This is a genomic window from Shewanella sp. SM95 (genome assembly GCF_025653595.1).
In the GTDB taxonomy this organism is placed as follows: Bacteria; Pseudomonadota; Gammaproteobacteria; order Enterobacterales; family Shewanellaceae; genus Shewanella; species Shewanella oncorhynchi.
The window spans coordinates 1-50477 of sequence record NZ_JAKKSE010000030.1; the positions used below are offsets into that span (position 1 = coordinate 1).

Here is a 50477-nt window from a genome sequence, read left to right on the forward strand (position 1 = left end):
AATAATTAATCAACCAGCAAGTTGCTATGACAATTGATTTGATGATGAGACAGTCAGACTGATCTACTGAAAACCTTAGCTCGCCATAGGCTCATAATGAAGCCGCAAGGATGATAAGGACAGTAGAAGCAGATATCCATCAGGGCCAGAGGCATACCTCAATAACAGGCCGAATATATGGGTGCAATGAACTCTTCTCATAATCGCTATCGAATGTCTTGCAAACCGGATGGGTCCATATATGATGAGTAAACCCTATACAACAACTCGGTTTGACACAGATACCGCCACAATGGCGATATTTGATCCCGCGGCATTAACTCATCGCTGTGAAGATACGGCTGATTGGTGGTCTGTGCCGAGTGACGAAATTTTGGAAATCAATCAAGGTCATGTGCTATTCGTAGGACTTGGCGCCGATGGCTGTTATGAGGTTGAAATTTTCCGTAAGCTAGGTGAGGCTGGGCTCAATTCGAATTATCTCTCTGCAAATTTAACAGTATTGTCAGGGTGCCTGTATATTGGCGCCGCCGAGCAAGTTCCAGCAGGAGATCTTGGGCCTGAAACAACCTATGGCGGCGCTTTAATTTATGCTGTGCGAGGGAATATTGAGGTGAGAGTGTATCGGCTTACACCCCATAAACTGGTGGTTGAATATGAGTCAACCTCAGAAGATGTACTAAACGAGTTTACGTCTAGCCCATTACTTTAAGCGGCTTACTTTATTCGCTACCATTTTTAATCCCTATACGGGCTGTTAAACACCAAAGGTAACTTGTTAATCATCAGGGGTAAAAAAGCAATTTAACATTATGAGTTCTATGATGAATAATACTAAATGGCGCGAATGTATGACGCTGTTAGCTTCTCGTCCTGTGTATTTGCAACTACAGTTGGTCGGTGAAGAGGACTTTCCTCTCGATTATGAAGCCTCAAATCAAGTGTTATCCGAGATCATGGCTACTGATTGTCTTTTTGTGCAAAGGTGTATTCGCTATAAATCCATTAACGCGATTAGAATTGCGAAAACCGTTTTTCCTGCCGGTTTGGCGGATGACAATGTATTTCTGCTTGCTGAATTAAAAATCAGATTACAGCAACTCGGCCAGTTACCACTAATTGAAGACGATCAGTTTATTGTTATTCATGGCTATCATGACCTCATGGTTTGTTGAATCCAGAGCATCTACACTGGCTTACAACACACACCATATCTTAAGTTCGCTCTGCGATGGAGTTCATAGACTTCACAACCTAACAATGGCTCAGTTCTATTAAGAACTGCGCCAAAACGTTCAAAGTAGTCTTCATTAACTTGTTTTGCACTGATAAGTGGTACTTCAATACTGACATCTACACGACCTTTACGTATCAACGCTGGGTCAAGATTATCAGGATGATTTGTGGTCATTATTACAAGGCAGTCATCAAGAGGAATGATTCCGTCTAACGCGTTTAGAACGCCACCTAAAGTGAGTGGTGGGTTATCTACATTGCTTTCAGCAGTTCGTGATACCGTCGCCTTTACACAGTCACAGTCCTCTATTAACAACATAGCTCCGGGCGGTACCTTTCTAATCGCCTTATGAATAGTGGCATCATTTACAGTCGATAGATTCAATATGTATAGATCGCGATGATACTCAACAGCTAAGGCTCTCGCTATACCCGTCTTACCAGTACCCGTTTTTCCATGTAACAGTATGGTTAGCTTACTTACAACCGATTTCCCTCTACTTGCGAAGTTATCAACTTCTCCCATCAACTTCTGCTTAAACTCTTCATCTAGCACTAATTCACTAAAACCCGATGATTTCAATGTGCCATAGCGACACCATTCGGTTTCTTCGAAAATATTAACTTTCGGCTCTGTAGATATGTCTCCACGAGTATCTTCTAAAAAACTATATAGTTTATCTTTTGCCCACCATGGTGCACTTACAGTAATAGAATCGTATGCCATCGTACTATCGACCTTAGATCGGGTAGCCAACATGAAACAACCACCGTATTTAAACAGGTGCATACCGTAGCCGATAGATTTAACACTGACACGCCCGTCGTAACTCACACTATAGTCATAGTACACAGCCTCAGAGATAGAGCGTGAAAAAAACGGAATGGTAGTATTACTGATCAAAAAGGACAGTTTATTGAATACCTCTGTGCGCGCCTGATGGCTATCGTCTATAGTGAGCCGCACAAACAGCAGACTACTGAGCCAACTTAACAGCTTCGCGGGGACATCTTTTAGCATGTAGCCTACGAGTCCAATTAACGTAAATGTTAATACTCCAACAATGACAGCCGTCAACAAAGGATCACCATTGGTGAGCGCCTTTATTTGTAGTAATACCTCGTTCATTTACTCACCTTTACTATAAATGCCTCATGGACATAATCGAGAATACTATCAACCGAGTCGAGGATACTACCAAGGTATCCTCAGTATGTGCGCTATCGCACGTGGTTAAAGCGACTTGATAAAGATCCCCTGCTTATCACTAACGATTGTCTTAGAACGTAGTTATATCACAATGTAAATCAACATCTTAATGTTGGGTTTGTATTTAAGCGTCACTAACGTACGCAGATAAATGTTAGGGACGGCGCCGTTCATCAAAGAGCAGGATGGAGCGGCCCTGCATCCACGGATTGACTTGAACAACATCCGTGTTTAACTGCCAGTTCGCCATCTGATAGGCAGGACGCCTGAATGTCGTGCAATGCAGGGATGCATGAGAACGGCCATGGCTCTCGTTCATAAGCTTAGAGGCCCTAGGTTTCTATTCACCGAGTCGGCGAGTGAATGCCATGGCAAGCCTGTAAACTGTTAGTCAATAAACGTTAATTGGTAAGCTGTGTTAGTGGTTTATCAGCCTACAACTCAAATATCATTCAGCGAAGTCTCAATAAGAAAGCCGCTAATGAAGGCGGCTTTTGTGTTTCGATTATTCCATAACCCTTGAATTTTCTTGGTTACATTAAATCTCGAGGCATTAGAGCAAATACACGTTCAAGCTGCAGGCGCCGTGGGCGCCGACGACGAGGGCTTGTTCGATATCGGCGGTTTTTGATGGACCCGCGATAAACACCCCGAACTCACCTGAGGCTAACGTGATTTCTTTAGCTGCCTGATGTAGGGTCGGCACAATCTTATTCGTTGGCAGGGCTAAGATCAGGTTTTCACAGATAAAAGGTGTCACTCTGTGGCCTAGATTCTTATTGTTAACCCAAATGGCACCGTTTTCGGCAACGCCAATGTCACCTGGGATCACTGCATAATCTATGTTTTTGAGCTCGTGGGCAGTGGGTGGCATTTCACGGTTTGCCGTGACACCCTCTACAAGGGAGATGACCTGTAACCCTTGGGCGATAAGTTCATCGACTTTGGCTTGCAGGGCTTTGATGCCACCTTCTTTATGCAGCGTACCCGCGACAGTATTGAGGTTGGTCTCGAATTGGCCGACGAGATTTTCTACTCTTGGCGTCACATCTATGCTTGGCATAGGATGATTTGTTAAGGCCGACAGTTTGAGCGCATTGAGAATTTCAAGTTTACTAGACATCTTATAGGCTCCTGTGTTTCTTAAACCAAGCTTCGAAGCTGGAGTTCGGGGCAACGGGCAGTTCACGGTATTTACCCCATGCACCGCTAAAGGGTTTTAACAGACTACCCGGTAGAATGCGCAGCGCAGTTCTCGCCACACTCATAGAGCAGTTCAGCATGGTTTCGCTTGCCATAAATTTACCCACTAATGGCATGTAACTGTTTTTGCCATAGGGGAGTTTTCCGGCTTCAGCCTTAAGGCGTCTGTGGTGGAAAATAATCTTATCGAGCGGCACCTTCGTTGGGCAGATATAGGTACAGCTGCCACACAAGGTACAGGCCCAGGCAATCGAGTTAGTGTCATCAATCTTAGCGCCCACTGCGATACCAATTGGGCCAGGTATGGTGTAGTTGTAGCTGTAACCGCCGGAGCGACGATACACAGGACAGGTATTGAGGCAACCACCACAACGAATACACTTCAATGATTCTGCGAGGATTTTATCCTTGAGCATCTCAGTGCGGCCATTGTCGACGATAATAATGTGCATCTCACCTTCGGGCTGTGGGCCACGGTAAAAGGCGCTATAAGTCGTGACAGGTTGGCCTGTGGCGTTGCGTGCCAGTGTGCGTAGCAAGACGGCTGCGCTATCGATATCGGGCACCACTTTGTCGATGCCCATTGAATGCAACTGCAACTTAGGCAGGTTAGCACCCATGTCGGCGTTGCCTTCGTTCGTGCAGACCACCACGGCGCCTTTATCGGCAATCGCCATGTTCACGCCTGTCATCGCGGCATCGGCGCTAAGGAACTGTTCACGCAGGTGAGCACGGGCGGCGCGGGTTAAATACAAGGGATCGGCTGCCCCTGCTTTAGTGCCGAGTTTCTCATGGAAGAGTTCGCCGACTTCTTCCTTTTTCATATGGATAGCGGGCACGACTATGTGTGATGGTGGCATTTTGGCGAGCTGAATAATCCGCTCACCTAAGTCGGTATCTATGACCTCAATGCCACGTTGTTCTAAGTACGGATTGAGGTGACATTCCTCGGTCAGCATAGACTTAGACTTCACCAACTTTTTGACTTTATGGCGGGATAAAATGTCATGCACGATACGATTGTGCTCTGCGCCATCTTTCGCCCAATGGACTTGTATGCCGTTGGCGATACAGTTTTGTTCAAAGGTTTCAAGATATTGAGCAAGATGGGTTAGCGTGTGGAGCTTAATTTCTGAGCCTAACTGACGCAGTTGTTCCCATTCTGGGATGCTACCCGCGGCGCGGTCGCGTTTTTCTCTGAGCATCCATAGCGCTTTTGAATGCCAGTCGACACGGGTTTCGTCGCGGCAAAAAATATCGGCTTTATGGGCATGGACTTGGGAGCCATTAGCTCCGTGATTATGATTGTAAGCCATGGTGAGTCTCCTAGAGCGCGGCGTTTAGCACTTGCGCTATGTGGCGAATTTCAATCGGCAATTGCTGTCTGCGGATCATGCCATCGAGGTGCAATAGGCATGAGGGATCAAAACCCACCACATACTCAGCACCCGTTGCGGCGTGGGCGTGGGCTTTGTCTTTGCCCATTTTGGCCGACACTGCGCCTTCATCGACAGCGAAGGTGCCACCAAAGCCGCAGCATTCGTCACGGCGGTCTGGATACACTATGTCTATGCCTGCAATATTGGCCAATACAGCTTCGACTTTGTTGAATCTTGGCCCCATTTGCTCACTTGGGGTGGCAAGGCTTAACATGCGAATGCCATGGCAACTTAGTTGCAGGCTTACCTTGTGCGTGAAGGGCTTGGTAAAGGCGGGGATCGGCGCGATATCGTGTAAAAACTCTGTGAGTTCATAGAGTTTGTTGATCACAGCTTGTGCTTCTGGGCTGCTATCAAACTCGTGGAAGTTTTCTTTGGCGGCCACTAAACAAGAGGCGGCAGGGCAAACAATAGCGTCGCATTCTACTCCTTTAAAGGCGTTGAGCAATTTAAGGGTGGTACTGCGTGCTGCATCGAAGCAACCCGAGTTTGTCATCGGCTGGCCACAGCATGTTTGACCCGCGGGTAGAATCACTTGGTGCCCGAGTTTCTCTAATAATTCCAAGGTGGCAATCGCGACCTCTGGCATCATTTGATTGACTAGACACGGGATGAAAAGGGCGATTTTCATTGTGTTTTCTCTTTCTTGTTAGTGAACGACATTGCCTTGCAGTGTGACCCAATATCCACACTAATGCTAAGGTAGTTGATCAAATATAGGCCTATCTTAGCGGAATAAGTAGCCCTAATTTAGTAAATGAGCTTGTAGATTTTTTCAAAAATGAGAATATTTTAACTTGATGATTACATTGGTTTTAAAATGTATTTATTCAGGTTTAAATTCTCAAAAAATACTTAATGACAAATAAATGAGAATAGTTCGCTTATATAAACAAACGGGGCTAAAAATAGCCCCGTTGTTTACTACTGTATACCAGATTAGCGGCTGCACTCTTCTAGCAGATAAGCTAAGTGGCGGTAGGAAATGCCGCTGTGTTGGGTCAGACCGACTTCGCACATACGGTTGGCGTAATAGCCTTCCTTAATCTCGACAGGAATGAGCTTTTTAATATTACGCAGTGCGCTGGCGTTGATTTCAGGCTTATACAAGCCTTTTTCACCCGCGTAACCGCAGCAGTCAATTCCTGCAGGTTTGAGCACTTGCGCAGAGCAGGCATCGGCGATTGCTTGCATCTTAGGTTCAAGTTTCATCTTGCGTGCGCTACAACCTAAGTGCAATGCCACATTGACTTTTTTGCTGATGTTGAGCTTAGTCAGTAGCTTGTCGTGCATAAACTCAACTAAGTCGATAATTTGTACTTTTGGATTACCCGACAAAGTGCGGTAGGTGCAAGACAAGGCATCGACGATCACTGGCAGCTTGCCACCATTGGTCATCTTGCTCACTGCATCGATAAGTTCTTGGCGTTTGGCATCGGCGTTTTTAAAGTCGCCCTTAGATTCCCACATCTGGCCGCAACATAAATCGCGGGTTTTTTCTGGCGTGATGACGTTATAGCCTGCACGTTCCAGCAGCGTGACGACCACCTCAGGCAAAGTGCGGTTATCGGGATCTTTGGGTGTCGGACCAAAGGTTCTGCCGCCACAGGCTGGGAAGTAAACCACTGTTTCTTGGCCAACTTTAGCGGGGGATGGTTTTGGCAATTTGCCGCCTTTCGGGAAATCTGGGTTCCAATAAGGCACTTCTTTTGAAATCAAACGGCCGGTTTTCATTAGGGCACTGGTAATGTTATCGCCAGTGATCTTGTGGATCACGCCAAGCATGTCAAAACCTGAACTGATAACCTGGTTAACTGCGCCAAAGTGTTTGGCTTGGAAATCTAAGACTTTTTGTTCAGTAGTGCTGATGTACGGCGTGCGCAGTTTACGCACCAGTTGGCCCATGCTGTTATCCACTGGGCAAGCAATAGTACAAAGCTGGCAGGCGGCACAGGTATCAACTACATCGTATTTAGCGGCGGCGCGCATTTCTGCTGCGGCGGCTTTATCACCGGATTGTTCTAAACGTTCTATTTCACGCAGAGTCGCAATACGCTGACGAGGTGAGAAGTTGAGTGCCGATGTTGGGCAGGTTTTTTCACAGAAACCACATTCGATACACTTATCAACAAAATCATCGACCACAGGGCAGGGCTTGATATTTTTAACGTGGACATTGCTATCGTCGTTAAGAATAACGCCTGGGTTTAGAATACCCTGTGGATCAAATACTTGTTTGATGCTCTTCATCAAAGTGTAAGCATCTTGTCCCCATTCTTTTTCGACGAACGGCGCGACAGCACGGCCAGTACCATGCTCGGCTTTCATTGAACCGTCGTACTTGTTAATCACCATGTCGGCAATATCATCCATAAAGGCATGGAAACGATCGATATCGGCTTGAGTCGAGAAGGTGGGGGTAATGATAAAGTGGAAGTTCCCCGCAAGAGCATGGCCATAAATACAGCCTTCAGGGTAACCATGTTTATGGAAAAGCTCAGTGATATCGTGCGCCGCAGCAGCAAGGTGCTCTAGTTCAAAGGCCACGTCTTCGATGATAACTGAGGTTCCCTTTGGACGCTCACCACCTACAATCGGGAACAAGCCTTTGCGCATTGCCCAGTATTTGTCATAAATCGCTGGATTAGTACTAAATTCCATTGGGCGGATAAAGTCAAAACCGGCGAGTTTCACGGTGACATCTTGAGTATAATTATCTAAGGTTTTGTCGTCATCAGCACGGGATTCTATCAGTAGAATAGCGGATAGGGCCGGCAATTCTGATAACCAATCTGGCATGCCAGGCTTGCCCGTTACTGCTTTGATTGATGGCCAATCAAGGAGTTCAGCCGCAGAAACGCTTTCACCGTTTATCAGTGGTATGGCTCGTGCGGCATCTTCCATATTATGGAATACGGCCATAGCTGAGGCTTTAAATTTAGCTTCATTCACTGTGTGATAAGTGACTTCATTAATAAAGGCTAAGGTGCCTTCCATCCCCACCATTAAGTGGTTGATGATGTCAAATGGGTCGGTAAAATCGAGTAACGAATTGATGCCGTAGCCGGTGGTATTTTTAATGGAATACTTTTTACGAATTCTGTCCGCTAACACTGTGTTATGACGAGTCATGTGCGACAGTTCTGTCAGCGCATCCAGTATTTTTCCATGGGATTTAACAAAGGCAGCTTTTGATTTTTCACAGCCAGTATCGAGTTCAGTACCATCTGCAAAAAGAAGTTTCGCGGAAGCGATAGTTTGGTAACTGTTTTGCGCTGTACCACAGCACATTCCCGAAGCATTGTTTGCCACAATACCACCAATTTTGGCGGAGCCTATGGTGGCGGGATCGGGACCAATTTTGCGGTTAAGCGGCGCGAGTACGGCGTTAGCGTCGGAACCAATGACAGCAGCACCTAAGGTGATCTGTTTGGCATCGCTACTGACTTCAATCTTTCTAAAACCATCATGGCCAAGGATCAACAAAATACCTTCACCGATAGCTTGGCCAGATAAACTGGTTCCAGCGGCCCTAAACGTGACGGGTGCATCATGCTTACGGGCAACGGCTAATGTGAGCTTTACCTGTTCTAGGGTTTCTGCATGGACAACCACTTCTGGGACTATCCTGAAGTAGCTTGCATCGGTGGACCAGGCAAAACGGCGAACGGGATCATCCGTCACGGGATGATCACCTAATTGCGTTCTTAGATCATCGATGACCAGTTTATAGTTAATCGACATAGCATCACTCTCTTTATTAATAGATTAAAGCCGAAGTCACTGGGAGTGACTTCGGGCATTCAATAAAATAAAACGGCTTAGAATCCACCCCACAGGGTAGCTATTGTGCCCGCCAGTAAGGCATAACCAATGGCAACAGGCATTGTTTTACGGATAATTTCTGATTCTCTACCTGCCATACCCACTACCGTTGCAGCGGCAACCACGTTCATTACGCACATCATGTTACCGGCGTTTGCTCCGATACCTTGTAGTGCCAATACCAGTGTGTGGTTCATGCCAATATTGTCGGCCACGCTGTATTGAAGGCTGGAGAACATCATGTTTGAGAAGGTGGCTGAACCGGATAAGAAGGCACCAAAAATCCCCACGATAGGCGCCATCCAAGCCCACACTGCGCCCATGGAACCTGCCAACATATCCGCTAAAGCGACAGGCATTGAGGCAAGGCCTGCACCATTCGCGCCTGAGTTTAAGAAGATTTTCACCATAGGCACTGATGCGCCTAATGAAATAATGGTTGGCAACATGGACTTACATGAAACACCGACCGTTTGCTGAATCGCAGGGCTTTTCATTTTGAACAGGAAGAAACCTAGAATACACACGGCAACAAAGAAGGCACCTGGTGCATATAAGGTTGCGAAGCTGGCTTTAAGCTCAGTGCCCATTAGGCCTGTCCAGCTGATGTTAAAGCTTGATAACCATGCTTTTAACGGTGCCACTGTACGCGACAGTACCAAAAGCGCAGCCATGATGATGTAAGGTGTCCAAGCGGCAATTTGAGAAAACTTAGCCGTTGTTTCGACTTTTCCGCTTTCTTGACTGTCATTCTCTGCGAAATCATTCCATGGCGTTTTAGGCAGTAAGTAGCCTTTACGCGCAACCGGGATCACTAAGGCCATACCGATCAATGAACCGATAACCGAAGGGAATTCTGGGCCTGCAAGGTAGTTGATGATCCATGCGGGGACGGTAAAGGCAAGACCTGAGAAAATCGCAAATTTCCAAATTGCTAAGCCTTCCTTAAAGGATTTATTGCGACCAAAGAATCCAGTTAGCATGGTCACCATTACGAGAGGAATTAATGAACCTGTGATTAAGTCGATAGTGATCATATGCATGACGATATATCGAGCATAACCAGCATAGTTACCGCCATGGGCAGCAAATTGCTCCGCCGCCATGCTCACGCCACCTTGGATCAGACCCTGTTCCATCCCAAAGAGTACGGGTAGACCAATCGCACCGAAGGATACACAGGCCGAGTCAGCAATTAAAGCCACGACAGCTGCGGCAACGGGTGGTACACCAAGCAATACCAGTAGTGGTGCGCCAATGGCTGCGGGAGTACCAAAACCAGCACTACCTTCAATAAAGGCACCGAATAACCAACAGATGATGATGACTTGTACACGGGCATCGGCACTGATGTTAGTAAACCCAGCACGGATAGTGTCCATGGCACCTGAGTATTTCAGGGTATTGAGTAGGAATACGGCACCAAAAATGATGGTTAACGGTGTGATGGCTGAGAGCAGTCCTTCGAGGACCGATGCCGCCAGTAATGTGGTATCCATTTGCCAAATAAACACGGCGGCGAGCGCTGTGATTATCATGGAGATAGGCATAGCCTTAGATGCAGGCATTCTGAGTAACACTAGAAATAGCATTACACTGAGCACTGGCGTCAAGCTAGCGAGGAGTTGAAGTATTGTCATGCTTGCCTCTTCATAAAGTGGTCTGTCTTATTATTGATATTAGGATTTTTCATCTGCCTTCATGTCGACTTCCCAGACCAATAAATCAGCAGTTAATACTGCAAGTACTTACGGTCTCGACATTCTGTGTTGTGTACTAGACGCTATTGTGAGCTTGACTAATATGATCTAGATCATCTTGGCTGTTATATGAAATGCTAATTTACAGTGCTGCGGGGTGCTTCTCTCAGGGGATTTTCTTATATGTGACAATGATCACTTAGACTCTTGGATGTATATCTACTTTGGTTATATAAAATTGAGTTTGTTGTTTTTCTGGTTATTAAAAGTAGAGCTATCACTCATATTTATCGTCATTATTGCAATTAACTGATCCATTTATTTCATTAATAGACTCTTAATGATTTTTTAAGACATTTTTAAGGTGTGATTAAGGTCGCATAGATTGTTGTGGCTAGATTAACTCATTTACTTCTATTTTCATCAAGCTATTGTAATGTTTGCCTAATATGTCCATTTTGGAATGGTTTTTTATAGTGATCTAGAGCACGTTTTAAAATGGTGGGATTTTATTGTGATGGATATCACTTAATGAATTTTACTTTAATATGAAATTTAATAACCATTGTTTAATTTAGTTTCAGTTTATTTGAGCGAACAGCCAGCCCAAATATTCAAGTATATTGAGCGAATAACAGAAAAGTTGAAATAAAAAGTGACCGCTTCTAATGGGTTAAGAGGGGAAATTGAGAGAACAGGGTGAAATTGAAGCAGAAATTTTAAGTAACAAAACTAAAAAATACTGTTTGAACTTTTATCAGACTGGTTAGTGTCATTAATGCTCAAACGCCATTAATGTGAATATTAGTTGTTTGTGAGAAGTGCTAAAAAGTTCACCAAAGACTGTGCAGGGGAAAAGATAAGGCTTTAATCGCAACCTTCTAGGTTAAATTTACAAAATAAAAAAGAGACGTGATATGTCTCTTTTATTGGTGATTTAGCCAACAGATACAGACTTAAAACAACTTGCTGCCCCAGCCTAATTTGGTCCGCAGCACGTGGAAATAGTTGTGTCCTTTAGGATGAATAAGCCGTAAACGTTCAGAGCTGCGGCGCACTATGATTTCATCGCCGGGTAACACGGCTAAATGCACGTGGCCATCACAGCTGACTTCGAGGTTTTCGCCATTTTCAGGTGACACAACCATTTTTATGGTGCTGCACGCATCGACAACAATTGGGCGGCACGACAAAGTGTGCGGGAACATAGGTACTAAGATCAGGGCCTGTAAATTAGGCGTCAGAATAGCGCCGCCAGCGGAGAGGGCGTAGGCCGTTGAACCGGTAGGCGTTGACACTATCATGCCGTCGGCACGTTGGCTGTACATGAACTGATCGTCAATATAGACCTCAAACTCAATCATGTGGGCAATTTTACCCGGATGGAGTACGGCTTCGTTGACGGCGGTGTTGCTCGCCTTGAGCATACCGTGGCGATAGACTTCGGCTTCGAGTAAGAATCTATGCTCGGTATCGAACTCTCCATCGAGTACCTTGGCGAGTGCTTCTTCGAAGGCATCGGGCGGCAGATCGGTTAAAAAGCCTAAATTGCCGCGGTTAACCCCAATCACGCCTAAATCGAAGCGGGCTAATACCCTTGCCGCGCCGAGCATGTTACCGTCACCACCGACGACTATGGCTAAGTCGCAACGCGCGCCAATTTCTAGTAAATCGACCGCTATGATATTGGGTCCTAATTCGGTAGCAACACGCTCTTCCACTAAGACTTCAAAGCCCTGCATTGTCAGCCAATAATGCAGACGTTTTAAGGTTTGGTTGGTCCCTTGGTGGTGAGGTTTGCCGATAAGGCCGATAGTATGAAACTTTGTGGTCATATTTATGCTAGATCTGGCCTTAGGCCTTGAAACGTCAAAATTGATCCCCATAATATGCCCAGAGTATTTCAGAAACAAAGCATTTTTAGCTGGAGTGAAAATGAGCAACGAATCGATTAAAGCAGAACAGGATCTGATCCAAGAGGGTGTAGAGTCTGAAGTATCTACCGCAGAAGCAAGTCTGATCGATGAGCTTACCCAGGCCAATTTCCGTATTGAAGAGCTGGAACAGTTACTCGCTGAAGCTTTGGCGAAAGTTGAAGAGCAGAAGGATTCAGTCATCCGCGCCGCAGCCGAGGTCGATAACATTCGTCGTCGTGCCGCAATGGATGTGGAAAAGGCGAACAAGTTTGCCTTGGAAAAGTTCGCCAATGAGCTTTTGCCTGTGCTTGATAACATGGAGCGCGCGCTAATGGGGACAAACCCAGAAGATGAAGCGACGAAAGCGATTTATCAAGGTGTTGAGTTAACTCAAAAAAGCTTACTCACTGCGGTGGCTAAATTTGGTGTTAAGCAAATTGATCCACAAGGTCAGTCATTTAACCCTGACCAACATCAAGCGATTGGCATGCAGCCAAGCGCTGAGTTCCCTGCGAACACTGTGATGTTGGTGATGCAAAAGGGGTATGAGCTGAACAGTCGCTTGCTGCGTCCTGCTATGGTGATGGTGTCACAGGGTGGCCCTAATCAAGAAACCGCGACGATAGATATCGAAGCTTAAGCTTTATTGGATCAGCCGCTGTTATAACAGACAGCAACAAAAAAGGACTGCAATTGCAGTCCTTTTTTATGGGCGGAATTTTTTATTGATAAGATTTAGCGTCTTAACGAGATAAGCAAGTTCAGCCTATTGCACTAGATAAGCATTGATTTGCGCCAGTATGCCTTCGGCATCCAGTTGCAAGTCGTGGATGACTTCTTCTGGCGAGCCATGTTTAATGAACTCGTCTGGCAAACCTATTTGGAGTACGGCTTTAGGCATTTTTAGCTTTTGAAGCTGTTCAAGCACTCCGGCACCCGCACCGCCTATAATGGCATTTTCCTCCACAGTGACTAACACTTCATGGGTTAGTGCCATTTCTTTTACCAGATCAACATCAAGTGGTTTCACAAAGCGCATATCGACAACCGTCGCATCTAAGCTTTCGGCAGCGGTTAATGCCGATGCGAGCAAGGTACCAAAGTTAAGTATGGCAATACGCTTACCGATACGCTTAATGACACCTTTACCAATTGGCAACGCAGTCATGGACTCGACTTGCATCGCTCCCGTTGCACTGCCTCTTGGGTAACGCACCGCACTTGGGCCCGCATCATAGCAATAGCCAGTGTAGAGCATTTGACGACATTCGTTTTCATCGGACGGCGCCATGATCACCATATTAGGGATACAACGCATAAAACTTAAATCGAATGCACCTTGGTGGGTTGGACCATCTGCACCGACGATACCGCCACGGTCAATGGCAAATAACACGGGCAATTGTTGTAGTGCCACATCGTGAATAAGCTGATCATAGGCGCGTTGCAGGAAAGTCGAGTAAATCGCGACTACAGGCTTGAAGCCTTCGCAGGCAAAACCCGCCGCTAAGGTGACGGCATGCTGCTCAGCAATCGCTGCATCAAAATATTGTTTCGGGAAGCGCTGGGAAAACTCCACCATGCCAGAACCCTCACGCATCGCAGGAGTAATCGCTAACACTTTCTCATCTTGTTCGGCAATGTCGCACAACCATTTACCGAAGACTTGAGAAAAGGTCGGTAAACCGGGTTTGGTGGCCGGCTTTTTAAAGAGTGATGGGTCAAACTTAGGCACAGCATGCCAACCGATAGGATCTTTTTCAGCAGGTTCATAACCACGACCTTTTTTGGTCATGATGTGCAGCACCTGTGGACCTTTCAGATTACGCATATTGCGCATGGTCTCGACCAGAGCGTCTACATCATGGCCATCGATAGGACCTATGTAGTTGAAACCTAACTCTTCAAATAGAGTGCCAGGAACGACCATACCTTTGAGGTGTTCCTCAGTGCGCTTGGCCATTTCTTTGATGACTGGCATACCTTTTAACACTTTTTTGCCGCCTTCGCGCAGTGTGGTGTAGAAACGGCCTGACATCAGTTGTGCTAAATGATTGTTGAGGGCGCCGACATTTTCTGAAATCGACATTTCGTTGTCGTTCAGTACCACGAGCATGTCATTGTGCAAGTCGCCCGCGTGGTTCATGGCTTCAAACACCATGCCGCCAGTCATAGCGCCATCGCCGATCACAGCGACCACTTTACGACCTGCTTGTTCTTTTTCTGCAGCTATCGCCATCGCCAGCGCGGCGCTAATCGACGTGCCAGAATGGCCAACGCTGAAAGTGTCGTATTCACTTTCTTCACGCCATGGGAAAGGATGTAAGCCATCTTTTTGCCGAATGGTGTGCATCTTGTCACGTCGACCCGTGAGAATTTTATGGGGATAGGCTTGATGGCCTACGTCCCAGATCAGTCGATCAAAGGGGGTATTGTAGACATAGTGCAGTGCCACAGTGAGTTCTACTGTGCCGAGCCCAGAGGCAAAATGTCCGCTGGACATGCCAACAGACTTAAGAAGGAACTCGCGCAGTTCATCGGCTACTTGTGGTAAAAGTGCCTGAGGAAGCTGGCGGAGCTCATTGGGGGTGTTGGCCTGCGCCAACACGGGAAACTGAGAAATGTCCAAACTCATAGCGAGATACTTCGACTCTTATTATATTCTTCGCTCAATGATATAGCGGGCGAAGTCTGCAATTAACTGGCTATTGTATGGCAATTTAGCCAGCGCTGATAGTGCCTCTTGGATCAGTTGTTTGGCGGTGTCTTGTGCACCTTGTAGTCCAAGTAGTTGTGGAAACGTACTCTTATTCGATTCAGTATCAGAGCCTTGCGGTTTACCTAGCTCTTCGGTGGTGGCTACGATGTCAAGGATATCGTCTTGTACTTGGAAGGCGAGTCCGACCGCACGAGCAAAATCCATCATAGCAGCATACTGATCTTTTGGCGCGTTTGCGGCGATCAAAGCTAACTCAACGGCGCAGCTGATAAGGGCGCCGGTTTTCATATTATGTAGCTGAGTTAATGCTTTAAGATCAATATGTTTATCGGTCGAGGCTAAGTCTATTGCTTGGCCTCCACACATACCACGATAACCTGAGGCTTTGGCTAATACTCTTACCATAGCAATATGTTGTTCGCTGCTGATCCCTGCTACGGCTTCGGTGACAATTTCAAAGGCTAAGGTTTGCAGAGCATCCCCCGCTAAAATGGCCGTCGCTTCATCAAAGGCAATATGCACGGTCGGCTGGCCACGGCGGAGCTCGTCATCGTCCATGGCGGGTAAATCGTCGTGGATTAATGAATAAGCATGGATACATTCAATGGCTGCGGCGCAAGCATCTAACTTTTCGAGTTCGACCCCAAACATGCGTCCTACACTGTATACGAGGAACGGTCGAATGCGCTTCCCTCCCAATAAGGCACCGTAAGTCATAGCGGCTTTTAATTGGGGAGCTGTATCTTCAAGCGTACTAAAACGCTGTTTTAATTGATCATCAACTCGTTGTTGATATTCTTGAATGGTACTGACTAACACGCTTATTCGCCCTCAACGGCATAGGGGGATAGGGGCGCATTTTCATCTTGTTTCAGTAAAATGGCCACTTTTTGTTGGGCTTGTTCGAGTTTTGCTTGGCTATTTCGAACGAGATTGATGCCACGTTCAAATTGTTTTAACGCGTCATCGAGGGATATATCGCCTTGTTCTAGATCGGCAACGATGCGTTCAAGTTCGCCAAGGGATTCTTCAAAACTAAGATTTTCGGGTTTCTTCGCCACGTTCAGGTTTCCTTTGATTTAGCGGACACAAGGTATATCAGGGCGGCGTAAGGGTCAAATTCAGACTAAAGATATTTGCTCAATAGCACGCTTTGTTACTGAAATTTTTCCAGAAAATATAAATTGTCGCTAAACTTGCTTAGTGTGTGTCCGATAACTGACAATAGTATCATCATTTGTATGGTAATTTTTAACTGGATAAACAAGGCTCGTATGTGTGTCGGTGGGATTATCTTATTCGGTAGAATAACTGAGTGTTCTTGCTTACCCAGAGTAAGTATTATGTCGTTTATTACGAAAATTGAGGAGCCGTTGTGGATTTAGCAACAATAATCGGAATTGTGGGAGCCTTTGGTTTTATTCTCGGCGCTATGGTGACCAGTGGCGGCTTGATGATTTTCGTTGATGTGCCCTCGATCCTGATTGTGTTCGGTGGGTCCTTCTTCGTGGTAATGATGAAGTTCACTCTTAAACAGTTTTTTAGTGCCGTTAAAATTGCTTTGAAAGCCTTTGTATTTAAGATTGATAAACCAGAAGATTTGATTGAGCAGTCAGTCACTATGGCGGATGCCGCCCGTAAAGGGGGGTTTTTGGCATTAGAAGAAGCTCAAATTACCAATACTTTTATGCAAAAGGCTGTTGATATGTTGGTCGACGGTCACGATGGTGAAGTGGTGCGTGCAGCCCTAGAGAAGGATATCGCTCTAACGGAAGAACGTCATCGGACGGGGATTGGCATATTTAGAGCCTTTGGCGATGTTGGCCCAGCGATGGGCATGATAGGTACGCTTGTGGGTCTTGTGGCCATGCTATCTAACATGTCAGATCCTAAATCTATTGGTCCCTCGATGGCCGTTGCTTTGTTAACCACATTATACGGCGCTATGGTCGCTAACATGGTTTGCTTGCCTATCGCGGATAAGCTAACAATTAGGATGGGAGAAGAAATGCTTAACCGTAATCTTATTATGGATGCGGTATTGGCGATTCAAGACGGACAAAACCCTAGGGTGATTGAAGGCTTCTTGAAAAATTATCTGGCTGAGAAAAATCGCAAAATAGATACAACGGACGGAGAGTAGCCAATGGCTAAGGCTAAGTGCAACTGTCCACCGCCCGGAGCACCTATGTGGCTTGCAACATTTGCAGACTTGATGTCGCTGTTGATGTGCTTCTTCGTGTTGTTATTGTCATTTTCTGAAATGGACGTGATGAAGTTTAAACAGATCGCGGGCTCAATGAAGTATGCCTTTGGTGTGCAAAATAAGGTGGAAGTTAAAGACATCCCGAAAGGGACTTCTGTCATTGCCTTAGAATTTAGACCAGGTCGCCCCGATCCGACTCCGATTGAAATCATTAACCAGCAAACGAATGAAATGACTGAACCTGTATTGGATTTCCAAGCGGGTGAAGACGATAGTGCGGGAGGCGTGCAGCAGCAAAATGGTTCTCAGCGGGGTGGCGAAGCGAGTGCTACGGCGCAAGAAGTGGCCGATGCGGTTAAAGCGGAAGCGGCAGCGGCGCAAGAAAAGATCAATCAGCAAGTGAAGAAGATGGCGCAGGAGCTCAATAAAGAGATCACCGATGGAGCGATTGAAATTGAGTCATTAGGTCAGCAGATTATTATTCGTATACGTGAGAAGGGTTCATTTGCTTCTGGCTCAGGTTTCCTGCAGCCTCGATTTAAACCTGTGGTACGCTCAGTCGGCGAATTGTTAAAAGATGTGCCAGGTGTCATCACAGTGTCAGGTTACACGGATGATATGCAAATAAGCGATGAGCTCTATAGTTCTAATTGGGATTTATCCAGCAAACGTGCCGTGGCAGTGGCCCATGAGTTAGTACAGGTCAGCGGCTTTGATTCTAATCGAATGAAAGTGGTTGGTATGGCGTCTAACAATCCGATTGTCCCTAACGATTCTCCGGAAAATCGTGCCCGTAACCGCAGGGTTGAAATTGCTATTGAGCAAGGTAAAGCTAAGGAGTCTGAAGAAATTCAGATCGGTAATTCGCCTTAAGTGTTTAGATACTCTCCCAATCTAAAGCCGCAATAATCTTGCGGCTTTTTTATTGAGCTAATGTGGACTTTTCCCTTTTAGTTAAAGTGTTATGCATCAAATTTCTGTGGTTGATTTAAATCCATTTGGGCTTTACGTTAATCACATTGAGTGTGTAATCCCTAAGTTTCCTTAACTATCCCTCAACGACTTATTGTTAATGATTTATCTCAAATCACTTATTTTAAGCAGGGAAATTCAAACCATTCGAATAGGCTTTAGTGACATTATTTCAGCCTAATTAGCTGCCGTGATTTAGTCATTAATACGCGATGAATACGCCACAAATTTGGCCTGTGTCGCTGTTGGCTATGTGCGCTGAAACTCGCCTTTTTAGGTTGCTTGGGTATATAATCCCCCGATTATTCTTTTAACCAATTTTGCTGTTTTAAAATTGCCCGCGGAAATCCCATGAAGTTTATTGTAAAGCTGTATCCAGAAATCATGATGAAGAGCAAGCCTGTACGCATGCGCTTCACCAAAATGCTCGAAACTAACATCCGTAATGTGCTTAAAAAAGTTGACGAAGATGCAAAAGTGCAGCGTCAATGGGACCGCATTATGGTGATGGTACCAAAGGATAAGCCTGAATTGGCCCAAGCTTTCGGTGAGCGTCTGGCGTGTATTCCTGGCATTGCACACGTAGTGCAAGTGGATGAGTACAGCTTTGAATCTGTTGATGATATTTATCAGCAAGTCTTGCCTGTTTACCGTGACCAACTCGCGGGTAAAACCTTCTGCGTGCGAGTAAAGCGTACTGGCGATCATGATTTTAATTCTATTGAAGTTGAACGTTATGTCGGTGGTGGCTTAAACCAGTTTACCGATGCGCTAGGCGTGCGTTTAAAGAATCCGGACATTACCGTTAATTTAGAGATTGAGCGCGATAACCTTTATATGGTGACTAAGCGTATTGAAGGTCTAGGCGGTTTTCCGATGGCAACACAGGAAGATGTATTGTCCTTGATTTCGGGTGGTTTTGACTCTGGCGTTTCTAGCTATCAATTTATCAAAAAAGGCGCTCGTACCCACTACTGCTTCTTCAATCTGGGCGGCGCACAGCATGAAATTGGTGTTAAACAAGTGGCTTACCATTTGTGGAAAACCTACGGTGAATCCCATAAAGTGAAGTTTATCTCTGTGCCTTTTGAGCCTGTGGTTGCTGAGATTTTAGAGCGTATCGATAACGGTCAAATGGGCGTTGTATTGAAACGCATGATGATGCGTACCGCGGCGCGTATCGCCGAGCGTATGGGCATTCAAGCCTTAGTTACCGGTGAAAGTTTAGGCCAAGTGTCTAGCCAGACCCTGACCAACTTAAACGTCATCGACCGTTGTACTGAGTTATTGATTCTACGTCCCTTAATCGCCATGGATAAGCAAGACATTATCAACGAGAGCCGTAAAATCGGCACCGAAGATTTTGCTAAATCAATGCCTGAATATTGCGGCGTAATTTCGCAAAAGCCAACGGTAAAAGCGGTATTAGCTAAGGTTGAAGCGGAAGAGAAAAAGTTCTCTGAGGATTTGATCGATCAGATCATCGCCCAATCTGTCACTATCGATATCAGGGAGATCGCAGAACAAATGGATACTCGGATTACTGAGACTGAAACGGTTGCCAGTATCGATACCAACCAAGTGGTCATTGATATTCGTGCCCCTGAAGAAGAGGAAAGTAAACCGCTGCAAATTGAAGGTATTGAGATAAAGCGCATCCCATTCTTCAAGTTAGCGACTCAGTTTGCCGATCTCGATAAGCAAAAGACTTATTTGCTTTATTGTGAGCGTGGGGTGATGAGTAAATTGCAGGCATTGTATTTAATCGAGCAAGGTTACACGAACGTGAAAGTGTATCGCCCATAAGTCGGGCGAAAACCTGCCCATTGCCGTATATCGTCAGTGGGATTGATTTGCTATTTAAGTACAAAAAAGCCGCATATTAATGCGGCTTTTTCTTTGCTCTTACTGAGCGCGACCTGAGTTTCAGTGTCGTTTAGGTTATTCGGCTTTAACGACTTGCTGATGAGATGCGACATCGTCTGTGGCAATCAGCAGAGTGGCTTCTTGTAGCACTTCTTGGTGCATTTTATTCATTGCAGCGGTTAAATCTGCAGTGATATTGGCTTGCAAGTCGCTTGTGTCAATGACGATTTCGTCAACGAGTACATTTGCACTGGCATTAAAGCTGAGTGCTGAGACTAATATTAACGCAAATGCCGATTTTAAATTGAACATAGTCGCCTCCGGGCTGACAAATTAACGCTGTCAGACATTCCCATCATCAACTTTGAGATTGTCTAACTTAGGTATTTCATAGCTATGGATGTTTCATCGCTATTGGTGTTTCGTTGATAAGCTGTTTCATTGGCGCAAAATTTAACCAAAAACGCTGGCCTTTACAAACGATTAAATGTAACAATACGGATTAGAAAAACTAATTAAAAAACGAGACTGAGATCACTATGTCGAGACGATTACCACCGCTTAATGCGGTTAAAGCTTTTGAGGCAGCCGCGCGGCATTTGAGCTTTACGCGGGCAGCGGAAGAATTGTTTGTTACACAGGCTGCGGTGAGCCATCAAATAAAGGCATTAGAAGATTTCCTCGGATTAAAATTATTTCGTCGAAAGAACCGTTCTTTGCTATTAACCGAAGAAGGGCAAAGCTATTTTCTCGACATCAAAGATATCTTTATTCAGCTTGCCGATGCTACCGACAGATTACTCGCCCGCAGTGCGATTGGTTCGCTGACTGTCAGTATGTCGCCCAGTTTTGCGATTCAATGGCTAGTGCCACGTTTGGCTAAATTCAGTGAGAAAAATCCCGATATCGATGTGCGAATAAAGGCCGTTGATACCGAAGCGAGTTCATTAACCGATGATGTGGATGTGGCTATTTATTATGGCTTAGGTAATTGGCCTGGGCTACGTGCAGATAAGCTCAGAAACGAAGTGCTTATTCCCGTGTGTTCGCCCATGTTGCTCAACGGTCCTAAACCACTCTCAAAACCGAGCGATTTAAAGTATCACACGCTATTACATGATATGAATCGTCACGATTGGCAGGCGTGGTTTAGGCAATGTGGCATTACCGACATTAATGTGAATCAAGGACCTATTTTCAGTCATTCGTCTTTGGTATTGCAGGCGGCGGCCCACGGTCAAGGGGTTGCTCTGGGTTACAGCGTGCTGGCTCGCCCCGATATCAAAGCTGGGCGACTTGTGTGCCCATTCCAAGAAGTCTTGGTCAGTAAAGATGCTTACTACTTAGTTTGCCAGCAAAACCATGCTGAGCTGGGTAAAGTGGTGGCGTTTCGTGAATGGATGTTAGACATGTTTGCCGAGGAGTCTCGCAGTGAGTTGTTGCCCGGATAAGCCGAGTTATGTATTAGAAGGGGAGCCTGCGAGTACTTTGATTTTATTGGCCCACGGTGCGGGTGCTAACATGGATTCTGATTTTATGCAGGCCATGTCGGCGGGATTCGTTGCTCAGGGCTTCCGAGTGATGCGCTTTAATTTTCCTTATATGCAGGCGAATGCTGTAGATGGTAAACGGCGTCCACCGGACCGTGCGCCTAAATTGCTCGCGTGTTTTACACAGATGCTCGATATCGCCCACTCACAACCACAAGTTGAACGTGTGGTGTTAATGGGGAAATCCATGGGCGGTCGTATGGCGGCCCTATTAGCCTGCGATCCTACATCAGCGGCGCACATCGATAGGGTGATTTGTTTAGGTTATCCTTTTGTGCCACTCAAAGGCGGCGAGCCTAGATTGGAACCTTTGAATGAATGCCAAGTCCCAGTATTAGTCGTACAGGGTGAGCGGGATAAGTTTGGTGGCAAAGCGCAGATCCCAAGCTGGCCCTTGAAAGCTGCGATAGGATTGGCTTGGATAACCGATGGCGATCATAGTTTTGTCCCAAGAAAGTCATCAGGCACCAGTGAAGCCGCTAACCTTGCACGTGCTATTGATTTATCAAGTGATTTTATTCGTGAGCTTGATGTTAAGCGAATAAATGTTGAATGAGTTAATCCCATTCCAGCAGGAGCGTTAAATGCGTAAAGGTCTATTGTTACTCGCCGCCGTGAGCGGATTCTTAGCCGTCGCCTTAGGGGCTTTTGGTGCCCATGGTTTAAAAGCGGTCGCGCCACCAAACTTAATTGAAGTCTTTAACTTAGGTGTGCAATATCATTTCTACCATACCTTTGCCCTCATCATGGTTGCCTTCTCGGGCCAATGGTTAACCTCGCGTTTACTGGACTGGTCGGCATATCTCTTTGTCGCAGGCATAATACTATTTTCGGGCTCACTATATGGACTGGCCTTGTTTGGGACTAAGTGGTTAGGTCCTATTACGCCTATGGGGGGTGGTTGTTTCTTACTCGGTTGGTTATTATTTGCCGCCGCGGTATGGCGTCACAAAGTTATCGACGGTCATGAGTCTTAATCGCTGATGCTTATGTGAGTTAACAGGCTTAGGGCGCACCTAAGCCTTTTTTATTTCTCTAATCGCAATTCAAGGTTCAGCAGTAGGCAAATAGGGCATTTGTGGATTGAAATTGGTATACTGGCGCCCAAATCGATAGTCAGCCAATGCTTTGGCTTGGATTTCTCAGGGATCCCCATGAAAAACCTATTTTTATTTTGCCGCGCAGGCTTTGAAAAAGAATGCGCTGCAGAAATCCAACAGCGAGCCGGTGAGCTCAATGTGGGTGGCTTTGTTAAGGCCAACAATAACGACGCTTATGTTGTATACCAATGTTTTGAAGACGACGCTGCTGATACGTTAGTCAAACAACTACCTTTAGACTCGCTCATTTTCGCCCGCCAGATGTTTGCTGCTAGCGACTTGTTAGTCGACTTACCTGAAAATGACAGAATAAGCCCAATCGTTGCGGCGCTCAGTGACGTCAGCAAAGCGGGTGAAGTGCGGGTTGAAACACCTGACACTAACGAAGCGAAAGAGCTCTCGGCTTTTTGCCGTAAGTTCACTGTGCCTTTACGCCAGCATTTGAAAAAATCGGGTAGCTTGCTAGCGCAGGAAAATCCAAAACGTCCGATTATCCACGTGTGTTTTATTGGCCCCGGCCGTGCCTATGTGGGTTATTCCTACAGTAATAACAGTTCGCCACATTTTATGGGCATTCCACGCCTTAAAATGGCGGCGGATGCACCGAGTCGTTCTAGTCTGAAACTCGACGAAGCCTTTGGCCAATTCGTGCCTAAGGAAGAGCAAGAAGAGCGTATTCGCAGTGGCATGAACTCAGTGGATTTGGGCGCTTGCCCTGGTGGCTGGACTTATCAACTGGTGCGTCGCGGCATGTTTGTGTCGGCAGTTGATAATGGCCCTATGGATGAAAAACTGATGGAAACGGGCCAAGTGAAACATTACCGTGAAGACGGTTTCCGTTTCGAACCGCAACGTAAAAATATCTATTGGCTGGTGTGCGACATGGTTGAGAAACCAGCGCGTGTTGCCGAACTGATTGAAGCTTGGGCGATTAACGGTTGGTTTAAGGAAGCGATTTTTAACCTTAAATTACCGATGAAGAGCCGCTATAAAGAAGTGACAGCCATTCTTGAGACCATGCAGACGATTCTTAAAGAGAATGGTGTGACCGATTTTAAAGTGCAGTGTAAGCATCTTTATCACGACCGTGATGAAGTGACAGTGCATTTATGGCTACGTCCTAATACCGCGTGGAATTAATTGCTGCGCTAACCCTGCGGTGATCTTGTTGTCGCTAGAATGGTAATAGTCATGCGGGTTTAAAGCCACGCAGGTTTAAAAGCTAGATAACAAAAAGCCCCAAAGGAAACTTTGGGGCTTTTTTGTGTTTACTCATTCGAGTTTCAAGCGCTTGCTTCTTTTAAGCTTTTGCTTGAACAAGCGCGTTTTAGGCTCGTCTTAAACGCGCTCAGCATTGAGATCACAGACGCTCAAGCACAGCTTGCGTGAAGTCAGTCGTGCCGTGAGTGCCGCCTAAATCGCGAGTCGTACGGTCGCCTTCTTCGATCACTGCAGATACCGCTTTACGGATTTGCTCAGCTTTGTCAGCCATACCTAAGTATTCCAGCATTTGGATAGACGCTAAAATCACTGAGGTTGGGTTTGCGAGGTTTTTGCCTGCGATATCAGGTGCACTACCGTGAACGGCTTCGAAAATTGCAGCATCACGGCCAATGTTTGCGCCAGGTGCCATACCTAAACCACCTACTAAACCGGCACACAGGTCCGATAAAATGTCACCGAACAGGTTGGTCGTCACGATCACATCGAAGTTTTCTGGGTTCATCACTAACTTCATGCACGTTGCATCGACGATCATTTCTTCTGTTTTGATGTCAGGGTAACGTAGGCTCACTTCACGGGCCACTTTCAGGAAAAGGCCTGACGTTGACTTCATAATGTTAGCTTTGTGCACGATAGTGACTTTCTTACGGTTTTCTTTGCGAGCTAGTTCGTAGGCGAAAGTGGCGATTTGCTCAGCACCTTGGCGAGTGACGATACTGGTCGCTTCTGCCGTTAAACCATCTTCAGACACTTTTTGACCATGGCCAGAATACATGCCTTCGGTGTTTTCACGTACTGTGATGATATCGATATTTTCGTAACGGGCTTGGGTACCTTTGAAAGACAGTACTGGGCGTACGTTAGCATACAGACCGAATTTCTTACGCAAGGTTACGTTGATAGAAGTAAAGCCTTCACCAACGGGAGTCGTCAGCGGCCCTTTCAGCGTGATACGGTTTTTTTCAATGAGTTCTAAAGTGCGTGCTGGCAGTAACTCGCCTTGCTTTTCAAGTGCAGTCAGGCCGGCATCGGCAAATTCATATTCAAAATCACAGCCCGCTTTATCAAGAATTTTTAAGGCTGAATCAATAATACTTGGGCCAATTCCATCACCTGGAATTACGGTTATCGTTCTTTTTGACATGGAGAAGTCCTTCCACGGTTCGTCGTTACTGCAATTGTCTGCCCCAGTGCTAACTGGATAGCAGGACTATGAATTTGGTATTTTTTCTGCCTATTATTTTAACCATCTTTGGTCAAACTTCACAGGAAATAGTGAGCAATATCACGATTTTTTATGTGGTATAACTTGTAAAAATACTGGATTCTCACCATGATGGAGAGCCAATGGTTAAAAAAGTCTACTTTAGTCTAACAAATATATAAAAGAGGAAGACATTGAAGTTAATCCCTATCACATCCCTGGTTTTGTTATCCCTTGGAATATTGCCAGCAGTGCAGGCTGAAACCAGCACTAAACCGCTCACCCTAACAGACATTATGCATTTTGAATCCCTTGAAAAGCCGGTTATCTCAGATAAGGGGCAAGTCATCGCGGTCGAGTCTGCGCCCGATCGCGGGGATAGTCACGTCATTGTGAAAAATGTCCTGTCGCAGCAAAGCTATCAAATCGCGGGGGGGTCAGATCCCTTGGTGAACCACGATGGTCGTTATGTAGCTGTGGTGGTTAAACCGAGTTTGCTCATGCGTGAAACGAGTGATGCCAAGGCGAAGAAAAAACTCAAATCCGACATGGTGTTGCTCGATACTCAAACTGGCACGCAAACTCGCTTCGAGCGTGTGAAGGAATTTGTGTTCAGTGATGACGGTAAGCATCTGGCGATTTGGTTTGAGGCTGATGAAGAGTCCAAAAAAGATGCTGAGCCTAAAACTACCGAAAAACTCGCTGAAGCAGGCACACAAAGCCCTGCGAATATTGATAAGCCAAAGGTCGATAAGTTTGACCAAGGTCGACGTTTTACGTTGCTCAGTTTAGAAGACCAAACAAAGCGAATTGATGTCGAGCAGGTTACTGGCTATGTTTTTGATAAGGCAAGCCGTAGACTCGCGCTGGCAGTGAACGATATCACCAATAAGCAACATCAATTGCAGTTAGTCGATTTAAACACTCACAAAAAAACCGTTGCCTTTGATTCGCTTAGCCAGCAGATTGGTGCGTTAGCGCTGGCTAAAAATGGTCGTTGGCTTGCATTTACGCAGGGCAAAGACAGCGAGTTACCTTATGGCCGCAGCTATCAGTTATCGCTGGTCGATTTGCTGTCGAGCAAAATCAGTACCCCCCCAGAATCACCCGAGTGGAAACTGAATCGCTACACAAGTTTAAGCTTCTCATTGGACAGCGAACGGTTGTTTTTTGGCCGCGTACCTGAGGTGAGTCAGCTGCTCAGTTTGCAGAAGATCACCGAAGAAAAAGACCTGTTCGATACAAATATTGTCACCGGACAGCGTGGGCTTAAGGTATGGCATGGGGATGATCCTCGTATTAAGCCTAATGAAATCAAGCAATATGAGGACGAGCAAAAACGCACTTACCTTGCGGTATTGCATTTAGGTTCGAATAACGTGGTACAGCTTGGCGATAAAACTGTTCCAGATGTGACGATTTCACAGCATAAACGCTTTATGTTGGCCAGTTCAGATTTGCCCTATCGTAAGATGGCGACGTGGGCAGGGTTCTACCAAGATTATTATCTGGTCGATATTAATACTGGCAGTAAAGTGCCATTTTTGACACAACAGCCGAGTGATGCCGAGCCTACGCTGTCGGGAAATGGCAAGTATGTGGCTTATTATCAGCAAGGTAATGTGTATCTCTATGATATTGCACAGGATCGTCGTACTAATCTCACAAAATCCCTAAAGGTCAGTTTTGCCGATGAAGACCACGATTATCCATCCAGTGCTCCAGGATATGGTTTTGGTCCTTGGCTTAAAAATGATGCGGGTTTTTTGGTTTACGACAAATACGATGTTTGGCAGTTTAATACCGAATCTAAGGCGGGTTTTGCCTTAACCGCAGGTAAAGGGCGCACCCTGAAAATTCAATATCGCCTTGAGGGCTTAGTCGATAATCCCGATGAGCCGACAGAGCTTGCCTATAACGCCACTGTGTTACTCCACGGTTATAGTGATAAAACCAAGGCCGATGGTTTTTATCAAGCCACCTTGGGCGAAGCGGGCGTGAAAACGCTGATGCAAGGCGAGTATAAGTTGACCGTGTTAGGCCGCAGTAAAGACGGCGATACTATCGTGTTTTCTAAGGAGCGTTTTGACTTATTCCCTGACTTATATACGGCCAGCTATAGCGCACCGCAAAATGCAGTTAAGCAAACCGATTTAGATAAGCAGCGTCAAGCCTTTAACTGGAGCCAATCCGAGTTAGTTCACTGGACAAATGGCGATGGTAAACCGTTAGATGGCGTGCTGATCAAGCCGACGAATTATCAAGCGGGTAAGCGCTATCCTGTACTGGTTTATTACTATCGCTTTATGACGGATAGACTGCACGCCTTTCCGCAGATGAACATTAACCACAGACCTAACTTTGCTTGGTACATCAATAATGGTTATGCGGTGTTCCTACCGGACATTCGCTTTGAAATTGGTTACCCAGGGGCTAGCTCAGTACAAGCGCTCACGTCTGGCGTGCAAAAGCTGATTGAGATAGGCATTGCCGATCCCGATGCTATTGGTTTGCAAGGTCATTCTTGGAGTGGCTATCAAACGGCGTTTGCCATTACTCAAACTAAGATGTTTAAGGCGGCGGTTGCAGGTGCTCCAGTATCGAACATGACCAGTGCCTATAGCGGTATTCGCCACGGCACAGGCATTGCGCGTCAGTTCCAATATGAAACCGGACAGAGTCGTATTGGCGCAAGTTTGTTTGCCGCGCCGCAAAAGTACATTGAAAATTCGCCAGTATTTTATGCTGACCGTATTCAAACGCCTTTGATGATCATGTTTGGTGATAAGGACGATGCAGTGCCTTGGGAACAAGGTGTTGAAATGTACTTAGCCATGCGCCGTGCGGGTAAAGAGGTGGTGTTCTTGCAATACGAGGATGAGCCGCATCACTTGAAAAAGTACCCGAACAAGCTCGATTACAGCATTCGCATGATGCAATATTTCGACCATTATCTGAAGGGAAAACCTGCGCCAGAATGGCTCAGCAAAGGTGAAGCCTATGTTGAGTATAAGGCCGATGATGAATAGGAAATTGGCTTAGTTGTTTTACAACTGAGTCAATTCGTTGATTGTCAAAATAAAAACGCCACCGATTCGGTGGCGTTTTTATTTAACTGTCAGTTGTATTTATTTACTGGTTAATGTCTCTTGGGCAGAGCTGAGGGCTGTGTCAGTATCTGCATCGAGATATTGCTTATAGGTATCTTGGCCCCAAGCAATCAATTGATCATTTTCAAAAATAAGTGGGGTACATTCCTCTTTCGTGGTTACACCGTCTGATTTTTCATGGTGAGTGCGATAAAAGAGCACCTGTAGCTTGGTTTCTTTTACGGCTTTTGCCTCTGAAAAGTCAGCTTTACCTAGTAACTGTTTTACTGAAACGATATTTTGCCCTAGCGCTAACTCGTTCATTTTTTGGCTGTTATAGGACTGTCTGTCCTCCCAACTCATGTCATCTGGCGTAGGTTCATAAACGAGTACCACCACAGCGACAAAGGCGACGTAGGCGGCGAAAATGCTACCGATGATTACCGAAACTTTTGATTTCATTTACAGTTATTCCTTTACCTCATTAAATGAGTCACGTTATTACGTCCATAAAATACGCTTTTGTTGTTCTAAGGTAAATGCGTTAATTGCAACTTTATATTAACAGATGTTTAGGCTGGATTGATTGGGTTTTCAGGCAGGCAGTTATTATCAGGCAAGGAGTTCATCACGCGAAAATCTTTTAAATTAATATTGAGTGGCAGGTCTGTTTGTAACTGTGCGAGCTTATAGCTGAGTCTTGCTATCTCCTTACCTTCGGCAAGTTTTTTGGCTTGTTTAGCGCCTAAGTTAGATAGCGATGAAAACAAGGTTGGTAAGCTTCTAAAGGTTTTCAATAATTCGGCGGCTGATTTAGGGCCTATGCCCGCAATACCAGGAATTTTATTACCGCTGTCGCCCGCTAATGCCATCAAGTCGAGAAATTGACTGCGTTCGACACCGAGTTTTTGTTCCAATGCAGCGATATCTAAGTACTGCTGATTAAAGTGATCCCACTGGCTGATTTGGCGATGATTGAGCTGACTAAAACCTTTGTCGGTGGACACTATAATGGCTTCACCCTGCGCTTTGGCGGTTTTTATCGCTAGAGTGGCAATCACATCATCGGCTTCAGCCGCCGCATAAATGGAGCCAATGTTCATCATGGTTAAGTGATCTTGCAGCGCAGCAAGGCCTTTTGCCAGCGGCTCTGGCATAGGTTTACGGCCTTTTTTGTAATCGGGGTAAAGCTGTTTACGCCATGAGATTTCATCACCGTCCCACACGATAGCTACATGGGTAGGGCGATGCACCCGCAGCAGTTTAGTACACGCCAAACTGACGCGCTCTGTGAGGCTTTGCATATCGGATTCATCGGGGATCGCCGCATAGATGCGGCGAACCAAGTTGAGACCATCTATGATTAAAAACTTGTTCATGGGGTGTTGTTGCTTCGCTCTCTATTTCACTATTTGATAGCAAGGAATATAGGCGCTTCCTGGAAGCTTCATTCTTTGTTGTTGTACAAATGCACTTAAGAGTTTATCCATCATATCCATGAGCTTAGGATCGCCTTTTAATTGGAAGGGGCCATCACGCTCTATGTGCTTGATTGTTTCCGACTTGACGTTACCCGCCACTATACCCGAAAACGCTTTACGCAGGTTGGCGGCAAGTTCGGCTTTATTGGTTTGGAAGTGTAGATCTAAGTTTGCCATCACTTCGTGGCTTGGGATAAAAGGTAACTGAAACTCAGACTCAATCTTCAGTGCCCACTGATATTGGTAAGCATCACCCGTTGAGCGGCGATAGGCTTTTACTTGCTCCATTCCTTGCTTCATGATGCGTGCCACTTCAGTGGGATTATCTATGATAATTTGGTACTTTTTCTGAGCTTCGGGTCCTAAGGTTGAGGCAATAAACTCATCAATCTTAATGAAGTAATCTGCGCTCTCCGTTGGGCCTGTGAGTATCAGGGGGAAAGGTGTTTGTTGGTTTTCTTCGTTAAGTAAAATACCCAATATATAGAGCAATTCTTCAGCCGTGCCAGCACCGCCAGGGAAGATAATAATGCCGTGGCCTAAGCGCACGAAAGCTTCGAGGCGCTTTTCAATATCGGGTAAGATCACCAGTTCATTGACAATTTGATTCGGTGGCTCGGCGGCAATAATACTTGGTTCAGTTAAGCCAATATATCGTGCATTTTTAATCCGTTGCTTGGCATGGCCTATCGCCGCACCTTTCATCGGACCTTCCATCGCACCTGGACCACAGCCAGTACAAATATCTAATTCCCTCAGGCCAAGTTGATAACCTACCTCACGTGTGTACTGGTATTCGATGGCATTAATACTGTGTCCGCCCCAACAGACGACCACATTAGGGTCTTTCATCGGTGCTATCGCCCGCGCATTACGCAGAATATCAAACACCACATTGGTGATATGGTGGGCATTGGTCAGATTAATGTGTTTTAGTGAGTCATATCTATCACTGATATAAAGGATATCGCGTAAGACTGAGAACAGATGCTCTTGAATTCCCGTGATAATTTGACCATCGACAAAGGCTTGTTCGGGGGGATTGATCAGTTCTAATTTTACCCCGCGCTCCCGTTGTAGAACGTTGATGTCGAAATCATGGTATTGCTCGAATAGGGCTTTAGAGTTGTCGGTTTTTAAACCCGCGGCAAGCACTGCTAAGGAGCAGTTGCGGTACAGTTGGTATAGGGCACTTTTGGCACTATTTTTGAGTCGATCAACTTCAAGTTGCGAAAGCTGATCCATGCTGCCTTTTGGGCTGACTTTTACTATCATTTACCACTCCTTCGTCATGACAGGAGTGATTAGAGGAGGCGTATAGTGGGGCTTAATTATACGTCAATCACAACCCTGTCTCTGCTTTCGTGTTTCGCTTTGTAGAGTGCTGCATCGGCGCGTTCAAAGGTCTCATGTATGAGTTCACTTCCCATAACTTGCGCAGCCCCTATAGATACTGTAACTGTAATTCTCTGATTTTTAAATTTAAATGGAATATTTTTTACTTTCTCGCGCACTCTGTTTAAAAGTTGAGCGATATCAGCAGGTGCCACATCAGGTAATAGCAGTACAAATTCTTCGCCGCCATAGCGGGCTACAAATTCTGTATCTCGCAGGGAGTTTTTCAATGCCATTGCTATAACTTGCAAGGTTTTATCACCTGTGCTGTGGCCAAAACTGTCGTTGATGGTTTTGAAGTGATCGATATCGGCAACGGCAACCCATAACGGGGACTTATGTCGTTGATAGTTACGGTATTCTAGCTCCATGCGCTCTTCTAATGCAGCACGGTTAGGCAATTGAGTTAAGCTGTCGAGTAAGTTGAGTTTTTGTTGTTCAAACAAACGCTCTTTGTAGGTGTTAGCCTCACTACTTAACTCATTAAGCTCTTTGCGCATTGTCTCCATCGACTTGCGCAGCAGAGCTTGCTCTCTTTGCTCTAGGGCTTCTTTACGGGCTAATGCCGAGCGGATAGAGTTAAGTTGCTCTGTTAGTTGAGCTTTAAGGTCAACGACGTCTTCCACATCGATAATGATTTCACCGGCGTTGTCGACGCGGGTGTTAATCTCACGATTCAGCTGTGTTTTTAATTGAAAGCTACGTTGATTGTGATTGTAAGACTCGCTCACTACCTCACGTACCGCGGCTAAGGCATCATTGAGTGCAAACAAAAACTCTTGGGATGCCGATTTCTCGCGGGCGATGTTATCAAGCAATAACGCTAAAATGGTTTGGTAGGCTTCGAGCAAGCTATCAACTTCAATCTCAGAAGAGAGTACTTCTTTGATCACTAATACTTGGTCACGTTGATCTTTACGGAACTCGATTTCCGAAATCATCTGCGCCAGCTCATGGGCTAGCTGCCTGTGTTTTGGTAAGACATCAAGTTTTTCAGATTCGCTAAATTGTAGCTGTAATATGGTTTCGTAGAAGCCAATGATTTGCTTAACTTTAGGTATATATTCCCACACAGTATGAAAAGGTTTAGCCAGATCTTGCTTGAAGTAATTGACTTCTTTTTTGAGCTTTTCAGGTGCAGAGTTAACGCGTTGGATCTGACGGATCACCTGTGACAAACCAGTACGACTCTCTTCGAGTTGTACCATCACATGGTGATATTGGCCTTTTAGCAGGCGCTCGACATCAACTAATTCTGGCAATGCCTCATCGACTCGCTCAAACGTATTTAAGTTATGGCGCAGTTTGGCGAGTTTATTATCCAGCTCAAGATTTTGCCCTTTACAGGCGAGGCTTAAGTGACCAATAAATTGGAGTAATGTCTGTAACTTTGCATTTCTATCTTCATTAACTTCATCAAGGGCAAGTTTGGCCGAATGGAGTTTCTGTTGCAGCAAGGCAAGTTGTGAAACTGTAGCGCTTGAATCCTTCATCCTGAGTATTGTCCTAACTCTGCAAGGCTAAAAAACATGACAATCCTATGTCCAGATTAGCTGTTAACTCATATGATACTAATGTTATAACACTGGGCGTAGAGTGCAAATGCGATTTGCCTGTGACTCTGTGATTAATTACCGATATTGATCAAATATTTTCCAATAATTGTCTATCTTGGTTATTTTCCCAGCAAGGCCAGCGAATATCCTCTTTATTGCCGTTGGTCTCTAATCTGATTAATCCACGCTCAATGCCTTTTTCAAGGTGCAAAAATAACGGATTTGCAAATAAGCTCAAAGGAACAAAGTCGAGTGCTCTGAGAGCGACATAATAGTCGTTATTACCACCTAAACTACGGGCACAGGCAAGTGCCATCTGCACTGTTTCAAATTTTAATTTCGCGGCCATTTTAATTTCTGATTTCGCTAAAAGTGGCAAATGCGCAAAGCCAAGACGGAAATGATGTGTGATTTGCTGTTCATCGAGTTTCAGGCGTACTTGGCTGAGTATTTGTGTCGGCTCAATAGGTTGCATGAAACGAACCGCAAATACCCCTTGGCGTACCACATAAACAGATGCTGCGAGTGCATCCGTTAGATGATTGGCAATTTGCGCTGTTACTGCATCACTAAAATATTGGCCATAGTCCAGATCCGCCGTAAGTTGGGTGGGGAAGGCGATAATCGCGAGTGCCGTTGTGGATTCCTGACTTTTATTATGGCTTAAGTGCGCTAATAATGCGGCATACCCTAAATTGTGAGTGAAGGGTTCCTGTAGCGTTAATTGAGTTAATGCCGCGTTTTTAGCCGTTATTTTGCGGCGATTTTGTAGCATGAAAATAATCACGAGCAGCAAGAGTCCAGCAATAAGGCTGCAAATGAGCAGTAGCGTGTGAGTGTTGTTGCTTTCTTTCACTGTCTCAACGAGTTTTCCCTGTAGCATGTTGAGCTCAAGTTTTAGCTGTTGCTCTGCAAGGGCAGAGGCCGACACAGGGGAGTCTTTATCTGTCTCAGCTGGCTTTTTACCTAGCTCAATGATACGGGCTTGGGCATCGATGGTTTTTGCTAATTCACCTAATTTTTGCGCCGCCGAGGCGATAAGTGTGAGTGCGGATTTTTGTTCATCGACCAGTTTTAAATCGACCGCGAGTGCTAATGCGATATCGGCATGGGCCATCATTAGCGGCCAATCTTGGTTGGTTTGGGCGATATCACCAATTAAGAGTTCGTTATAAACTTGATAGTGATGGCTTTGTTTTTCTTTGAATATTTGATTGGCCATCAGTAAATATTTTAGGGCGTTAACATTGTCTTTAATATTTGAGTAGGCTTGTCCTAAATTATGGAAATTAAGGCCCTGTGCGATGTAGTTACCGCGTTTTGCATCTAATTGCTGGGCATTTAGGTAGTAATCAATCGCTTTATGCCAATCCCCTTGTTCGCCATAGACCATAGCGATCACTGTCATACAACTTGAAAGATAAGTGTCATTGCCCATTTTTTTAAATCCAGCCGCGGCTTCATGAGCGTTTTTAAGCGCTTCATCCCACTGCTTTAAGTCACGGTATACCTTAGAAAGTTGTAATTGCAGATTGGTCTTCATTGAAGGGTAATTAGAACGATTAGAGATCCGAATCGCTTCACTATAATGCTGTAGTGATTTTGTAAGCTGTTGATTAAAGTTGTAATAAAAGCCAAGCCTCGCTTCAGCCGCCGCGATTAAGTAATCGTTTCTGAGTTTATAGGCAATGTCGCGGTATGTGTGGAAGTGCATCAGTGCAGGCACTTCTTGGCGGATCAATAAATGTAAGCCACCTAGATGTTCATGAATATTGTGTTTAAGAATTAATGCTTCGATGTCATAGCTGTCGTTGATGCGGGTGAGCGCTTCGTTATAAAGACCAATCGCTTCTTGATATTTCTGTTCCGTACGGCCAAGGTAACGGCCATTTAACATGGCGACCATGGCAAGTTCATAGGGCGATTGCGCCGCAGTCGATAGGAGTTCAATCAAGCTTTTTGCGTTTTGAAAATCGACCTTGGTTTTAACGTTCGGCTCCATATTGAGGCGGGCCAGTAAATACAAAATCTGTTCAAATTCGAGTGGATTGTAGCCTTGCTCTTGGGCTGCGCGCTCAAATTGGTCACGGTTTTGAAAAGCGAGGGGAAAGGAAATCGTTTTGTTGAGCGCATCATACATTTGCTGCGGTGATTCTCTTAACTCAACCTCATCCGCTTCGAGATCTCGGCTTTGGACTGTAAAAGGCAGTGACAGCAACAGAGTAAATAAAATAACCGTGAGTTTTTGCATTTGAACTGTGATTCCTCATTCCTTTAGTCAAGGAACTTATTTTGTTAGCTTTTGTTAGCGCCTAATGAGGATGCTACATCGACTTGTTATACTTGGAAAAATCATAAGAAGCATAATAACAGAAGGAAGCAAGAGTGAAACCCAACAGACTATCAATCTTGATATTGAGCGCATTATTTTCGGGTCAAGTATTGGCCGATGTGAAATACCAAATCGACCTTATTAAACCCGAACACCATATTGCCCAAGTGAGTGTCACTTTTCCTGAAGTGAAGACGAACGATTTTACGGTGAATCTCCCTGTGTGGCGGACGGGCAAATATCAAGTATTGCCTTTGGCCGATGGTGTGCGCTTATTTAGTGCTAAAGATAGTCAAGGTCATGAACTGCAATGGAAACGCACCGCGAGCGGTGAATGGCAAGTGGCGCTCACGCAGCCAACCCGTGTTACCGTCAGTTATCAATTGTATGCTAATGAATTAGGCCAAAGGGTGCGCCATATTGACGCGAGCCATGCCTATTTAGATGCTAGCGGTGTGTTCATGTACAGTCCGCAATTTCGCTCTGAACCAATATCTGTAGAATTAAAAGTACCTAAAAATTGGCAAAGTTACTCTGGGATGTCATCGGGTAAGGCCGCTCATTCCTTTATTGCCCCTAATTATGATGTGTTGATCGACTCCCCGATTGAAACTGGTGTGAGTACTCATAAACAATTTAGTGCTAATGGTAAAAACTATGAATTGGTGTTTTGGGGGGAAGGTAACTATGACACGGACAAAATAGTAAAAGATCTTAAAGCCTTAAGCGGTCAAGCTAAGGTGATTTGGGATGATTATCCTTTTGATCGTTACGTTTATATGGTGCATGCAACGAGTGGTGCCAGTGGCGCGACAGAACATTTAAACTCTACTGTCATTCAACTGCCGCGCTTTAGTTTCCGTGAACGCAAGGACTACCTGCGCTTTATTAGCACTGCATCCCATGAGTTTATCCATACCTGGAACGTGAAGGCTTATCGCCCCGAGGGATTAGTTCCCTATGATTATCAACATGAAAATATGACGGAATTACTGTGGATGGCTGAAGGTTCTACCAGTTATTTTCAAGATCAGTTGCTGTTGCGGGCTGGAGTGATAACAGCTAAAGAGTTCCTCGAAGATTTAGCCAAGCGCGTCGAGAAAAACCAACTCAATCCGGGTCGTGAAACTCAATCTGTGGCAGAGGCGAGTACTGGGGAGTGGAGCAGTATCAGTGGCGATTATGCCATTAACCACAGTGTAAATATTTACTCAGAGGGCTACTTAACCTCTTTAGCCTTAGATTTTTCATTGCTGCAAGACTCCGAGCTAAAGTATTCATATCGCGATGTGCACCGTCGTTTATATCAAGAACATCGCGTACCAAAAGGCTATGGTGTTAGTGATGTTCAGTACATTCTTAAAGACTTATCCGGCAAAGATTATGCACCTTGGTGGCAAGCCAATGTGAATAGTCCCATGAGTTTAGATTTCCCAGAATTATTATCACAGGCAGGGTTAAATCTGTCCTATGGTAAAGATTCAAAAGCTGAGGCATTTGCGGGAATGACCTTGAGCAGTACCCATGGCTCTTTAGTGTTAGACCAAGTGTTGCGTAATGGTCCTGCTTGGCAAGCGGGCATAGTTACGGGGGATGAAGTATTGGCGATTAATGGTCTCAAGGTGACTGCTGCGGGTTTCTATAAGCGCATCAAAGACTTTAAGGTTGGCGATAGTGTAGAGGTGGTATTATTTAGCAACGATAAAATCAAGCAAGTACAGCTCATCCTTGGCGAGCAGCAAAGCGGTAAGCTAGTGCTCAAGGGGGATGCAAAAGCGACTAAACAGCAAAAAGCTTTCTTCAAGACTTGGTTAGGCATTGATTGGCCGTTTGACAATAAAGGCGAGTTAGCGATTAAAGCTTAATGTGGTTAGGGCTTCATCTTTAGCATTTAAATGCCTTTGTCTTAAAGCCACCTAGAGTGAAATCGTCATAAAAAAGGCGCAACCATTATTTTGATGGGGGCGCCTTTTCTTATCTTGTACGGCTCAGTCTAACAATCGAGTCGTAGCTCTCGTCTGCTTAACGAGTTTTGCTTAAACTTGTGCGTCTTCGAGTCCACCAAGGGCGGCCACGAGTGCATGCATCAAGGCGACTAACTCGCTGCCCATTAGGGCAAAGTCTGCATCTAAACGAGCCATAGGATCGTCAGTGCCGACTTCATCGTTCCCTGCTCTAAATTCTTCAGAGAATTTAAGGCGCTTCACGCTGGCATCTGATTGCAATAATAGTGCAATCGATTGGCCGAAATGCAGCGCTAACTTGTGTACTTGCTTACCTGTTGCTAAGTGAGCTAACACTTCGTCTTCTTTCAAATCCTGCTGCTTAAAACGCACAATTCCGCCTTCATCAGCTTCAGATTTGAGCTCGGCTTCGTCTTGCATTTCAAAGGGTAATGGCGCGCTGCCAAGTTTTAACCATTCAGTTAAATTGGATTCGACTGGCGCTTTAAAGCTCAGTGGGATCACAGGTAAACTGCCGAGAGCTTTACGTAATAACGCTAATAATTCTTCGGCCTTAGTGGCACTTGAACTATCAACGAGGATCATTTCTAGCTCAGGCAAAATCAAGGCGTGGGTTTGGCTTCGACGCGAAAAAGCGCGTGGCAGTAGGCTAGTGATGATTTCATCTTTTAGCGCATCTTTTTCTTTTTTCGCCAGTTTACGATTTTCTTCATCTTCAATGAGAGCCACTTTTTCTTCTAAGGCTTCTTTGATGACTTGGCCTGGCAGAATTTTCTCTTCTTTAGTCACGCAGATCAGATGGCGATTGTCAGCGCTATGGACCAAAGAACTGCCTTTTTTGCCTAACGCATTTGAGAAACCAAATTTACTGACATCTTGGCTTGAGCAGGGGGAGAAAGTGAAATCGGCCAACGCAGTTTCTAGCGCTTCGGTTTCGACGGCAAAAGGTTTATTGAAACGATAAAGAGTAAGATTTTTAAACCACATAAGAGGCGCTCATTGAAAATTAAAGTGGCAGTTTACGGCATAGTTTGGACGGGGTAAACCTGTGTTCAATAGCTGATTTTTAACGGAAGATCAGAATTCATTAAACTGTAACATAATAATTAGCTTAGCTGCAGCCTGCATTTTTACTGGGTTTTATGCCTGGCTTCGCGTCAGCTTTTTTGCACGCCAACGTTAATGGTCACAATTGAAATAAAATTGAAACACATTCATTGCAAACTTTCGGTCGTTCCAAACCAATAACCAAGACGAACATAACGTCGAAAGGATTAAATGATGAACGTTTTTTGTAAAACTCTACTTGCTTCTGCGCTAGCTTCTGCAACTCTGGCTTCAGCTCATGCCGCTGAGCCACTGACTGTTTATGGTAAGTTGAATGTCACTGCTCAATCAAATGATGAGAAAGGTGATGCTACAACAACTATTCAAAGTAATGCTTCTCGTTTTGGTGTGAAGGGTAATTTCGAACTGTCTAGCTCGCTGGAAGCGTTCTACACAGTTGAATACGAAGTTGATACAGGTGCTGCGACTAGCAACAACTTCACAGCCCGTAATCAATTCGTCGGCCTGAAAGGCTCCTTTGGTTCGTTCTCTGTGGGTCGTAACGACACGCTGTTAAAAATCTCTCAAGGTGGCGTTGACCAATTCAACGATTTATATGAAACTGGCGACATTAAAGTCCTGTTCAAAGGCGAAAACCGTTTAAGCCAAACGGCAACTTATTTAACACCTTCATTTGGTGGTTTCGTCTTCGGCGCAACCTATGTGGCGGAAGGCGATGCCAATCAACAAGGTCAAGACGGCTTTAGCTTAGCGGCCATGTACGGTGACGCTAAACTGAAAGAATCAGCTTTCTATGCGGCTATCGCTTACGATTCAGATGTTAAAGGTTATGAAATTATTCGTGCTACGGTACAAGGTAAAATCGCTGGTTTCACCTTAGGTGGTATGTACCAGCAGCAGGAAGAGACCTATAAAGACGAACTGCCGGTGACGACTGATAGCGTTAACGGTTACCTGTTCAGTGCGGCTTATGATATCAAGGCAGTCACTTTGAAAGCACAATTCCAAGATATGGAAGACAAAGGTGATTCATGGTCAGTCGGTGCGGATTACAGCTTAGGTAAGCCAACGAAATTATTAGCTTTCTACACTAATCGTTCATTCGAAGCTTCTTCTGATGATGACAAATACATTGGTGTTGGTTTAGAACACAAATTCTAAATCCGGTATCAAGGTTTAATTAAGGAGGCATGCAGCCTCCTTTTTTATTGCCATAAACAAACAGTTATATAAACTTAATATGACAAATATCGCTACTATATGGCTTGTGCGGTGCGCTTATTCATAAATCTGTAATAAAAATGACTAATAATAGCCGTGTTGACATTCACTGACAGAAAATCACATATGACTGCAAGGATATTGATAGTAGAAGACGAGTTAGCCATCCGCGAGATGCTGACTTTTGTAATGGAACAGCATGGGTTTACGACCTCTGCGGCGGAAGATTTTGATTCGGCCATTGCGCTGCTAAAGGAGCCTTACCCCGATCTGATTTTATTGGATTGGATGTTTCCTGGCGGAAGTGGTATTCAATTGGCGAAACGCTTGAAGCAAGATGAGTTCACGCGCCAAATTCCGATCATCATGTTAACTGCCCGCGGTGAAGAGGAAGATAAAGTCAAAGGTCTCGAAGTCGGCGCCGATGATTACATCACTAAACCTTTCTCCCCTAAAGAACTTGTCGCACGTATTAAGGCCGTATTGCGTCGCAGTGCACCGACTCGTTTAGAAGAAACCATTGATGTGCAGGGCTTAATGCTCGATCCTGTGAGTCACAGGGTGAGTGTGGGTGAAACTGTATTAGATATGGGCCCAACCGAATTTCGTTTATTACACTTTTTCATGACCCATCCTGAGCGTGTTTACAGCCGTGAACAGCTGCTCGATAATGTGTGGGGCACCAATGTGTATGTTGAAGACAGAACCGTTGACGTGCATATCAGACGCCTTCGTAAAGCCGTTGAAGAGTCTGGTCATGATCGCTTGATCCAAACGGTTCGTGGCGCTGGTTATCGTTTCTCTACACGCATTTAGTGCTGAATAACTGTTAGGCACAAGTTAGCTTTTACGCTATCTTGTGCTCCTCTTATTTAGCCTGATGTTTGGGTTTATTTATGTCTGACTCTTATTCAGGGTATCGGTTGTTTACGCGCTTAGGTTTATATCTACTGCTTTGCGCGCTAATAGGTTTATTGGTAGGGAAACTTCTCTGGATACTCTTTATCGGCACGCTAGGGTTAGTTTGCTGGCATTACCGACAATTATCACGGCTTAACTTTTGGTTATGGCGGGATAGGAAACTCACGCCGCCGCAGGGCAGTGGGAGTTGGGAAGGTGTATTTAACGGTATTTATCGCCTTCAAGGGAAGAATCGTCGACGTGTCGGTCAACTGGCCGCACTGCTGGCACGATTTCGTCAAGGTGCAGAGGCGTTACCCGATGCCGCTGTCGTGCTTGATTCAGAACATAATATTTTATGGTGCAACAAGTTAGCGCAACTCATTCTCGGTTTTGTGTGGCCACAGGATAACGGTCAACGAATCGATAATTTAATCCGTCATCCTGATTTTTCTGCTTACATTAAATCCGCACAATACAAAGAGCCGCTGGAGTTACCTTCGCCGGTATCGGATAGGCGTTTGCTTGAAATCCGTATAATGGCTTACGGTGACAGGCAGTTACTGTTAATTGCGCGGGATATCACTCGTATACGTCAGCTTGAGGGAATGCGAAAAGAGTTTGTCGCGAATGTGTCGCATGAATTAAAAACGCCACTCACTGTGCTACAGGGTTACCTCGAAATGATGCAAAGCATGGCTGAGCCTGATTCGATGAACGTCAAGCCGTTAGCATTGATGCAGCAGCAGACACGACGAATGCAATCTATGGTCGAACAGCTATTGATGTTATCGCGAATTGAAGATGCGGCGGATATTAACCTCGAAAACACTGTGAATATGACGCAGTTGATGGAGGTGCTCAAGGAGGAAGCTAAGGCGCTGGCACAAGATAAGTATGAATTGAGTTTCTATTGTGAGCCTGGACTTGATTCTCACGGCAATGAATTGCAGCTGAGAAGTGCCTGTTCTAACTTGATTTCTAATGCGATTCGTTACACAGAACCTGGCGGGAAAATTACTGTGCAGTGGTGCAGTGTGGCTACGGGTGCCATCTTTAGCGTAACGGATACGGGTGAAGGTATTGCGGCTCAGCATATTGGTCGATTAACGGAACGCTTTTATCGGGTAGACAGTGCGCGCTCAAGGCAAACTGGTGGTAGTGGTTTAGGTTTAGCGATAGTAAAACATGCGCTTAACCACCATCACAGTAAGCTTAAAATCAGCAGTGAAGTCGGTAAAGGCAGTACTTTTAGCTTTATTATCCCTTTGCATCTTATCGAACGTAAGAAATAGTATGTGTGAGTGAAATATTTACAATAAATAATAAAAACAGGCCATTAGGGCCTGTTTTTGTTTCTAGATTTATTGAGTCTTTATTATACCAATAGTATTAAATATCTGTTCATTCAGCGGGGATTCAACGCGCTTTAGACAAGGCGAAGGCTTGAAGGCATAGTGGTGCTCTGTCGAAAGCCTTAAACGCAGTATAAAGGGCGTTGCCATGTAGTAAACATCAGCCGCCCTTCGGGAGCCACACAGGCATCCCACTCCGGTGTTGCATTGACTTAAAAGGGAATGACCATTTCTGCGTCAATGCGCCTTGGATTGAAATGCCTGTGAGGCTCTGAACTGATTAGATATTTAATGTGATTGGTATTAATGACAGAAAAAAGCGATAAATAGTGCATTGTCATTTAAGTGTCATATCACGGACATAGAATTGTCATTGTAGCGATTGATACTGGCTGCGTCTGAAGAAACTTAAGTTACAAATTAGTTAGCTTACTACTGGAGCACATAATGAAACTGAAAAAGCTTGTCGGCGCGATTACTCTAACAGCCGCTGGTGTATTCTCTGCCACTGCGATGGCATCGATTGATCCATCTCTGCCTACTTATGAAAAAGCGAGCGGTGTATCTGGCAACTTATCATCTGTAGGATCAGATACCTTAGCTAACATGATGACACTTTGGGCAGAAGAATTTAAACATATGTACCCTAACGTCAACATTCAGATCCAAGCGGCGGGTTCTTCTACTGCGCCACCAGCGTTGACTGAAGGCACTTCACAGTTCGGTCCTATGAGCCGTAAGATGAAGCCTAATGAAGTTGAAGCGTTCGAAAAGCATTTTGGTTATAAACCAACTGCGATTCGTGTAGCTATCGATGCTTTAGCCGTATTCGTGCACAAAGATAACCCAATCAAAGGCTTAAGCGTTGAGCAAGTTGATGGCATTTTTTCTTCAACTCACAAATGTGGTAGCAGTGACATCCAACGTTGGGGCGATTTAGGCTTAGACGGTAACTGGTCTGCCAAAGACGTTCAACTTTACGGTCGCAACTCAGTATCGGGCACTTACGGTTACTTTAAAGAGCACGCGCTTTGTAAAGGTGACTTTAAAGCTAACGTAAACGAGCAACCTGGTTCAGCTTCTGTTGTGCAATCTGTTTCTCAATCTCTGAATGCGATTGGCTACTCAGGTATCGGTTACAAAACTGCAGGTGTTAAAGCTGTTGCCATCGCTAAGAAAGGCAATGAGTTTATCGAAGCTACAGCTGAAAACGCGGCTAATGGTACTTACCCACTATCACGTTACTTATACGTTTACGTGAACAAGCAACCAAACAAAGACTTAGCACCAATGGAAAAAGAATTCCTGCGTTATGTGTTGTCTAAGCAAGGTCAGCAAGTGGTAGAAAAAGACGGTTATGTACCTGTGCCTAATAGCGTAGTTGCTAAAGATTTAGAGCAAGTAGGTATTCGCTTGTAAGCCAAACGGCTTGTTAATCAAGGACCTCTCAGGAGGTCCTTTTTGTTTTTGTGGTTTTAAATGTGTGATGATGTCAGGTTTAGACCAAATTAAAGACATAAAAAAAGCAACCTAAGTAGGTTGCTGTAAATTCCAATTCGGAATCTTGGGACGGTCGCGCTAGAAACCATCTAAAGGAGAATGATGATGAACGAAGAAACTCATTACAAAGATTCGGTTCATAATATCTGACTCAGCATCATCAAATTAGTTCAGGGAAAGTGCGAAATATTTTAAATAATTTTGCATTTTGTTTTTATAAAAAGAGGCTGACTCGATTTTTGCCAAGTTTGCACGTCTCAATTTTAGCTGCTTCTACTGTGACTACCGATAAATCCAGCAAGCTAGAGATAGCCTATTGCAAACTCGGTACCTACACCTAAAGATGAACTGTTACAAAAAACTTGTTCCTAAGGATCTTTAAAGCTCAGTTACGATTTGCCTCTGAGTAAATTTGCAGTCGATAATACCTCCCAATGATTAGTGATAAGTTATCAAGCCCGTCACCACAGCAAGGTAACTCATAACTCACTATTTAGAACATACCGCTCAAAACTTGAATATCGAGGCGACAGTGTTGCAACCAACTAAGAGTACATTAGCTGATGTAGCCCCTTGGGATTTAACCCGAGATTACCATTCTTTTGCGAATACCGAACAAGTGCAAGTGACCCATGTCTCTTTGGATGTCATGGTGGATTTTGACGCGCAGCGTCTTTTCGCTAAAGCGACGCTGTCCTTGGATTTTCTTGAGTGTGATGTAACAGAGCTTTGGCTTGATAGTCGAGATCTAACCATACTTGCTGTGACTTGCTTTAATGCTACAGAGGGGGTGAATGCATTAACAGAAATGGATGAAGAACCGCTCGACTTTGTGCTTAATGAAGCTGACCCCATACTCGGGCAAAAATTGTGTATCACTTTACCTGCATTTCTTTGCAGGCAGGTTTGTATTCACTATCAAACTTCGCCGTCTGCCCAAGGATTACAGTGGCTAGCGCCTGAGCAAACCGCGGGTAAACAGTTACCTTACCTCTTTAGTCAATCGCAACCGATCAATGCCCGCAGTTGGATCCCATTACAAGATACGCCTAAGGCGCGGATCACTTTTGATGCTAAGGTGCAAGTGCCCAAAGGCATGCGCGCCGTTATGAGCGCGATGAATCATCCCGATACGCCACTTAATGGTGTGTTTCACTTTGAGATGGAACAGCCTATTCCGACCCATTTAATGGCCTTGGCTGTGGGTGATATTGCCTTTCAAGCGATAGGTCCAAGATGCGGCGTGTATACCGAGCCGAGCATGCTAGCGGCCGCCGCAAAAGAGTTTGAAGATACTGAACACATGCTCGACGTTGCCGAGTCATTGTTAGGTCCTTACGTATGGGGCCGCTATGACATGATTATCTTGCCGCCGAGTTTCCCATTCGGTGGAATGGAAAATCCGCGTTTAGCCTTTTTAACGCCCACACTCATTGCTGGTGATAAAAGCTTAGTGTCAACCGTTGCCCATGAGTTAGCGCATTCATGGACGGGCAATTTGGTCAGTAATGCAACTTGGCGTGATCTCTGGTTAAACGAAGGTTTCACGACCTATTTTACTAACCGTATTGTCGAGGCTGTCTATGGAAAAGAACAGGCAGAATTAGAATGGGTAATAGAGTTTGGTCGCTTAAAAGAAGAAATCGCGTCTTTGCCTACGGGTAAGCAAACTTTACCCGCTAATGTGCAGCAGGACGATCCTAATCTTGCCTTTAATCGTTTTACTTATGATAAGGCTTCGATGTTTGTCCATGATTTAGAGCGCAGGCTAGGGCGAGTAGAATTTGATAAATTTTTACTCACTTATGTGAATCATTTTGCGTTTAAAGCCATTACCACCGAAGTGTTTGTCGAGTACGCAAAACAAACTTTATTGCAATTACACGCAGATAAAATCACTGAAGCTGAACTATTAACGTGGATTTATGGTGAAGGCTTACCTGAGGGCTATTGCGGACCAACATCCATGAGTTTAGATAAAGTCGATGATGCGCTGGCGTGTTTTTTACAGGGAACAGCAGCGGGCCGATTAAGCGTTAAAGATTGGCGAGTGCACCATTGGCAATATTTTCTGACCCAATTACCTGAAGTCGTTAGTCAAGTTCAATTGATGGATCTGGATGAAACCTTCCAATTAACCCAATCGACTAATGCAGAAATTGCCTGTGATTGGTTTCGAGTCGCGATTCGTAATCATTATGATCCTGTGTTGCCGGCATTAAGTGCCTATTTAGTGCGTATTGGACGCGGTAAATTTGTGCGGCCACTCTATGCTGAGTTACAAATTGCGGGATATCACTCTGAATTAAAAGACATCTATACAAAGGCTCGTGCAGGCTATCATCCTTCGATTCAAGTTCAATTGGACAAATCACTCAGCTTATAGAAATTTAGGTAAAAAAAATGGCAACCTATGGGTTGCCACAAAGAAATCAGTGTGAGATACAAATAGAATTCAATGCGCTAGCGTGTTTTCTATTGTGTCCCAAAAGGGAGATGATGATGAACGACCAACCAATTCGACTCAATGCGATAAAACAGAAACTGTGTCATTTGAGTGCATGAAACTGCGACTTCACATATTTCATTCTCAAGGTGCATTTAATCTTATCCGTTAATCCTTACCTATACTCAGAGTCGCCATTTTTAATTAAGTTCACTGATATCAGAAAAAAATCCCAAAAAGTTTCAAAAAGATTTTCTGGGACATTTTTCTGGGGAATACTGAGTGCTTACACTTAAGTGTTATATTTTTTACATTAAAATCATGGGGATAAAAATTAAATGCGTGCCAGATTTATTAATCTATGAGCTAGCGTTAGCGCTTGTTGAAATTTGAGCAAAAAAAATGGCAACCTAAGGTTGCCACAAGGAAATCAGTGCGGGATACAAATAGAATTCAGTGCGCTAGCGTGTTTTCTATTGTGTCCCAAAAGGGAGATGATGAACGACCAACCAATTCGACTCAATGCGATAAAACAGAAACTGTGTCATTTGAGTGCATGAAACTGCGACTTCACATATTTCATTCTCAAGGTGCATTTAATCTTATCCGTTAATCCTTACCTATACTCAGAGTCGCCATTTTTAATTAAGTTCACAGATATCAGAAAAAAGACAAAAAAAGTTTTTGAGAGATATTGAGTGCCCATACTTAGTTGTTACATTTGTTTTACATATAAAATGATGGGATAAAAAAAGGCAACCTAATGGTTGCCTAATGACCTATTCCTAGGTCAAGGGGACTGCGCTAGAAGCCCCAGGGAGATGATGAACATGAAAAAGACATTCACTGTTCAATACATTTGAGGGGCCTTGTACGGTTAAAGTTCCATAAAAAAATTAAAATAAATCTAAATTTTTATAAACTGCAAGATTTCAAATAGATAGTGATTAAATTATTTTAGTAAAGCAGCAATTTTACTTTCTAATGCTTCGGGTTTGGTCGTTGATGCAAATCTTTCGATTGCTTCGCCTTGGCGATTAACTAAAAATTTAGTGAAATTCCATTTAATACCTTGAGTGCCTAATACGCCGGGAGCGGCTTTCTTAAGGTATTGATAAAGTGGATGGGTATGTTCGCCATTCACTTCTATTTTAGAAAATAGCGGAAACGTCACGCCAAAATTCAATTCACAAAAGGCTTGAATGCCTTGTTCATCGGCTTTTTCTTGGGCGCCAAATTGATTGCAAGGAAAGCCCAAAATCACTAAGCCTTGATCTTTGTATTCTTGATATAGCGCTTCTAATCCTTTGTATTGCGGTGTAAATCCACATTCACTGGCGGTGTTGACGATTAAGAGTACTTTGCCCCGATACTGCTCTAAGCTTACCGCGTTGCCTTGAATGTCTGTTGCTGATTGGCTGTATATATTCGTAGTCATGTTCACCTCCGTAGGATCTTAGCCAAACAGCATAAACTTTAAAATAATTTTCAGCAATATAATTGCGCGCAATTTATTTTGTGGGTTTGCTAATTTACTTAATTATCAATATAGTTACAGCAATTTTGTGGCTAAAGAAAAGGGCATCTGTGTGATAGAAAATGACGCAGAATACGAAACAAACATGCAAGCGGATGTGGGGCAAGTAGTTCAACAACTCACTGAAGTTGAAGGCGAAGAACAGGCTGAAGTGTTTAGTGAAATTCTGAATGACTCAGAACCTGGAACCATAGCCTTAGCGCTTGAATCCTTGCCCTTGGATGAGCGTTACGAGCGTTGGCAGCAAGTTGAATTTGCTGACCGAGTGACAGTGTTGAGCTTAATGCGTGCCGATCCGCGCATGGGGATCCTGAAGCGGATGCCTGACAATGAAGTGGATCTGTTATTTGCGCAATTAAGCCCTGAAGATTTAATTGAGTGGAGTGATTATCTTCCTGAAAGTTTTACCGATCGTGCCTTGGCTCAGATGGGGGAGCGTCAGCGACAACGATTCGAACTTTATGATCAATATTCTGAGAATGAAATCGGCCGTTATACCGATCATCAAATGTTGGTGCTCAGTGATAAGGCGACAGTTGCTCAAGCGCAGCGCTTCTTTCGCCGTATAGAGCTCGATTGTAACGACAATTTGTTTATCGTTGATGATCTGGATAAGTATCAAGGTACTGTTCGTCGTTATGATATTTTTAAACATAATCCCGATGAATTATTGATTTCACTTTTGTCTGAGGACTGCCGTGCGTTATCCGCCGATACGAGTCTTTTAGAAGCGGCCGAAGCGATAGAGCACAGCCGCGAAATTGAATTGCCTGTGATTGATGAGTCCGGAGAGTTAATCGGCCGAGTGACGCTACGAACCGCAACGGCATTAGTGCGTGAGCATTATGAGGCGCAGTTGATGGCAACAGCGGGTATGGATGAATCCGACGACTTGTTCGCCCCGATTATGAAAGGTGCTCAGCGCCGTGCTGTATGGCTTGGGATCAATTTACTGACGGCTTTCCTTGCCTCAGCGACTATTGGTTTATTTGAAAATGTCCTATCGCAAGTGGTTGCATTAGCTGTGTTGATGCCGATTGTCGCTTCTATGGGCGGTATCGCGGGGAGCCAATCTCTAACGCTAATGATCCGCGGTATGGCCATGGGACAGATTTCGGCGGGTAACTTGTTTTCGCTAATGAAAAACGAACTCGGCATTGGCATAGTTAACGGATTTTTGTGGGCGATAGTGATAGGTTTAGTCTCTGGCTGGTGGTTCGGTGAAGCGACGATAGGTATAGTGATTGGCTGTGCGATATTGATTAATATGGCCGTTGCCGCTATTGCTGGGGTGATAGTGCCTATGGTGTTGCAGAAGTTTAATCAAGATGCGGCGTTATCGGGTTCAGTGATCTTAACGACAGTGACCGATGTGGTGGGTTTCTTTACTTTCTTAGGTATGGCGACGTTGTTATATCTGTAGCGTGGGTTCTTGGGTGAGTTTGGAAGATGAATGCACGGCAATTTGGTGTGCATTCACCGTATGTTGGGAACATTAACGGTTTAATCTGGATATGAATAACATTCAGTTTGTTATAGGTAAAAAGCCGGAAGAATTAGCGCTGGCGGCACAATTAATTGATGGGCGTGATGATAATGCTCATCCGTTGGATCATCAGGTCTTTTTCCATTCCCGTGCGGTGATCTTAGCGAAAACTATCGAGGGTGAGATTGTCGGTTGTGCTGCGATAAAAGCCGGTAAAGGCACTGTTGGTAAAGGCACTGTTGATAAAGGCACTGTCGGTGAATTGGGTTATCTGGTGGTATCGCCCCATTATCGGCGTCAAGGCATAGCACAAGGTTTAACGCAAAAACGTATCGAAGTGGCTAAGGCTTTAGGGATCTTGATTTTATACGCCACAATTCGCGCCGAGAACACGTCGAGTCAAGCTAATTTATTGAAGGCAGGTTTTCAGTTTTGGCGTAATTATTTGAGTATCCGTGGCACGGGAAATACTGTGGGTTGGTATTACTTAGCTTTAAGCGTTAATGTCGATGCTGAAGCGATAATGCAGTCTTTAGTTGGCGATCGTACCCCGACGGTCTAATTGTGTTGTAAGTGAAAATGCTTAGATCTTAATGTGTTTTCATCTTGTTTTACATTTGTAAATTCCTCGCAAATAATCCCTCTTTATACGCAAATAGGCTGATTTTCTTTATTTATTCGGTATGATCCGCGGCTATTACCCACAGTCATTATTGAGGTGTTTTTTTATGGCTAAGTTCAGAGTAGCAAGTGTCTTATTATTGAGTGCAGCAGCGCTGCAAGTGAATGCGTCAGAATTTAATCTTGGGTTGAACAACGATGTGGTTTCAACTGAGTTAGAACTGCAATTGAACAAAGATACTAACGCGGTTTTGGGTTATATCTATGCGGATGAAGGTGGCCATATCGCTCAAGGTGCAATGCACATGACTCATGATGCGGGTGTGCATCACTTTGAGGTCGGTGCTCAGTTAAGCCAGCTTTGGTCTGACTATTCACCCAATGGCAGTGCCATTTCTGTTGGTGGTCGTTATGCACTATCAATGGGACCCAATATTTCACTGCACGCCGCGGCTTACTATGCACCGTCTGTATTGTCATTTGGCAATGTTGATGGTCATTATGAATTAGACTCAAAAGTGCAATACCGTATAACGCCAAACATGGCACTTTATGTTGGTTACCGCAAGATTGCCTTCGAATACGATGATGCCCGCAATTTTACTTTCGAAGATGGTGTGTATATTGGCGGTAAATTCCGTTTCTAAGCACAAGGCATATTGATTTAGCTATATTGCGATCGTGATGTCGAATTAAAGAGCCGGCCGAGGTTAACTTCGCCGGCTTTTCCATTTCGCCTTTAGCTCACTGTAGCTTGGCAATATGGATGAGAAAATGACTAATCCAATACCGATTAAAATCACTAGGCTGAGTTCTTCATCGAGTATCCACCAGCCTAACAAGGCTGCAAAAATCAATCCTGTATATTCTACTGGTGCCATTTGGCTCGCATCGGCACGTCGATAGGCATGGATAATGGAATGGACCCATCCACTTTAAATCGGCCTCGCAATGGGCCACGATGTAGTCGCTAAAACTCATCAGAAAGAGGACGGGTCCACCTATGAAGATTACTACAATCGGTTTAGATATCGCAAAGTCTGTTTTTCATGCTGTTGGCGTCGATAAAGCGGGCAAGTTAATCAAAAAGAAAATGCTTAGACGCAAAGACTTGCTGCCCTTTGTCGCGAAAATTGAGCCTTGCCTTATCGTTATG

General features: G+C 44.8%; 39 protein-coding genes and 2 pseudogenes. 21 read left to right on the plus strand and 20 right to left on the minus strand.

All coding sequences use genetic code 11. The features are described from left to right. Positions 1 to 241: 241 nt before the first annotated feature. Both L5M29_RS21300 and L5M29_RS21305 read left to right on the plus strand, forming a co-directional pair. A complete protein-coding gene (locus tag L5M29_RS21300) occupies positions 242 to 712 on the plus strand; it encodes a DUF6386 family protein (RefSeq protein ID WP_105249776.1) in 471 nt (156 codons plus the stop codon). A 139-nt stretch (positions 713 to 851) separates the two neighbouring features. Further along, positions 852 to 1175: a hypothetical protein gene (locus L5M29_RS21305; RefSeq protein ID WP_263169958.1), complete on the plus strand. Its 324-nt coding sequence runs from the start codon at positions 852 to 854 to the stop codon at positions 1173 to 1175. Positions 1176 to 1186: 11 nt separating this feature from the next. On the opposite strand, the gene L5M29_RS21310 is transcribed toward L5M29_RS21305, so the two are convergent. From L5M29_RS21310 to nadK, 7 genes are all read right to left on the minus strand, one after another. Beyond that, positions 1187 to 2365, minus strand: coding sequence for an AAA family ATPase (locus L5M29_RS21310; RefSeq protein ID WP_263169960.1), 1179 nt, complete (start codon positions 2363 to 2365; stop codon positions 1187 to 1189). Between the two features lie 634 nt (positions 2366 to 2999). Next, positions 3000 to 3569, minus strand: a complete 570-nt coding sequence (locus tag L5M29_RS21315) for a lactate utilization protein C (RefSeq protein WP_028760696.1) — start codon at positions 3567 to 3569, stop codon at positions 3000 to 3002. A 1-nt stretch (position 3570) separates the two neighbouring features. Next, positions 3571 to 4965: a lactate utilization protein B gene (locus L5M29_RS21320; protein WP_113941021.1), complete on the minus strand. Its 1395-nt coding sequence runs from the start codon at positions 4963 to 4965 to the stop codon at positions 3571 to 3573. Between the two features lie 10 nt (positions 4966 to 4975). After that, positions 4976 to 5719, minus strand: a complete 744-nt coding sequence (locus tag L5M29_RS21325; RefSeq protein WP_263169962.1) for a (Fe-S)-binding protein — start codon at positions 5717 to 5719, stop codon at positions 4976 to 4978. Between the two features lie 308 nt (positions 5720 to 6027). After that, positions 6028 to 8832, minus strand: coding sequence for an FAD-binding and (Fe-S)-binding domain-containing protein (locus L5M29_RS21330; RefSeq protein WP_263169964.1), 2805 nt, complete (start codon positions 8830 to 8832; stop codon positions 6028 to 6030). 77 nt (positions 8833 to 8909) lie between these two features. Beyond that, positions 8910 to 10553 (minus strand): L-lactate permease, encoded by a 1644-nt coding sequence (locus L5M29_RS21335; protein WP_049821741.1) that lies wholly within the window; start codon positions 10551 to 10553, stop codon positions 8910 to 8912. A gap of 1016 nt (positions 10554 to 11569) precedes the next feature. Further along, complete coding sequence (gene nadK / locus L5M29_RS21340) at positions 11570 to 12448, minus strand: NAD(+) kinase (protein ID WP_081729057.1); 879 nt, start codon at positions 12446 to 12448, stop codon at positions 11570 to 11572. 100 nt (positions 12449 to 12548) lie between these two features. On the opposite strand from nadK, the gene grpE reads away from it, so the two are divergent. Next, positions 12549 to 13169 (plus strand): nucleotide exchange factor GrpE, encoded by a 621-nt coding sequence (gene grpE, locus L5M29_RS21345; RefSeq protein WP_113941025.1) that lies wholly within the window; start codon positions 12549 to 12551, stop codon positions 13167 to 13169. Between the two features lie 126 nt (positions 13170 to 13295). Here the strand turns inward: grpE and dxs are convergent, their stop codons facing one another. Genes dxs through xseB form a run of 3 tightly spaced genes read right to left on the minus strand, consistent with a single transcriptional unit; the run spans position 13296 to position 16309 of the window. Next, positions 13296 to 15164 carry a 1-deoxy-D-xylulose-5-phosphate synthase gene (gene dxs, locus L5M29_RS21350; protein ID WP_263169968.1) on the minus strand — a complete coding sequence of 623 codons (1869 nt, stop codon included), beginning with the start codon at positions 15162 to 15164 and terminating at the stop codon, positions 13296 to 13298. A gap of 21 nt (positions 15165 to 15185) precedes the next feature. Then, positions 15186 to 16067 carry a (2E,6E)-farnesyl diphosphate synthase gene (ispA, locus tag L5M29_RS21355; RefSeq protein ID WP_113941026.1) on the minus strand — a complete coding sequence of 294 codons (882 nt, stop codon included), beginning with the start codon at positions 16065 to 16067 and terminating at the stop codon, positions 15186 to 15188. A 2-nt stretch (positions 16068 to 16069) separates the two neighbouring features. Further along, the gene (gene xseB / locus L5M29_RS21360) at positions 16070 to 16309 is read right to left on the minus strand and encodes an exodeoxyribonuclease VII small subunit (RefSeq protein WP_006080884.1); all 240 of its coding nucleotides are present in this window, start codon (positions 16307 to 16309) and stop codon (positions 16070 to 16072) included. Between the two features lie 314 nt (positions 16310 to 16623). On the opposite strand from xseB, the gene pomA reads away from it, so the two are divergent. The 3 genes from pomA to thiI all read left to right on the plus strand — a co-directional run bounded on the left by pomA (position 16624) and on the right by thiI (position 20232). Beyond that, entirely contained in the window at positions 16624 to 17391 is a 768-nt protein-coding gene (gene pomA, locus L5M29_RS21365; RefSeq protein ID WP_263140359.1) for a flagellar motor protein PomA, read from the plus strand. Between the two features lie 3 nt (positions 17392 to 17394). Further along, positions 17395 to 18327, plus strand: coding sequence for a flagellar motor protein MotB (locus tag L5M29_RS21370; RefSeq protein WP_131522981.1), 933 nt, complete (start codon positions 17395 to 17397; stop codon positions 18325 to 18327). Positions 18328 to 18777: 450 nt separating this feature from the next. Next, positions 18778 to 20232, plus strand: coding sequence for a tRNA uracil 4-sulfurtransferase ThiI (gene thiI / locus L5M29_RS21375; RefSeq protein WP_028760687.1), 1455 nt, complete (start codon positions 18778 to 18780; stop codon positions 20230 to 20232). Positions 20233 to 20367: 135 nt separating this feature from the next. On the opposite strand, the gene L5M29_RS21380 is transcribed toward thiI, so the two are convergent. Continuing rightward, complete coding sequence (locus tag L5M29_RS21380) at positions 20368 to 20604, minus strand: hypothetical protein (protein ID WP_028760686.1); 237 nt, start codon at positions 20602 to 20604, stop codon at positions 20368 to 20370. Positions 20605 to 20831: 227 nt separating this feature from the next. Between L5M29_RS21380 and L5M29_RS21385 the strand changes: the two genes are divergently transcribed. The 4 genes from L5M29_RS21385 (at position 20832) to rlmM (ending at position 24082) form a co-directional block, all read left to right on the plus strand. After that, positions 20832 to 21743, plus strand: a complete 912-nt coding sequence (locus L5M29_RS21385) for a transcriptional regulator GcvA (protein WP_105249769.1) — start codon at positions 20832 to 20834, stop codon at positions 21741 to 21743. Then, a complete protein-coding gene (locus tag L5M29_RS21390; protein WP_263169971.1) occupies positions 21724 to 22398 on the plus strand; it encodes an alpha/beta family hydrolase in 675 nt (224 codons plus the stop codon). The genes L5M29_RS21385 and L5M29_RS21390 overlap by 20 nt, the downstream gene beginning before the upstream one ends. Positions 22399 to 22426: 28 nt before the next feature. Next, complete coding sequence (locus L5M29_RS21395; RefSeq protein WP_263169974.1) at positions 22427 to 22819, plus strand: DUF423 domain-containing protein; 393 nt, start codon at positions 22427 to 22429, stop codon at positions 22817 to 22819. 177 nt (positions 22820 to 22996) lie between these two features. Further along, the gene (gene rlmM, locus L5M29_RS21400) at positions 22997 to 24082 is read left to right on the plus strand and encodes a 23S rRNA (cytidine(2498)-2'-O)-methyltransferase RlmM (RefSeq protein ID WP_011846285.1); all 1086 of its coding nucleotides are present in this window, start codon (positions 22997 to 22999) and stop codon (positions 24080 to 24082) included. A gap of 220 nt (positions 24083 to 24302) precedes the next feature. Here rlmM and L5M29_RS21405 read toward each other — a convergent pair whose 3' ends face one another. After that, positions 24303 to 25310, minus strand: a complete 1008-nt coding sequence (locus tag L5M29_RS21405) for an isocitrate dehydrogenase (RefSeq protein WP_113941031.1) — start codon at positions 25308 to 25310, stop codon at positions 24303 to 24305. Positions 25311 to 25564: 254 nt separating this feature from the next. On the opposite strand from L5M29_RS21405, the gene L5M29_RS21410 reads away from it, so the two are divergent. Beyond that, positions 25565 to 28399, plus strand: coding sequence for a S9 family peptidase (locus tag L5M29_RS21410; RefSeq protein ID WP_263169977.1), 2835 nt, complete (start codon positions 25565 to 25567; stop codon positions 28397 to 28399). A 99-nt stretch (positions 28400 to 28498) separates the two neighbouring features. Here L5M29_RS21410 and L5M29_RS21415 read toward each other — a convergent pair whose 3' ends face one another. From L5M29_RS21415 to L5M29_RS21435, 5 genes are all read right to left on the minus strand, one after another. Further along, positions 28499 to 28921 (minus strand): DUF3192 domain-containing protein, encoded by a 423-nt coding sequence (locus L5M29_RS21415; RefSeq protein ID WP_028760680.1) that lies wholly within the window; start codon positions 28919 to 28921, stop codon positions 28499 to 28501. 110 nt (positions 28922 to 29031) lie between these two features. Further along, on the minus strand, positions 29032 to 29838 hold the full coding sequence (gene xni / locus L5M29_RS21420; RefSeq protein WP_263169980.1) for a flap endonuclease Xni: 807 nt from the start codon (positions 29836 to 29838) through the stop codon (positions 29032 to 29034). 21 nt (positions 29839 to 29859) lie between these two features. Beyond that, positions 29860 to 31215: a nucleotide 5'-monophosphate nucleosidase PpnN gene (ppnN, locus tag L5M29_RS21425; RefSeq protein ID WP_028760679.1), complete on the minus strand. Its 1356-nt coding sequence runs from the start codon at positions 31213 to 31215 to the stop codon at positions 29860 to 29862. 56 nt (positions 31216 to 31271) lie between these two features. Continuing rightward, positions 31272 to 32828, minus strand: coding sequence for a GGDEF domain-containing protein (locus tag L5M29_RS21430; RefSeq protein ID WP_105249767.1), 1557 nt, complete (start codon positions 32826 to 32828; stop codon positions 31272 to 31274). Between the two features lie 151 nt (positions 32829 to 32979). After that, positions 32980 to 35142, minus strand: a complete 2163-nt coding sequence (locus tag L5M29_RS21435; protein WP_263169982.1) for a tetratricopeptide repeat protein — start codon at positions 35140 to 35142, stop codon at positions 32980 to 32982. Positions 35143 to 35276: 134 nt separating this feature from the next. Between L5M29_RS21435 and L5M29_RS21440 the strand changes: the two genes are divergently transcribed. After that, the gene (locus L5M29_RS21440; protein WP_263169985.1) at positions 35277 to 37088 is read left to right on the plus strand and encodes a M61 family metallopeptidase; all 1812 of its coding nucleotides are present in this window, start codon (positions 35277 to 35279) and stop codon (positions 37086 to 37088) included. Positions 37089 to 37259: 171 nt separating this feature from the next. Here the strand turns inward: L5M29_RS21440 and rdgC are convergent, their stop codons facing one another. Then, entirely contained in the window at positions 37260 to 38174 is a 915-nt protein-coding gene (gene rdgC, locus L5M29_RS21445; RefSeq protein WP_113941038.1) for a recombination-associated protein RdgC, read from the minus strand. A gap of 291 nt (positions 38175 to 38465) precedes the next feature. Between rdgC and L5M29_RS21450 the strand changes: the two genes are divergently transcribed. From L5M29_RS21450 to L5M29_RS21470, 5 genes are all read left to right on the plus strand, one after another. Beyond that, positions 38466 to 39416 carry a porin gene (locus tag L5M29_RS21450; RefSeq protein WP_263169988.1) on the plus strand — a complete coding sequence of 317 codons (951 nt, stop codon included), beginning with the start codon at positions 38466 to 38468 and terminating at the stop codon, positions 39414 to 39416. 186 nt (positions 39417 to 39602) lie between these two features. Further along, positions 39603 to 40292, plus strand: a complete 690-nt coding sequence (phoB, locus tag L5M29_RS21455; RefSeq protein WP_006085167.1) for a phosphate regulon transcriptional regulator PhoB — start codon at positions 39603 to 39605, stop codon at positions 40290 to 40292. Positions 40293 to 40372: 80 nt separating this feature from the next. Then, positions 40373 to 41671: a phosphate regulon sensor histidine kinase PhoR gene (phoR, locus tag L5M29_RS21460; protein WP_105249762.1), complete on the plus strand. Its 1299-nt coding sequence runs from the start codon at positions 40373 to 40375 to the stop codon at positions 41669 to 41671. A gap of 507 nt (positions 41672 to 42178) precedes the next feature. Beyond that, the gene (locus L5M29_RS21465; RefSeq protein ID WP_263169991.1) at positions 42179 to 43150 is read left to right on the plus strand and encodes a PstS family phosphate ABC transporter substrate-binding protein; all 972 of its coding nucleotides are present in this window, start codon (positions 42179 to 42181) and stop codon (positions 43148 to 43150) included. A 613-nt stretch (positions 43151 to 43763) separates the two neighbouring features. Continuing rightward, entirely contained in the window at positions 43764 to 45617 is a 1854-nt protein-coding gene (locus L5M29_RS21470) for a M1 family metallopeptidase (protein WP_173245966.1), read from the plus strand. Between the two features lie 1012 nt (positions 45618 to 46629). Here the strand turns inward: L5M29_RS21470 and L5M29_RS21475 are convergent. Beyond that, the gene (locus L5M29_RS21475) at positions 46630 to 47115 is read right to left on the minus strand and encodes a glutathione peroxidase (protein ID WP_012588182.1); all 486 of its coding nucleotides are present in this window, start codon (positions 47113 to 47115) and stop codon (positions 46630 to 46632) included. A gap of 151 nt (positions 47116 to 47266) precedes the next feature. On the opposite strand from L5M29_RS21475, the gene L5M29_RS21480 reads away from it, so the two are divergent. The 3 genes from L5M29_RS21480 to L5M29_RS21490 all read left to right on the plus strand — a co-directional run bounded on the left by L5M29_RS21480 (position 47267) and on the right by L5M29_RS21490 (position 49968). Next, positions 47267 to 48637 (plus strand): magnesium transporter, encoded by a 1371-nt coding sequence (locus L5M29_RS21480; RefSeq protein ID WP_028760672.1) that lies wholly within the window; start codon positions 47267 to 47269, stop codon positions 48635 to 48637. A 91-nt stretch (positions 48638 to 48728) separates the two neighbouring features. Beyond that, the gene (locus tag L5M29_RS21485) at positions 48729 to 49262 is read left to right on the plus strand and encodes a GNAT family N-acetyltransferase (protein WP_263169994.1); all 534 of its coding nucleotides are present in this window, start codon (positions 48729 to 48731) and stop codon (positions 49260 to 49262) included. A gap of 166 nt (positions 49263 to 49428) precedes the next feature. Beyond that, positions 49429 to 49968, plus strand: coding sequence for a YfaZ family outer membrane protein (locus L5M29_RS21490; RefSeq protein WP_168823283.1), 540 nt, complete (start codon positions 49429 to 49431; stop codon positions 49966 to 49968). Positions 49969 to 50031: 63 nt separating this feature from the next. On the opposite strand, the pseudogene L5M29_RS21495 reads toward L5M29_RS21490, so the two are convergent. Beyond that, positions 50032 to 50253: pseudogene (locus tag L5M29_RS21495) on the minus strand (EamA family transporter); the annotation flags it as partial. 71 nt (positions 50254 to 50324) lie between these two features. On the opposite strand from L5M29_RS21495, the pseudogene L5M29_RS21500 reads away from it, so the two are divergent. Then, positions 50325 to 50477 (plus strand): annotated as a pseudogene (locus L5M29_RS21500) (IS110 family transposase); the annotation flags it as partial.

Bases quoted from the DNA above. Each gene is read 5' to 3' on its own strand.
- L5M29_RS21385 (WP_105249769.1), top strand. From the start codon at position 20,832: ATGTCGAGACGATTACCACCGCTTAATGCGGTTAAAGCTTTTGAGGCA.
- grpE (WP_113941025.1), top strand. From the start codon at position 12,549: ATGAGCAACGAATCGATTAAAGCAGAACAGGATCTGATCCAAGAGGGT.
- L5M29_RS21370 (WP_131522981.1), top strand. From the start codon at position 17,395: ATGGCTAAGGCTAAGTGCAACTGTCCACCGCCCGGAGCACCTATGTGG.
- L5M29_RS21490 (WP_168823283.1), top strand. From the start codon at position 49,429: ATGGCTAAGTTCAGAGTAGCAAGTGTCTTATTATTGAGTGCAGCAGCG.
- L5M29_RS21435 (WP_263169982.1), bottom strand. From the start codon at position 35,142: ATGCAAAAACTCACGGTTATTTTATTTACTCTGTTGCTGTCACTGCCT.
- L5M29_RS21305 (WP_263169958.1), top strand. From the start codon at position 852: ATGACGCTGTTAGCTTCTCGTCCTGTGTATTTGCAACTACAGTTGGTC.
- nadK (WP_081729057.1), bottom strand. From the start codon at position 12,448: ATGACCACAAAGTTTCATACTATCGGCCTTATCGGCAAACCTCACCAC.
- L5M29_RS21335 (WP_049821741.1), bottom strand. From the start codon at position 10,553: ATGACAATACTTCAACTCCTCGCTAGCTTGACGCCAGTGCTCAGTGTA.
- L5M29_RS21310 (WP_263169960.1), bottom strand. From the start codon at position 2,365: ATGAACGAGGTATTACTACAAATAAAGGCGCTCACCAATGGTGATCCT.
- L5M29_RS21430 (WP_105249767.1), bottom strand. From the start codon at position 32,828: ATGAAGGATTCAAGCGCTACAGTTTCACAACTTGCCTTGCTGCAACAG.
- rdgC (WP_113941038.1), bottom strand. From the start codon at position 38,174: ATGTGGTTTAAAAATCTTACTCTTTATCGTTTCAATAAACCTTTTGCC.
- rlmM (WP_011846285.1), top strand. From the start codon at position 22,997: ATGAAAAACCTATTTTTATTTTGCCGCGCAGGCTTTGAAAAAGAATGC.
- phoR (WP_105249762.1), top strand. From the start codon at position 40,373: ATGTCTGACTCTTATTCAGGGTATCGGTTGTTTACGCGCTTAGGTTTA.
- dxs (WP_263169968.1), bottom strand. From the start codon at position 15,164: ATGAGTTTGGACATTTCTCAGTTTCCCGTGTTGGCGCAGGCCAACACC.
- L5M29_RS21315 (WP_028760696.1), bottom strand. From the start codon at position 3,569: ATGTCTAGTAAACTTGAAATTCTCAATGCGCTCAAACTGTCGGCCTTA.
- L5M29_RS21475 (WP_012588182.1), bottom strand. From the start codon at position 47,115: ATGACTACGAATATATACAGCCAATCAGCAACAGACATTCAAGGCAAC.
- L5M29_RS21320 (WP_113941021.1), bottom strand. From the start codon at position 4,965: ATGGCTTACAATCATAATCACGGAGCTAATGGCTCCCAAGTCCATGCC.
- L5M29_RS21330 (WP_263169964.1), bottom strand. From the start codon at position 8,832: ATGTCGATTAACTATAAACTGGTCATCGATGATCTAAGAACGCAATTA.
- L5M29_RS21300 (WP_105249776.1), top strand. From the start codon at position 242: ATGATGAGTAAACCCTATACAACAACTCGGTTTGACACAGATACCGCC.
- L5M29_RS21485 (WP_263169994.1), top strand. From the start codon at position 48,729: ATGAATAACATTCAGTTTGTTATAGGTAAAAAGCCGGAAGAATTAGCG.
- L5M29_RS21395 (WP_263169974.1), top strand. From the start codon at position 22,427: ATGCGTAAAGGTCTATTGTTACTCGCCGCCGTGAGCGGATTCTTAGCC.
- xni (WP_263169980.1), bottom strand. From the start codon at position 29,838: ATGAACAAGTTTTTAATCATAGATGGTCTCAACTTGGTTCGCCGCATC.
- ppnN (WP_028760679.1), bottom strand. From the start codon at position 31,215: ATGATAGTAAAAGTCAGCCCAAAAGGCAGCATGGATCAGCTTTCGCAA.
- L5M29_RS21325 (WP_263169962.1), bottom strand. From the start codon at position 5,719: ATGAAAATCGCCCTTTTCATCCCGTGTCTAGTCAATCAAATGATGCCA.
- phoB (WP_006085167.1), top strand. From the start codon at position 39,603: ATGACTGCAAGGATATTGATAGTAGAAGACGAGTTAGCCATCCGCGAG.
- L5M29_RS21380 (WP_028760686.1), bottom strand. From the start codon at position 20,604: ATGTTCAATTTAAAATCGGCATTTGCGTTAATATTAGTCTCAGCACTC.
- L5M29_RS21405 (WP_113941031.1), bottom strand. From the start codon at position 25,310: ATGTCAAAAAGAACGATAACCGTAATTCCAGGTGATGGAATTGGCCCA.
- L5M29_RS21465 (WP_263169991.1), top strand. From the start codon at position 42,179: ATGAAACTGAAAAAGCTTGTCGGCGCGATTACTCTAACAGCCGCTGGT.
- L5M29_RS21450 (WP_263169988.1), top strand. From the start codon at position 38,466: ATGATGAACGTTTTTTGTAAAACTCTACTTGCTTCTGCGCTAGCTTCT.
- L5M29_RS21415 (WP_028760680.1), bottom strand. From the start codon at position 28,921: ATGAAATCAAAAGTTTCGGTAATCATCGGTAGCATTTTCGCCGCCTAC.
- thiI (WP_028760687.1), top strand. From the start codon at position 18,778: ATGAAGTTTATTGTAAAGCTGTATCCAGAAATCATGATGAAGAGCAAG.